Annotated in this window: 58 protein-coding genes and 1 pseudogene (2 of these 59 cut by a window edge); 31 read left to right on the top strand and 28 right to left on the bottom strand. The window is 62.8% G+C overall.

The window, feature by feature from the left end; all coding sequences use genetic code 11:
- Window positions 1–1249 carry the 5' portion of an ABC transporter ATP-binding protein gene (locus tag L6637_RS31585; RefSeq protein WP_237872968.1) on the bottom strand. Its footprint begins 323 nt before the window's first position, so 1249 of the gene's 1572 nt are visible here — the first part of the coding sequence; the start codon lies at window positions 1247–1249; its stop codon lies beyond the left edge, outside the window.
- Window positions 1250–1537: 288 nt separating this feature from the next.
- Between L6637_RS31585 and L6637_RS31580 the strand changes: the two genes are divergently transcribed.
- Complete coding sequence (locus tag L6637_RS31580; RefSeq protein WP_237872967.1) at window positions 1538–1726, top strand: hypothetical protein; 189 nt, start codon at window positions 1538–1540, stop codon at window positions 1724–1726.
- Between the two features lie 93 nt (window positions 1727–1819).
- A complete protein-coding gene (locus tag L6637_RS31575) occupies window positions 1820–2926 on the top strand; it encodes a hypothetical protein (RefSeq protein WP_237872966.1) in 1107 nt (368 codons plus the stop codon).
- 567 nt (window positions 2927–3493) lie between these two features.
- On the opposite strand, the pseudogene L6637_RS31570 reads toward L6637_RS31575, so the two are convergent.
- From L6637_RS31570 to L6637_RS31545, 6 genes and pseudogenes are all read right to left on the bottom strand, one after another.
- Window positions 3494–3983, bottom strand: a pseudogene (locus L6637_RS31570) (nucleoside deaminase).
- Window positions 3984–3996: 13 nt separating this feature from the next.
- Entirely contained in the window at window positions 3997–5529 is a 1533-nt protein-coding gene (locus L6637_RS31565; protein ID WP_237872965.1) for an ABC transporter ATP-binding protein, read from the bottom strand.
- On the bottom strand, window positions 5526–6209 hold the full coding sequence (biuH, locus tag L6637_RS31560) for a biuret amidohydrolase (RefSeq protein ID WP_237872963.1): 684 nt from the start codon (window positions 6207–6209) through the stop codon (window positions 5526–5528). Before biuH ends, L6637_RS31565 begins: the two co-directional genes overlap by 4 nt.
- A gap of 11 nt (window positions 6210–6220) precedes the next feature.
- Window positions 6221–7147 carry an ABC transporter permease gene (locus L6637_RS31555; protein ID WP_237872962.1) on the bottom strand — a complete coding sequence of 309 codons (927 nt, stop codon included), beginning with the start codon at window positions 7145–7147 and terminating at the stop codon, window positions 6221–6223.
- Window positions 7147–8259, bottom strand: coding sequence for an ABC transporter permease (locus tag L6637_RS31550; RefSeq protein WP_237872961.1), 1113 nt, complete (start codon window positions 8257–8259; stop codon window positions 7147–7149). Before L6637_RS31550 ends, L6637_RS31555 begins: the two co-directional genes overlap by 1 nt.
- Entirely contained in the window at window positions 8256–9368 is a 1113-nt protein-coding gene (locus tag L6637_RS31545) for a BMP family ABC transporter substrate-binding protein (RefSeq protein WP_237872960.1), read from the bottom strand. Before L6637_RS31545 ends, L6637_RS31550 begins: the two co-directional genes overlap by 4 nt.
- Window positions 9369–9772: 404 nt before the next feature.
- Here L6637_RS31545 and L6637_RS31540 point away from each other — a divergent pair, with 404 nt between their 5' ends.
- The 5 genes from L6637_RS31540 to L6637_RS31520 all read left to right on the top strand — a co-directional run bounded on the left by L6637_RS31540 (window position 9773) and on the right by L6637_RS31520 (window position 16862).
- Complete coding sequence (locus L6637_RS31540; RefSeq protein ID WP_237873015.1) at window positions 9773–11032, top strand: allantoate amidohydrolase; 1260 nt, start codon at window positions 9773–9775, stop codon at window positions 11030–11032.
- An 81-nt stretch (window positions 11033–11113) separates the two neighbouring features.
- A complete protein-coding gene (locus tag L6637_RS31535; RefSeq protein WP_237872959.1) occupies window positions 11114–12487 on the top strand; it encodes a hypothetical protein in 1374 nt (457 codons plus the stop codon).
- Window positions 12488–12718: 231 nt separating this feature from the next.
- Window positions 12719–14788, top strand: coding sequence for an alkaline phosphatase family protein (locus L6637_RS31530; protein WP_237872958.1), 2070 nt, complete (start codon window positions 12719–12721; stop codon window positions 14786–14788).
- 80 nt (window positions 14789–14868) lie between these two features.
- Window positions 14869–16434 (top strand): tetratricopeptide repeat-containing sulfotransferase family protein, encoded by a 1566-nt coding sequence (locus tag L6637_RS42640; protein WP_237872957.1) that lies wholly within the window; start codon window positions 14869–14871, stop codon window positions 16432–16434.
- A complete protein-coding gene (locus L6637_RS31520) occupies window positions 16431–16862 on the top strand; it encodes a hypothetical protein (protein WP_237872955.1) in 432 nt (143 codons plus the stop codon). The genes L6637_RS42640 and L6637_RS31520 overlap by 4 nt, the downstream gene beginning before the upstream one ends.
- 12 nt (window positions 16863–16874) lie before the next feature.
- On the opposite strand, the gene L6637_RS31515 is transcribed toward L6637_RS31520, so the two are convergent.
- Both L6637_RS31515 and L6637_RS31510 read right to left on the bottom strand, forming a co-directional pair.
- A complete protein-coding gene (locus L6637_RS31515; protein ID WP_237872953.1) occupies window positions 16875–18194 on the bottom strand; it encodes a dicarboxylate/amino acid:cation symporter in 1320 nt (439 codons plus the stop codon).
- A gap of 86 nt (window positions 18195–18280) precedes the next feature.
- On the bottom strand, window positions 18281–19294 hold the full coding sequence (locus L6637_RS31510) for a formamidase (RefSeq protein ID WP_237872951.1): 1014 nt from the start codon (window positions 19292–19294) through the stop codon (window positions 18281–18283).
- 224 nt (window positions 19295–19518) lie between these two features.
- On the opposite strand from L6637_RS31510, the gene L6637_RS31505 reads away from it, so the two are divergent.
- From L6637_RS31505 to L6637_RS31495, 3 genes are read left to right on the top strand one after another with little or no spacing between them, the layout of a single operon-like run.
- The gene (locus L6637_RS31505; protein ID WP_237872950.1) at window positions 19519–20181 is read left to right on the top strand and encodes a TetR/AcrR family transcriptional regulator; all 663 of its coding nucleotides are present in this window, start codon (window positions 19519–19521) and stop codon (window positions 20179–20181) included.
- A gap of 13 nt (window positions 20182–20194) precedes the next feature.
- Window positions 20195–22060 carry an adenine deaminase gene (locus L6637_RS31500; RefSeq protein ID WP_237872949.1) on the top strand — a complete coding sequence of 622 codons (1866 nt, stop codon included), beginning with the start codon at window positions 20195–20197 and terminating at the stop codon, window positions 22058–22060.
- A gap of 13 nt (window positions 22061–22073) precedes the next feature.
- Complete coding sequence (locus tag L6637_RS31495; protein ID WP_237872948.1) at window positions 22074–23465, top strand: NCS2 family permease; 1392 nt, start codon at window positions 22074–22076, stop codon at window positions 23463–23465.
- 8 nt (window positions 23466–23473) lie between these two features.
- On the opposite strand, the gene L6637_RS31490 is transcribed toward L6637_RS31495, so the two are convergent.
- A complete protein-coding gene (locus L6637_RS31490; protein WP_237864693.1) occupies window positions 23474–23695 on the bottom strand; it encodes a hypothetical protein in 222 nt (73 codons plus the stop codon).
- A 345-nt stretch (window positions 23696–24040) separates the two neighbouring features.
- On the opposite strand from L6637_RS31490, the gene L6637_RS31485 reads away from it, so the two are divergent.
- Window positions 24041–24223, top strand: coding sequence for a hypothetical protein (locus L6637_RS31485; protein WP_237864692.1), 183 nt, complete (start codon window positions 24041–24043; stop codon window positions 24221–24223).
- Window positions 24224–24257: 34 nt separating this feature from the next.
- Here L6637_RS31485 and L6637_RS31480 read toward each other — a convergent pair whose 3' ends face one another.
- The 3 genes from L6637_RS31480 to L6637_RS31470 all read right to left on the bottom strand — a co-directional run bounded on the left by L6637_RS31480 (window position 24258) and on the right by L6637_RS31470 (window position 26937).
- Window positions 24258–25637: a vWA domain-containing protein gene (locus L6637_RS31480; RefSeq protein WP_237872947.1), complete on the bottom strand. Its 1380-nt coding sequence runs from the start codon at window positions 25635–25637 to the stop codon at window positions 24258–24260.
- Window positions 25638–25643: 6 nt separating this feature from the next.
- The gene (locus L6637_RS31475) at window positions 25644–26591 is read right to left on the bottom strand and encodes an AAA family ATPase (protein WP_237872946.1); all 948 of its coding nucleotides are present in this window, start codon (window positions 26589–26591) and stop codon (window positions 25644–25646) included.
- 145 nt (window positions 26592–26736) lie between these two features.
- The gene (locus L6637_RS31470; RefSeq protein ID WP_057749711.1) at window positions 26737–26937 is read right to left on the bottom strand and encodes a hypothetical protein; all 201 of its coding nucleotides are present in this window, start codon (window positions 26935–26937) and stop codon (window positions 26737–26739) included.
- A gap of 227 nt (window positions 26938–27164) precedes the next feature.
- Between L6637_RS31470 and L6637_RS31465 the strand changes: the two genes are divergently transcribed.
- The gene (locus L6637_RS31465; RefSeq protein WP_237872945.1) at window positions 27165–28139 is read left to right on the top strand and encodes a quinone oxidoreductase family protein; all 975 of its coding nucleotides are present in this window, start codon (window positions 27165–27167) and stop codon (window positions 28137–28139) included.
- A 39-nt stretch (window positions 28140–28178) separates the two neighbouring features.
- Here the strand turns inward: L6637_RS31465 and L6637_RS31460 are convergent, their stop codons facing one another.
- Together L6637_RS31460 and L6637_RS31455 are read right to left on the bottom strand one after the other, a co-directional pair.
- Window positions 28179–28454, bottom strand: a complete 276-nt coding sequence (locus L6637_RS31460; RefSeq protein ID WP_237872944.1) for a hypothetical protein — start codon at window positions 28452–28454, stop codon at window positions 28179–28181.
- Between the two features lie 104 nt (window positions 28455–28558).
- On the bottom strand, window positions 28559–29167 hold the full coding sequence (locus L6637_RS31455) for a S24 family peptidase (RefSeq protein ID WP_237864686.1): 609 nt from the start codon (window positions 29165–29167) through the stop codon (window positions 28559–28561).
- Between the two features lie 163 nt (window positions 29168–29330).
- Here L6637_RS31455 and L6637_RS31450 point away from each other — a divergent pair, with 163 nt between their 5' ends.
- Together L6637_RS31450 and L6637_RS31445 are read left to right on the top strand one after the other, a co-directional pair.
- Complete coding sequence (locus L6637_RS31450; RefSeq protein WP_237872943.1) at window positions 29331–29864, top strand: GcrA family cell cycle regulator; 534 nt, start codon at window positions 29331–29333, stop codon at window positions 29862–29864.
- Window positions 29865–29912: 48 nt separating this feature from the next.
- Window positions 29913–30476, top strand: coding sequence for a hypothetical protein (locus tag L6637_RS31445; RefSeq protein WP_237872942.1), 564 nt, complete (start codon window positions 29913–29915; stop codon window positions 30474–30476).
- A 46-nt stretch (window positions 30477–30522) separates the two neighbouring features.
- Here L6637_RS31445 and L6637_RS31440 read toward each other — a convergent pair whose 3' ends face one another.
- A complete protein-coding gene (locus L6637_RS31440; RefSeq protein ID WP_237864683.1) occupies window positions 30523–30879 on the bottom strand; it encodes a hypothetical protein in 357 nt (118 codons plus the stop codon).
- A gap of 193 nt (window positions 30880–31072) precedes the next feature.
- On the opposite strand from L6637_RS31440, the gene L6637_RS31435 reads away from it, so the two are divergent.
- The 3 genes from L6637_RS31435 (at window position 31073) to L6637_RS31425 (ending at window position 32603) form a co-directional block, all read left to right on the top strand.
- A complete protein-coding gene (locus L6637_RS31435; protein ID WP_237872941.1) occupies window positions 31073–31537 on the top strand; it encodes a hypothetical protein in 465 nt (154 codons plus the stop codon).
- 392 nt (window positions 31538–31929) lie between these two features.
- On the top strand, window positions 31930–32115 hold the full coding sequence (locus L6637_RS31430) for a hypothetical protein (RefSeq protein ID WP_128950591.1): 186 nt from the start codon (window positions 31930–31932) through the stop codon (window positions 32113–32115).
- A gap of 146 nt (window positions 32116–32261) precedes the next feature.
- Entirely contained in the window at window positions 32262–32603 is a 342-nt protein-coding gene (locus tag L6637_RS31425; RefSeq protein ID WP_212328811.1) for a phasin, read from the top strand.
- A gap of 183 nt (window positions 32604–32786) precedes the next feature.
- Here the strand turns inward: L6637_RS31425 and L6637_RS31420 are convergent, their stop codons facing one another.
- From L6637_RS31420 to L6637_RS31410, 3 genes are all read right to left on the bottom strand, one after another.
- A complete protein-coding gene (locus L6637_RS31420) occupies window positions 32787–33107 on the bottom strand; it encodes a c-type cytochrome (protein ID WP_237864681.1) in 321 nt (106 codons plus the stop codon).
- Window positions 33108–33396: 289 nt separating this feature from the next.
- On the bottom strand, window positions 33397–34227 hold the full coding sequence (locus L6637_RS31415) for an alpha/beta fold hydrolase (RefSeq protein ID WP_237864680.1): 831 nt from the start codon (window positions 34225–34227) through the stop codon (window positions 33397–33399).
- 143 nt (window positions 34228–34370) lie between these two features.
- Window positions 34371–36167 (bottom strand): ShlB/FhaC/HecB family hemolysin secretion/activation protein, encoded by a 1797-nt coding sequence (locus L6637_RS31410; protein ID WP_237864679.1) that lies wholly within the window; start codon window positions 36165–36167, stop codon window positions 34371–34373.
- 129 nt (window positions 36168–36296) lie between these two features.
- On the opposite strand from L6637_RS31410, the gene L6637_RS31405 reads away from it, so the two are divergent.
- Window positions 36297–37556 carry a FecR family protein gene (locus tag L6637_RS31405; RefSeq protein ID WP_237872940.1) on the top strand — a complete coding sequence of 420 codons (1260 nt, stop codon included), beginning with the start codon at window positions 36297–36299 and terminating at the stop codon, window positions 37554–37556.
- Between the two features lie 58 nt (window positions 37557–37614).
- On the top strand, window positions 37615–40359 hold the full coding sequence (locus L6637_RS31400; RefSeq protein ID WP_237872938.1) for an EAL domain-containing protein: 2745 nt from the start codon (window positions 37615–37617) through the stop codon (window positions 40357–40359).
- An 8-nt stretch (window positions 40360–40367) separates the two neighbouring features.
- Here the strand turns inward: L6637_RS31400 and L6637_RS31395 are convergent, their stop codons facing one another.
- Entirely contained in the window at window positions 40368–40628 is a 261-nt protein-coding gene (locus L6637_RS31395) for a hypothetical protein (RefSeq protein ID WP_237864677.1), read from the bottom strand.
- 244 nt (window positions 40629–40872) lie between these two features.
- On the opposite strand from L6637_RS31395, the gene rocF reads away from it, so the two are divergent.
- From rocF to L6637_RS31375, 4 genes are all read left to right on the top strand, one after another.
- Window positions 40873–41850, top strand: a complete 978-nt coding sequence (rocF, locus tag L6637_RS31390; RefSeq protein WP_237872937.1) for an arginase — start codon at window positions 40873–40875, stop codon at window positions 41848–41850.
- A 159-nt stretch (window positions 41851–42009) separates the two neighbouring features.
- Window positions 42010–43278, top strand: a complete 1269-nt coding sequence (gene soxC, locus L6637_RS31385; RefSeq protein WP_237872936.1) for a sulfite dehydrogenase — start codon at window positions 42010–42012, stop codon at window positions 43276–43278.
- On the top strand, window positions 43265–43807 hold the full coding sequence (locus L6637_RS31380; protein ID WP_237872935.1) for a c-type cytochrome: 543 nt from the start codon (window positions 43265–43267) through the stop codon (window positions 43805–43807). Before soxC ends, L6637_RS31380 begins: the two co-directional genes overlap by 14 nt.
- A 114-nt stretch (window positions 43808–43921) precedes the next feature.
- Complete coding sequence (locus L6637_RS31375) at window positions 43922–44206, top strand: hypothetical protein (RefSeq protein WP_237864673.1); 285 nt, start codon at window positions 43922–43924, stop codon at window positions 44204–44206.
- A 3-nt stretch (window positions 44207–44209) separates the two neighbouring features.
- Here L6637_RS31375 and L6637_RS31370 read toward each other — a convergent pair whose 3' ends face one another.
- Together L6637_RS31370 and L6637_RS31365 are read right to left on the bottom strand one after the other, a co-directional pair.
- On the bottom strand, window positions 44210–45424 hold the full coding sequence (locus tag L6637_RS31370; protein WP_237872934.1) for a mandelate racemase/muconate lactonizing enzyme family protein: 1215 nt from the start codon (window positions 45422–45424) through the stop codon (window positions 44210–44212).
- Between the two features lie 501 nt (window positions 45425–45925).
- A complete protein-coding gene (locus L6637_RS31365) occupies window positions 45926–47245 on the bottom strand; it encodes an NRAMP family divalent metal transporter (RefSeq protein ID WP_377803190.1) in 1320 nt (439 codons plus the stop codon).
- Between the two features lie 256 nt (window positions 47246–47501).
- Here L6637_RS31365 and L6637_RS31360 point away from each other — a divergent pair, with 256 nt between their 5' ends.
- On the top strand, window positions 47502–48164 hold the full coding sequence (locus L6637_RS31360) for a phytanoyl-CoA dioxygenase family protein (protein WP_338076878.1): 663 nt from the start codon (window positions 47502–47504) through the stop codon (window positions 48162–48164).
- Between the two features lie 36 nt (window positions 48165–48200).
- Here L6637_RS31360 and L6637_RS31355 read toward each other — a convergent pair whose 3' ends face one another.
- Complete coding sequence (locus L6637_RS31355) at window positions 48201–48932, bottom strand: Crp/Fnr family transcriptional regulator (protein WP_237872931.1); 732 nt, start codon at window positions 48930–48932, stop codon at window positions 48201–48203.
- Window positions 48933–49276: 344 nt separating this feature from the next.
- On the opposite strand from L6637_RS31355, the gene L6637_RS31350 reads away from it, so the two are divergent.
- The gene (locus L6637_RS31350) at window positions 49277–49450 is read left to right on the top strand and encodes a DUF3606 domain-containing protein (RefSeq protein WP_237864669.1); all 174 of its coding nucleotides are present in this window, start codon (window positions 49277–49279) and stop codon (window positions 49448–49450) included.
- A 46-nt stretch (window positions 49451–49496) separates the two neighbouring features.
- Here the strand turns inward: L6637_RS31350 and L6637_RS31345 are convergent, their stop codons facing one another.
- Complete coding sequence (locus tag L6637_RS31345; protein WP_237872930.1) at window positions 49497–49682, bottom strand: hypothetical protein; 186 nt, start codon at window positions 49680–49682, stop codon at window positions 49497–49499.
- Between the two features lie 604 nt (window positions 49683–50286).
- Here L6637_RS31345 and L6637_RS31340 point away from each other — a divergent pair.
- From L6637_RS31340 to L6637_RS31320, 5 genes are all read left to right on the top strand, one after another.
- Window positions 50287–50502: a hypothetical protein gene (locus tag L6637_RS31340; RefSeq protein ID WP_237872929.1), complete on the top strand. Its 216-nt coding sequence runs from the start codon at window positions 50287–50289 to the stop codon at window positions 50500–50502.
- A 388-nt stretch (window positions 50503–50890) separates the two neighbouring features.
- A complete protein-coding gene (locus tag L6637_RS31335) occupies window positions 50891–51151 on the top strand; it encodes a hypothetical protein (protein ID WP_237872928.1) in 261 nt (86 codons plus the stop codon).
- Window positions 51152–51387: 236 nt separating this feature from the next.
- Window positions 51388–51636 carry a hypothetical protein gene (locus L6637_RS31330; RefSeq protein WP_237866870.1) on the top strand — a complete coding sequence of 83 codons (249 nt, stop codon included), beginning with the start codon at window positions 51388–51390 and terminating at the stop codon, window positions 51634–51636.
- A 107-nt stretch (window positions 51637–51743) separates the two neighbouring features.
- Window positions 51744–52001 (top strand): hypothetical protein, encoded by a 258-nt coding sequence (locus L6637_RS31325; protein ID WP_237866869.1) that lies wholly within the window; start codon window positions 51744–51746, stop codon window positions 51999–52001.
- A 336-nt stretch (window positions 52002–52337) separates the two neighbouring features.
- Complete coding sequence (locus tag L6637_RS31320; protein ID WP_237866867.1) at window positions 52338–52523, top strand: hypothetical protein; 186 nt, start codon at window positions 52338–52340, stop codon at window positions 52521–52523.
- Between the two features lie 128 nt (window positions 52524–52651).
- Here the strand turns inward: L6637_RS31320 and L6637_RS31315 are convergent, their stop codons facing one another.
- From L6637_RS31315 to L6637_RS31305, 3 genes are all read right to left on the bottom strand, one after another.
- Window positions 52652–52867, bottom strand: a complete 216-nt coding sequence (locus tag L6637_RS31315; protein WP_237872927.1) for a hypothetical protein — start codon at window positions 52865–52867, stop codon at window positions 52652–52654.
- Window positions 52864–53064, bottom strand: a complete 201-nt coding sequence (locus L6637_RS31310) for a hypothetical protein (RefSeq protein ID WP_237866863.1) — start codon at window positions 53062–53064, stop codon at window positions 52864–52866. The genes L6637_RS31315 and L6637_RS31310 overlap by 4 nt, the downstream gene beginning before the upstream one ends.
- A 275-nt stretch (window positions 53065–53339) precedes the next feature.
- Entirely contained in the window at window positions 53340–54854 is a 1515-nt protein-coding gene (locus L6637_RS31305) for an FAD-dependent monooxygenase (RefSeq protein ID WP_237872926.1), read from the bottom strand.
- Between the two features lie 183 nt (window positions 54855–55037).
- Here L6637_RS31305 and L6637_RS31300 point away from each other — a divergent pair, with 183 nt between their 5' ends.
- A complete protein-coding gene (locus tag L6637_RS31300) occupies window positions 55038–55181 on the top strand; it encodes a hypothetical protein (RefSeq protein ID WP_237866861.1) in 144 nt (47 codons plus the stop codon).
- 135 nt (window positions 55182–55316) lie between these two features.
- On the opposite strand, the gene L6637_RS31295 is transcribed toward L6637_RS31300, so the two are convergent.
- Window positions 55317–55497, bottom strand: partial view of a response regulator gene (locus L6637_RS31295; protein WP_237872925.1) — the 3' portion only. It continues 164 nt past the right edge of the window; only the last 181 of its 345 coding nucleotides appear in the window; the start codon falls outside the window, past its right edge — the gene reads right to left on this strand; its stop codon occupies window positions 55317–55319.

Genomic DNA, 55497 nt, shown 5'->3' with positions numbered 1-55497 from the left:
GATTGCCCCCGGAGAGGGATGCCGCTTCCGGGTCGCGCTTGGCCTTGCGCACGTCGAAGGTCTCGGTCGCCTTGTCCACCGTCTTCAGCGTGGCCGCGGTGTCGATGAAGCCGTGATTGACCATGCCGCTGGCGGCGTGTCCCGTCAGCAGCGCGTTCTCCGATAGCTTCATGCGCGGCGCGGTGCCGTGGCCGAGCCGCTCTTCGGGCACGAAGGCGGCGCCGAGCTTGCGGCGCTTGGTGATCGAGAGGTGGCCGGCAGCGATGCCTTCGATCACGATCGTTCCGGGATCCTTCGACGGCCGCTCGCCGGACAGCGCGGCAAACAATTCGTCCTGACCGTTGCCGGCGACGCCGGCGATGCCGAGGATCTCGCCGCCCTTGAGCTCGAACGAGATGTGTTCGAGCCGCACCCCGTGCGCCTCGTCGGGCGCGAGCGAAAGATCGTTGACGACGAGCCGCGGTATCGTCGTCTGCCGCCCGGCCGCCGCCTTCACTTCCCTGATCTCGCCGCCAACCATCATGCGCGCGAGCGAGGCGGCGGTCTCCTGCCTGGGATTGCAGGTCTGGATCTTCTTGCCGCCGCGCAAAATGGTGGCGGTGTCGCAGAGGCGCTTCACCTCCTCGAGCTTGTGGCTGATGTAGAGGATGGCGCGGCCCTCGGTCTTGAGCCGCTCCAGCACGACGAAGAGCTGGTCCGCCTCCTGCGGCGTCAGCACCGCGGTCGGCTCATCCAGGATCAGGAATCTTGGATTCTGCATCAGCGCGCGAACGATCTCGATTCGCTGGCGCTCGCCGACGGAGAGTTGCCAGACCTCCCGTCCGGGATCGAGCGGCAGTCCGTAGGTCCTGGACACCTGCTCCAGCCGCGCCGACATGTCCTTGAACGATTCCTTGCCGTCGAGGCCAAGGGCGACGTTTTCGGCAACGGTGAGGTTGTCGAACAGCGAGAAGTGCTGGAACACCATGCCGATGCCGCGGCTGCGCGCCTCGGAGGGCCCGGACAGCACGATTGGTTCGCCCTGCCAGCGGATCTCGCCGGCAGAGGGTTGGATCAGCCCATAGATCGCCTTCACCAGCGTCGATTTGCCGGCGCCGTTCTCGCCAAGCAGGGCGTGGATTTCCTTCGGCCAGACGTCGATGTCGATGGAATCGTTGGCGAGGAAATCCCCATAGCGCTTGGTCAGCCCGACCGTCTTGAGCAACGGGGACTCGCCGGAATGCAGGCCGTTAGGCGTCGGATCTAACATTCGTTGATGCGCTTGCATGGGATGCAGTGCCTCAATAGTGGGCTAGTTTGAACCGCCGCGTAAGGTGTGAAAAAGCGTCATCCCTTGCTTAACGCTTCGGCAGGAGAGGGGGCCGCGAGTCGCGAGGGCTCGTCGAACCATGATTGCCTCCAGGTGAGGGGCCGGGGCCGTTGCGGCGCGGCCTGCAGGCGAGGCCTGTTGCAAATTTGTGACGGTTTAAACCAAATCGGAACCCGCTGGGCAGGCTTGATGTGATGCTGAGCAAAATCGCGCCAGCCTGCGTATGCAATGCAGGTTCTCCACGACAGCCATTGCCCGCATTGGGATTCGCATCGCGCGGTCGGGTTAAAACGCAAACGAAATCAACCGGGAATGTTTGGCATTGCGTTGTCGATCCTGCGCGGCGGCGACACGCAAAAACCCGCAGATTTCCGCGGTGAATCGTCGCTCGTTGCCGAAACATGCGGCATGCCTTGAAAAAAGTTGAGGCTTCTCACTCCGGGACTTCGGCGCAAGTGTCGCACCCAAGGGACGTTCATTTTTACGTGTCCAAACTTGGGGGTATTCAGGATGTCGTTTCGTTTCAAGGCAGTTGCAGCAACGGCGCTGTCACTTGCTACGCTGGCCATCGGTGGCTGGGCTCACGCGGCGGATCTGCCGGTCAAGGCGGCCAAGAAGGCGCCTGACCTTCCGTTCTTCCTGGTGATCGATGATCGCGTGTCGTTCTCCTGGATGCCGAAGGGCACCGATCCCGGCATGTGGAGCACCCGGCCGGACGGCAGCATCAACGGCACCACCGCCAAGCAGGTCTACTCGTTCACGCACTTCGACCTCTGGGCCTACGGCACCAACTTCTTCACGATCTCGATGTTCAAGTCGGGTCATAACGACCCGGCCTCGCCCTGTACCGCGCCGGGCGTGAACATCAACGGCACCCCCAGCGACTGCGCCGGCGCTACCGAGATCTATGGCCTGTTCCGTTCCACCTTCGGCTGGAACGAGCTGTTCAACACCAAGACCTTCACCGCGGGCCCGCTGCACAACATCTCGTTCGAAGTCGGTATGGACGCGAACACCGAAAACAACTTCCTCGCGCCCGCCAAGCGCGACGTGGTCGGCGGTCTCCAGTTCGCCTTCGACCTTCCCTACAAGGGCTACATCGACGTCGCGCCGTTGGTGTACTGGGAGTTCCTGAATCACAACGCCTTCACACAGTGCGGCCTGTTCGGCGCTGGTGTCGCGGGTGTGACCTGTAACTCGGACGGAAACGTCAGCTATCGTGCGACCTGGGCCGTCGAAATCAACTACTACATGGACCTCGGCTTCCTGCCGCCGAACATGCAGTTCTGGTCGATCAGCGGCCGTGCCGGCTGGTATGGCCCGAAGGGCGATTCGAACGGTCTTCCCGCGCTCTCAGGCATCGGCCGGTTCTCGACCGCTTCGAAGACCGAGCTGAACAGCGAACCGATCCGCCTGACCTTCGACGCGTCGAAGGCCGCCTGGGGTGACAAGTACTCGCACTTCGTCGACCTCTGGGTCGCCTATCGCTACTGGCAGAACAAGTTCGGCCTCGACCACAACGCCATGCCCGGCGTCTGCACGGTCGCCGCGACCGGCCAGAGCACCAACAGCTGCACCGAGTCCACCGTCTACGGTGGCGTCACTGTGAAGTTCTGATCGAGCTGGGATTTCAGGATCGAATGGCGCCGCGAAGGAATGCGCGGCGCCATTCGTGTTTGCGGAGAGGACCGCTGCCGTAGGGTAGGCAAGGCGACTTGTCCGCCAAATTACGCAAATTACGGTGACAGTGCTGGACTGCACCCCTGAAGTGAGACACGGTAATTGCAGTGACAGTGCCAGACTTTGGCCCAAATCGCCGGTACGCAATCACGAGCATCTGGTTCAGCCGTGATCTGAGGATCACGAAGACCAAGACTTCGCGGGTTGCCTTGGCGTCCAGCTCGTGCCGCCCCGAAAACGGCCAGCATAGCATCATGCCACTGTTTTGCCCGACAGATCAAACGATATTCGTGAAATACGAAATGGCGCCGCCTGAATCGCGCCCGACCTGACAGCGCGGCTGGTTGCGAAAACGAACCCGCGCCGCGTCCAGGACGATCCTCGCCGGTTCGCTGCGGATTTGCTCGATGCTGCAATGACTTGCCGATTCAATTGCCGATTGACACCCGTGCCGGCGAGCAATCGCGCTTCTACTGTGCATGGGGTTGTCTTCGATTCTTTTGCCTACTTCGTCCACACGCCGTCGTGCAGCGCTGCGGCTTCGTCTTCGAGCAACGGCCCCACCACCTCGGTCGGCCGCTGGCCGCTCAAAAAAAAAGACGTCGCGGCAGGGCAGGTCGGGTGTCGGGTTCTCCGGGTGGTTGCCGGTGATGCCACGCAGACGGTGCTCGCTGAGGCCGTAGACGACGCGGCCGATGCCGGCCCAGTAGATCGCGCCCGAACACATCGCGCAGGGTTCGGCGGAGGAATAGAGCGTCGCCGACGCCAGCACCTCGCGGCCCAGCGTGCGGCAGGCTTGCGTGGCGGCGAGGCGCTCGGCATGCGCAGTGCCGTCATGATCAGGCATGTAGCCGTTCTCGGCTTCGATCAGCACCTTGCCATCGGCACCGACGACGATGCAGCCGAAGGGATGGTTGCCATGCGTGAGGGAACGGCGGGCGACCGCGAAGGACAAACGCAAAAAGTGCTCGTCGCGTTCGCCTGCGCTGTCCATCGATGCTCCGCGTCTAGTGCCCCGCCATGTGCCGGCCGACCTCGGTAAGATCGGCCTCGCTGGTCCGTGCTTCATACACGAATTCGCCATGGAACATTACCACCAGCCGGTCTGAGAGTTCGAGCAATTCATCGAGATCTTCGCTCACCAGCAGCACCGCCGCGCCGCGGTTGCGTGCGGCCATGATCTCGGCGTGGATCTGCGCCACGGCGGCGAAGTCGAGCCCGAAGCAGGGATTGGCCGCGATCAGCACCTCGACATCGCCGGCTAGCTCGCGGGCGAGCACGGCGCGTTGGACGTTGCCGCCTGAGAGCGCCGAGATCGGCGTCTCCGGCGTGCGTGTCTTGATCTTGTATTGTCCGATCTTCTTCTTCGCGTCGTCGCGAAAGGCGCCGCGGTCGAGCCACCAGCCGCCGCTTGCGAAGGGTGCGCGATCGAACTCGCGGAAGGCGATGTTGTCGGCGACGCTCATGCCGCCGACGCAGGCGTTCTTCAGCGGCTCCTCCGGAAGGAGCGACATCTTGTGGCGCCGCATCTGCTCGCGACTGGCGTGATAGGGAATGCCGGCGACGCGGATTTCGCCGCCTTCGGCCTCGCGCTGGCCGGCGAGGACTTCGACCAGCTGGCGCTGGCCGTTGCCGGAGACGCCGGCAATGCCGACGATCTCGCCGGCGCGCACGGTCAGGGAGACGTCATGCACGGCAACGGCGCCCGCATCGTCGAGCGCGCGGACGTTGGCCAGCTCCAGGCGCGCCTTGCCGGCTTCTCCGGTGCGTGGCGGCTGCACGGTCAGCTCCTCGGCGCCGATCATGGTGCGCGCCATCGCGTCCGGCGTCAGCTCGGACACCTTACCGGCACCGGCGAGCTTGCCGCGGCGCAGGATCGTAACCTCGTCGGCAAAGGCCATGACCTCGCGGAACTTATGCGTGATCATCAGGATGGTCAGCTCGCCCTTGACGACCATGTCCCGCAGCATGCCGAGCACCTCGTCGGCTTCAGCCGGCGTCAGCACCGAGGTCGGTTCGTCCAGGATCAGGAAGCGGCGCTTCAGATAGAGCTGCTTCAGGATCTCGCATTTCTGCCGCTCGCCGGCGGAGATGTCGGAGACCTTTGCTGAGAGAGGCACCTTGAAGGGCATCCGCGCCAGGAAGGCCTCGAGCTCCTTCATCTCCTTCGGCCAATTCACCACGGCCGGCACATCGTCGCGGGCCAGCACGAGGTTTTCGGCAACCGTCATGGCGGGCACCAGCGTAAAGTGCTGGTAGACCATGCCGAGCCCGAGCGCGTGGGCGTCCTTCGGGTTGGCGATCGCCTGCTCGCGGCCGCCGACGAGAATGTCGCCCTCGGTCGCGTGATAGTAGCCCATGATGCATTTGACGAGGGTCGACTTGCCCGCGCCATTCTCGCCAAGCAGTGCATGGAACGAGCCGGGCCGTACCTTCAGCTCGACATTATCAAGCGCGAGAAAGTCGCCGAAGCGCATCGTCATCGCGATGGCGTCGACGCCGAAGGCGCCGACGAGCGGAGGCGGCTCACCAATGATCACGAGATCGCTCCGATGAAGGCGTCCGAGGTCGAGACCGCGCCGAACACTCCGCCCTGCATCTTGATCATTTTCAGCGCGTGATCGTGGTTGCTCTTGTCGGTCGCGCCGCAGCAATCGTGCAGCAACACACATTCGAAGCCGCGGTCGTTGGCCTCGCGCATGGTGGTGTGGACGCAGACGTCAGTGGTGATACCAGTCAGGACGATGTTTTCAATGCCGCGCACGCGCAGGATCAGCTCCAGATCGGTGGCGCAAAACGAGCCCTTGCCGGGCTTGTCGATGATCGGCTCGCCCGGCAGCGGCGCCAGCTCTTCGATGATGTCCCAGCCGGGCTCGCCGCGCACCAGGATGCGGCCGCATGGGCCGGGATCGCCAATGCCGGCGCCGATCTGCCGCGAGCGCCAGCGCTTGTTGGCGGGAAGATCCGAGAGATCGGGGCGATGGCCCTCGCGGGTATGGATGATGTGGAAGCCCTGTTTGCGCATGGCCGCGAGCAGCTTCTTGATCGGCTCGATCGGCGCCCGCGTCAGCGAGAGGTCATAGCCCATCTTGTCGACATAGCCGCCGACGCCGCAGAAATCGGTCTGCATGTCGATGATGATGAGCGCGGTGTTTTGCGGACGCAGATCGCCGTTGTAGGGCCAGGCATAGGGCTCGGACTTGATGGTGCGCTCGGGCATGATTTCGCTCTCTAGCGGGTGATCGACAATTCGGCCGGGGCTCCGGTCAGGGTGCGTTTCGGCGAGCAGGTGATGATCATGATCGCCAGCGTCAGGATGTAGGGCGCGGCGTTGAAGAGGTGATAGCCGGAGGTAACGCCGACCGACTGCAGTGCCGGTCCCAGCGCAGCAGCGCCGCCGAAGGCGAGCGAGGCCCACAGGCACAGCAGGGGATCCCAGCGCGCGAAGATCACGAGCGCGACCGCGGTGATGCCCTGGCCCGAGGAGAGGCCCTCGTTCCAGCTTCCAGGATAGAACAGCGACAGAAACGAGCCGCCGATGCCGGCGAGGAAGCCGCCGACCATGGTGGCGCGCAGGCGGATCAGCAGCACAGAGTGGCCCATCGCGCGTGCCGCATCCGAACTCTCGCCGGCGGTGCGGAGGAGGAGGCCCCAACGCGTGGTGCGGAAGGCCCAGTAGAGTATTGGTGCGAGCGCGACGCCAATCAGGAACAGGACGTTGACCCGCAGCGCGGCGCGCACCTGCGGGATGTCGCTCCACCAGCCGAAATCGATCGCGGGCAGGCGCGGTGCGGTCGGCTCGATCAGGGGCTTGCCGAGATAGAAGGCTAGGCCGGTGCCGAATAGCATCAAGGCGATGCCGACCGCGACGTCGTTGACGCGCGGCAGCGAGCAGATGCCCGCATGCAGAGCGCCGAGAAGAGCACCCGTGATACCGGCGGCGAGCACGCCCAGCCAAGGAGATCCCGTGAGGTAGGAGATGCCATAAGCGCTCATCGCGCCCATCACCAGCGTGCCCTCGAGGCCGAGATTGATGCGGCCCGAACGCTCGGTGATGCATTCACCGAGGCTTACGAACAGGAACGGCGTCGAGACGCGAATGGCGCCGCCGAGCACGGCGAGCGGGACGGTCCAGAGTCCGATTGATCCGTCTGCCATCAGGATTTGCCTTTCAGGAATCCGATGCGGCCGTAGAGCGCATCGCTGGCCAGCACGAAGACGAAGATGATGCCTTGGAGCACCAACACCGATGCATCAGGCAATCCCAGGCGGCGCTGCAACAGGCCGCCGCTGGCGCTGATGCCGCCGAGCAGGATTGCGACAGGGATGATGGCGAGCGGATTCTGCCGCGCCAGGAAGGCAACCAGGATGCCGGTGAAGCCGTAACCTGCAGCGAGGTTGGCATTGGTGCGGCCCTGGACAGCGGCGACCTCGACCATACCGGCAAGACCCGCGGCGCCGCCTGCGAGGAAGCAGATGGTGAGGATCAGCTTGCTGACGCCGAGGCCGACGATTTTTGCAGCGCGGATGTTGCCGCCGGCAACGCGCGCGGCGAAGCCGAAGACGGTGTGATAGATCAGGATGTAGGCGGCAACCGCGGCGATCAAGCCGAAGACCAAGCCCCAATGCACGTCCGTGCCGGGAATGGAGCCGATCATATTGACGGCGCCGATCTCGCGCGTCGATGGCTTGTTGAGGCTAGCGGGATCCCGCATCATGCCTTCGACGAGATGATTGAGGATCGCGAGTGCGATGTAGACGAGCAGCAAGCTCGAGATCGTTTCGTTGACGCCGCGATATTGCCGCAAGGCGCCCGCCAGCATGATCCACAGACCGCCGCCGATGACGCCGGCAACAACCATGGCGATCTGCACGACGAGCGGCGGCATGCCCTGAAGCAACAATGCGGCGCTCGTCGCCGACAACGCGCCGATCAGCAGCGCGCCCTCGCCGCCGATGATGACCATGCCGAGTTGCGCCGGCAGTGCCGTGCAAAGCGCGGTGAGGATGAGGGGCGCGGCACGCGTCAGCGTGTTCTGCCAGGAGAACCAGGTGCCGAAGGCGCCGTAGTACATATAGAAATAGAGGTCGAGCGGGTTCTTGCCGAACAGCATGACGAAGATGCCGAACACCACGAGCGCGCCGGCCAGCGCCGCGCACGGGATCAGGACATACTCGATCGTGCCGCCGTGGCGTCGCAGAAAGCCGAGGTCGGCGGTCGGGGCAATTGTCCCGACCGCCTCGGCAGAATCCGCTGCTTCCGATGTCACGAAGTCGCTCCGATCACGCCTTCGACGAGGTAGTCCATCTTTTCGAGCTCGGGATCCTTCTGGCCGCGATCGGTGCCGGCCGCGATCACGGTCTTGCCCTTGTTGTCGACCAGCCCGCCCTTGAAGATGGCAAACCCGTCCGCGGACAGGAATTTGGCCTTGGCCTCGTCTGCCGCCTTGCGCGCTTCCGGCGAGACGGCCTCGCCATAGGCAGAGACCTTGACGATCTCTTCCTTCAGGCCGCCGCGATAGAAGTTCGGGATGCTCTCGCCGGCGGCGATCATCTTGACGAACTTCGGATAGAGCGCTTCCCAGTTCCACTCAGCGCCGGTGAGATAGGCCTTGGGCGCCAGCGCCGACTGGTTGGTGTGATAGCCACAGACGAAGGCGCCGCGCCGTGCGGCGTTCTCGACCATGGTCTTGGGGCCGTCGACGTGGCAGGTCAGCACGTCCACACCCTGGTCGATCAGGCTGTTGGTGGCTTCAGCCTCCTTGACCGGCATCGACCAGTCGCCGGTGAAGATCACTTGCGTCGTGGCCTTTGGATTGACGGACTTCGCACCGAGCGTGAAGGCGTTGATGTTGCGCAGCACCTGGGGGATCGGCTTGGCCGCGACGAAGCCGAGCTTGCCGCTCTTCGACGTCAGGCCCGCGACGATTCCGGAGATATACTGGGCTTCGTCGATATAGCCGAAATAGCTGCCGGCGTTCTTCGGATCCTTGTCGGTCCAGAGACCGCCACAGTGCTCGAAGCGCAGCTTCGGGTACTTGGCGGCCATCTTGATCATGTGCGGATTGTAGTAACCGAACGAGGTCGGGAAGAGCAGGGTGGCGCCGTCGAGGTTGATCATGGACTCGATCGTCTTCTCGACAGCGTCGGTCTCGGGCACCTTTTCTTCCTCGACGACCTTGAGACCCGGAATCTTCTTCAACGCCGCCGCGCCCTGCGCGTGGGCCTGGTTGTAGCCGTAATCGTCGCGCGAGCCGACATAGATGAAGCCGATTGTGGTCTCGGCCGCGAAGGCCGGGCGTGCGCCGGCCGCTGCGCCCAGGGTGAGGGCGGCACCGCCCTGCAACAAATGACGTCGTGAAATCCTGCCAAAATCCATTGCTTGCTCCCCTTGGCGGATTGACCGCCTCAATCTCGCGGCTGCGCCGGTTTGGCGGAGCCCGGGATGGGATGTCGCAAGCTTCGTGCCAGAGGCTAAGGGGTATGCATACGAACTCAAGTAATTGAAAAAACATCAGATATATGGAATGTGCAAATTTTGGTCAGGAGTTTTTCAGATTAAATTTTAGGCAATATTTTATGATTGTATGCAATTGAGTTAAGCAAGTCTTAGCGGCTCTCGCGCGTGCGTGGACGACCGCAGGCCGTTCGGCTGGCCGCCCATGGACGTGCTAACCACGCGATGCCCCGCGACGGCGCTGGTCTGAATTCGCTGGCACCGAACTTGTATCGATTGACGCTGCGACCGCCCATGCGGTCTCCAGGATGGGAAGCTTGACCGAGATGGGTGCTGGTAACGCCGTTCAGAATGCAGCGCTCGGCGAAGAGATCGTGCGCCGGGTCAACGAGCTCGCGGCGATCTCGGAAGATGGCGACAAGCTCACTCGCGTCTTTCTTACCAAAGAGCTGCGCGCAGCCTCCGATGTCATTCTCGGCTGGATGCGTGAGGCCGGCATGAGCGCGCATCTCGACGCGATCGGCAACGTCTGCGGCCGTTACGAAGGTGAGCGGCCGGGAGCGCCCTGCCTGATGCTTGGCTCGCATTACGACACGGTACGCGATGCCGGCAAATGGGATGGGCCGCTCGGCGTGATCACGGCGATCGCCTGTGTCGCCGACCTCAACCGCCGCGGCAAGCGTCTGTCGTTCGCGATCGAGGTGGTCGGCTTTGCCGACGAGGAAGGCGTGCGCTTCGCCTCGACGCTGCTCGGCAGTCGCGCCATGGCCGGCACATTTGACGCAAGCGCTTTGAACGCGCGCGACCGGGACGGTGTGTCGATGCGTGATGCGCTCATCCAATTTGGCCTCGACCCTGATCATATCGGTGCGGCAGCGCGCGCCCGGCGCGAGTTATTGGCCTATCTCGAATTGCACATCGAGCAGGGGCCGGTGCTGGAAGCACGGAATCTTCCTGTCGGCGTCGTGACCGCGATTGCGGGCGCAACACGGCTGGCGGCGCGGCTGACCGGCATGGCCGGTCACGCCGGCACCGTCCCGATGGCGCTGCGCCGTGACGCGCTTACAGGTGCTGCCGAATGCATCGGCGCGATCGAGCAGTTTTGCCGTACCGACGAGGGCGGGCTGGTCGGCACCGTCGGCTACATCCAGGCAAGGCCCGGCGCGACCAATGTCATTCCGGGTGAAGTATCCTTCACCATCGACATGCGTGCGCCGACCGACATGCATCGCAAGCGCGCGGTCGCCGACGTCGTCCGCCAGATCGAGGCGATCGCCAAGCGCAGGCATCTGGCGCTTCAGCTTGACGTCACCCATGAGAACCGCACTGTTCCTTGCGCGCCCTGGCTGAAGGACCAGATCGCACAGGCGATCGCAGCCGAAGGTTTTGCCGCCTTCGAGCTGCCGAGCGGGGCGGGGCATGACGGCATGGCGATGATCGACATTGCCGATGTCGGGATGATCTTCGTTCGCTGCCGCGGTGGCATCAGCCATCATCCAGACGAGCATGTCGAGCTGGCTGACGCCGACGCCGGCGCACGGGTCGTGCTGCGGGTGATCGAGCATTTCAAGCCACCAGCGTCGTAGGCCCGGAAGTCACCGGGTAGAGACACGAATCAGAGAAGTGTAAATGGTGCAACTTCACCAAACGTCAGCCGACTTAGACAAATGAACAGCGACATTTCCCTTTCAGGCCATCGAGCGAGCCGGTTTTACCAGGGTGCGGCTGCGACCTTGGTCGCCAACGCCCTTCAGGCAGTCAATTTTCTCGGTGACCGGTTCATGAGAAAGTCGCAGCATTCGCTGTCGGCGATCGAGGACCTCTATCGGCACTCGATGGACAGCGCCTTTTCGGTGACCGAGACTTTCCTTGTGACAGGCGCTCCGCACGCCTCCGCCTACTATCCGCGCGACTTTGCCTGGTTCTACCCTGACGTCCTCGACCCCGAGACCATCATGGATGCGCAGGATGCGGTGCGTCGGGCACGCCTGCTCGAAAAGAGCGTGCGCCTGCTGCTCGAGGCGGTTCGCGCCGATGTCGTCACGACGACCATCGTTCCGGCCGGACGCGGCCGATATCTCGGTGTGAACTATTTCTCGCGTCCCTCGGATACGTTGCTCGGCATTTTGGCTGGTCTGCAGCAGATGCTCTCGGCCGAGGTGCGGGCGTCGTCCTATCTGGCGATGTCGCAATGCGCGCATGCGGGTCGCCTGCTGCTGGCCGAATATGGCGCCGATTTAAAGCGCGCGATCCTGAAGCTCGCGAGCGAGCTCGAGCCGTTCGACGCTGACAGTGTCAGATATTTGCTCTGCGACGCCAGCGGACCTCGTTCGGCGGCAACCGACACCCGCGCCGAGCGCCGGCGTTTCGTCACCAATGCCTGCGTCTACACGACATTCGCGTGGGCCGTGCAACTCGGCATCGTCGACGAGGTCGAGCTGAAGCGGCTACTCGGGCGCGACCTCGCAGAATACAAGAAGGGTCTGCTCCGCCTGTTTGGCAAGGACGGCTACATCAGGCATTCGCTGGATGGCCCGGCGGGTACGCCGGTCTCCATGGTCGCGCTGGATTTCGTCAGCGTGCATCGCGGCTTCTGGGACTTGAACGATGCGAGCGAGCGCGCGTTGTTCTCGGCCACAACGGATCTGATCCTGGCCGAGCCCCGCTTCCGCATCCCCAGCACGTTCCACTTCCTGGTCTCGGCGGATAACCCGCGGAACAAGATGATCCACAAGATCGCGGCGCCGGCCTATCAGGGGCGCTCGTCGTGGCCGACGTTCAACGTCGAATTCGCCGATCGCATGCTGGACTTTGACGAGCTCTCGGGGAGCGATACCTATCGCGCCTGCGCACAAGGGATATTGAAGGACATCCGCACCGCGACCGAGGTCCACGGGGGTTACCAGGAGCTGATCTCGGAGCAGGGATTGAAGTATCGCACCTGGGCCTATAAAGGCGCGGTGGCGCATTCCTGGTTCCCGCGCTTCCTCTCCGTCTGGAGCCGGGCCTACGGGACGCCCTTGCTCCGCTGCAACGACTGAGCCGCGATCTTCCTGCGGCCGGCCGCGTTGGAATGACAGGCCAAATCGTCAGCAAGCCATTGATGGCAATCCGGAAGCGCCTGCTGGTTGCGACAATAGGTCTCTGCTCGTCGTCATAATCTCGTAACCGAAGTGACACGGCCAAGCAGCACGTCTGACAAGCGCGCCCCTTAACCTGACATGCGTTGAAACAATTTCTCTGCATTCAGGAAACGAACGGAGGGGTGTGTAATGCTTTCAAAAACGACGCGACGTCTGCGTGACCGTACGGTGGTGACGGCCGCTATCCTGTCGCTGATGGGACATGACGTTTATGCGATGGACATGCTCGGCGGCAGCAACAAGAACGGCGACCGCACCGAGAGCCCGATCAAGCATGTGATCGTCATTCTCGGCGAAAACCGCACCTTCGACCACGTCTTCGCCACCTACGAGCCGCGTCATCCCGGCGAACGCGTCGACAATCTGCTCTCCAGGGGCATCATTACCAGGGACGGTCAACCCGGGCCGAATTACACCAGGGCCGCGCAGTCCTCCACCGTCGTCAACAATACTTACTCGATCAATCCGACCCCGAAGACGCCGTATAATCACACGACCAACAAGGTGCAGACGCTCGGCACATCCTATGCGCCGCAATCCTGCTACACTTCCGTCGATCAGGCAGCGCTCAATGGTCCGGGATGTCTCGCCACGATCCAAATCGCGCAGCAAGGGGATTACGGCTTGAGCCAGCAGGATCTGCCGCTGTTGACGACCGGTGCGACCGGCCTGCCGGGCAATTCGCCCGACACACGCATCCTGGACTCCGACAATCTGCCGAACGGTCCCTATCCGCTCGTGACCCTGGCGCAGGGCGGCGAAGCCCCGACCAGCCTCTACAAGACCTATGGCGGCAGCCCGGTGCATCGCTTCTACCAGATGTGGCAGCAGCTCGACTGCGACGTTGCCAAGGCGACCCATCACAATCCGAGCGGCTGCCAGGCCGATCTCTTCACCTTTGTGGAACAGAGCGTCTCTTCGGGCAGCAATGGCAATCCGACCCCGCATGCGCTGAAGGAAGGCGGCATCGCACTCGGCTTTTATAACGTCGCCAAAGGCGATGCGCCCTATCTGACCGAGCTTGCGCGCAAGTACACGCTCAATGACAACTTCCATCAGAGCGTGATGGGGGGCACTTTCGCCAATCACATGATGATCGGCTATGCCGACGCGCTCTATTATGCCGACGACAAGGGCGACCCTGCCAAGCCCGACCACGTGCTCGTACCCGGCTCCAACCCGCCGCAATATGTCAACGAGATCGAGAACCCGAATCCGGCGCCGGGCACCAACAACTGGTATCTCAACGACGGCTATGGCGGCGGGAGCTATTCGAACTGCTCGGAACCCAGCCAGCCGGGCGTGGGCCCTGTCATCACCTACCTCAATGCCATCCACGTGTCGCCGCGCTGTGCGCCCAACGCCTTTTATCTGCTGAACAACTACGTTCCCGCCTTTATCGGCAGTGGTGCCACCGATCCGATCAACAACGGGCCGTTCACCCTGCCGCCTGTTATCAAGCAGCGGCATATCGGCGATGCGCTGACCCAGGCCAATGTCTCCTGGGCCTATTTCGGCGAGCGCTGGAACGACTTCAAGACGGCCCCTGGAGAGGGCACCAATTTCGGTGCGCTGGACCCGGTCGCCTACCTCTATTGCAACATCTGCAACCCCTTCCTGTTCTCCGCTTCGGTCATGACCCATGCGGAGCAGCGCGATGCGCACATGAAGGACACGCTCGATCTCTACGACGCCATTGCCAAAGGCAATCTGCCCGCCGTGTCGTTCGTCAAGCCGAGCACCTTCAACGACGGTCATCCAGCCTCGTCCCGTGTCGACCTCTTCGAGGCCTTCACCAAGAAGATCGTCGATCAGGTGAAGTCCAACAAGGAGCTTTGGAAGTCGACCGCGATCGTCATCACCATGGACGAGGGCGGCGGTTACTACGACTCCGGCTATATCCAGCCGGTCGACTTCTTCGGCGACGGCACGCGCATCCCGCTTCTCGTCGTTTCGAAATACTCGCGCGGCGGCCATGTGTCGCATGAATATGGTGACCACGTCTCGATCACCAAGTTCATCGAACGCAATTGGCATCTCAAGCCGCTCGGACCCAAGACGCGCGACACCTTGCCGAATCCGATTGCGTCGGACGACAATCCCTACGTTCCCGTCAACCGGCCCTCGATCGGCGATCTCTTCGGCAACTTCAACTTCGCCGATCGTCACGACGACGATCACGACAACGACCAGGACTGATCGGAGCAGCCTTCATCAGCATGACCCGGCGGCTGCCCAGCCGCCGGTCGATCTCATCTGAATCGCATGGAGCAATACGCGTGGACGCCACAGGACAGCATGCCGCCAGCGCGGCTTCGATAGAGGCGGCGCGCCGTGCCTTTGCAAGCGGCGATCTGAGCTCCACCGAAACGATCTGTGCAAAGGTGCTCGCGGGCAATTCGTTGGATTGGCGCGCCTGGGCGCTCCTGACCGAGACTGCGCTGATGCGTGATCGTCTCGATGCCGCAACGGTCAGCGCGGAACGCGCCGTCGCTCTCGCTCCGACCAATCCGATCACGCTGGTGTTGCGTGCGAAATGCCTCTTCATGAAGGGAGAGGCGCGTCAGGCCAGTGCAGTGACGGACGTTGCGGCCATGCATGCTGGCGAGGACGCGGACGCGCTTGATTCAGTTGGTGCCATGTTTGGCTTGCTGGGGCTTCAACAGCAGGCGAGGGAGCTTTTCCGCCGCGCTGTCGCCCGGAAGCCCGGCGTACCGCAATATCTGTTCAACCTGGCCGCCGCCGAGCGGATGATCGGCGCACTCGGAGACGCCGAAGCGCATTGCAATGCGGCGATTGCGTGCGATCGCCGCTACGGATTGGCTCACTACCTTCGTTCGGACCTGCGAATCCAGAGCCGCGACCGCAACCATGTCGACGAGATGGAGGCCGTGATTGCCGCAGGGCGTTTGTCGGCGCCGAGCGAAATCATGCTGCGCTTTGCGCTTGGCAAGGAGTGCGAGGATCTGGAGCGCTGGGACCGCGCTTTCGCACACGTCGAGGCAGGCAATAACTTGCAGCGGCGGTCGCTCCCGCGCGATCCCGCCGCTGAAATTGGTGAGGTCGATGCGATCATCCGGGCGCACACGCGACGCTGGATTGATGCTGCGCCGCGCGGCTACGCCGATGCGGCGCCTGTCTTCGTCAGCGGCCTGCCACGTACCGGTACCACGCTGGTGGAACGGATTATCGCCAGCCATTCCGCGATGCATTCCGTAGGCGAGACCAGCGCGTTTGCTGCGGAGATGCGCCGCACCATGGCGGAACGTCCAAGGGGAAGCGACCTCGAAGGTATCGGCAGGCGCTACCTGGATCAGGCCACGGCGCTCCGCGTGCCGAACAACGTTCGCTTCGTCGACAAGACGCTGGAGAACTACCTTTATTGTGGCCTCATTCACGCGGCGCTCCCCTCGGCAAAGATCATCCTCGTGCAGCGGCATCCGATGGATGCGTGCTGGGCGATCTACAAGGCGCACTTCCGCAACAAGTTCGCGTTCTCCTATGATCAAACCCAGCTTGCGGACTACTATCTCGCCTATCGCCGTCTGACGCGGCACTGGCGCGACGTGCTGCCGCCTGATGTGCTCATGGAGATCAACTACGAGGACGTCGTTCGGGACCAGGCTGCGGCGAGCCGGGACATCATCCGGTTTCTGGGGCTTTCCTGGGAAGATGGGGTGATGCGTTTTCACGAAAGCCCGGCGCCATCGGCGACCGCCAGTGCCGTTCAGGTGCGCCGTCCGATCTACGCATCCTCGGTCGGGAAATGGCGGCACCATGCCGAACGATTGGGGCCGCTCAGTGAGCGCCTGGCGCGCGAGATTCCGGAGGCGGAGCTGATATGACGACGTCTCAGTTACTTTTGGTCCCCGTGATCGTGTGTTCCATCGTTCTGGCCTTTGGCCGAACTGCGTCGGCCGAGGTGAAGGTCGAGGGGCGACCGGACGCGGTTCATCTCGAGGTGCATGACACCTCGCTCCATGACGTGTTGGCCGCGCTGCAAGAGCGGTTCAATCTGCGTTATCGCACGGTCGACGCGCTCGAGGCCCAGATGACGGGCGTCTTCGATGGACCGCTGCGTCGTGTGGTCGCCCGGCTCCTCAGCGGCCATGATTATGCGATGCAAGTCACTGCAGACGGTGTCGACGTCCTGGTGCTGACATCGCAGAGGTCAAGCGCGACCGTCGTCGCTGCGGTGACGCCCGCAAGCGCCGCCCGGCCGCCGCTGACGGCGGCCGAGCGTAGGCATTACGACAGCGGGCACCTGCGCTAGCACGAGCCGGCCTCAGCCCGCCGTCACGTCCACCAGCTCGCCGCCTTCGAGCACCTTGGCCGCCTTGGCACGGTCGAGATCGCCTTCCCAGGCGGCGACGACCACGGTCGCGACGCAATTGCCGATGAGGTTGCCGACTGCGCGGGCCATGCCGATGAACCAGTCGACCGACAGCACGAGCACGAGGCCGATCGCCGGAATGCTCGGCACCGCGTTCAGCGTCGCGGCCAGGATCACGATCGCCGAGCCCGGGACGCCGTGCGCGCCCTTCGATGTGATCAGGGAGACGCCCAGCACCAGCAGGAGATCGCCGAAGGACAGCGGCGTGTTGGTGGCCTGCGCGATGAAGACGACGGCGAGTGTGAGATAGATCGAGAAGGCGTCGAGGTTGAAGGAGTAGCCGGTCGGGATGACGAGGCCGACTACGGAATCCTTTACGCCCATGCGCTCGAGCTTCTTCATGATCTGCGGCAGCACCGCGTCGGACGACGCGGTTGCTAGCACGATCATCAGTTCCTCGCGCAGGTAGGACAGGAATTTCAGGATGTTGATGCCGGCGAGCGCCATCACGCTGCCGAGCACGCCAAGGACGAAGATGCCGACCGAGATGTAGAACAGCATCACCAGCGAGACCAGCTGCTTCAGCGAGCCGACGCCATATTTTCCGACCGTATAGGCGACCGCGCCAAGCACACCGAGCGGTGCAACGCGAACGATTAGCCCCATGACGCGGAACAGCACCGTGGAGGCCGCGTCGATTACCGAGGTGACGAGCGCGCCCTTCTCGGCGCCGACCAGCGCGAGACCGACGCCGAACAGCACGGCGAAGAACAGCACCTGGAGCACGTCATTGCGCGACAGCGCGTCGAACGAGGTGGTCGGAATCACGTTCATCAGGAAGGCGCCGACGCCTGCGCCCTGTAGCTTGTGCGCATTGTCGGCATAGCTACTGAGCGCCTTGGCATCGAGCGTCGAGGGATCGATGTTCATGCCATGGCCGGGACCGAAGACGTAGGCCAAAATGAGCCCGACCACGAGCGCCACCGTCGTCATCGCTTCGAAATACAGCAGCGCCTTGACACCGACCCGACCAACCTTCTTGAGATCGCCGGCACCGGCAATGCCGTGTACCACGACGCAGAACACGATCGGCGCCACGATCATCGAGATCAGCTTCAGGAAGGCGTCGCTGAGGATCTTCAGACCGATCGCAAAGTCCGGGGCGGCCACGCCGAGGACGATGCCCAGAACCAGTGCGGCCAGGACCTGGACGAACAGGGAGGTGTAGAGTGGCTTGGGCTCGGCGGTGGGTGCCGCGGTGATGGTCGACATGGTGGATTCCCCCAGTTTGACGCGACTTGGACGCCAAAAGGAGCAACAACCGTGCCAGAATGTCGCGGTTTCGGCCGGGAAACCGTCTATTCCGCGGCTTTTGCCGTCTTCCCGAACATCCGTACCGGCGCCGGGAAGCCGCACGAGGTGCCGTCGGTGACGTTGACCTGGTCTTCCCAGGGCAGCCGATAGGTGCCTGCAACCATGTCCTGCATGAACGTGTAAGGACAATCCATCGCCCCGCCCTTCACCGCGACGTAGCCGCGGTGCCAAAGCTGATAGATGTTGTTCTCGACGCCCCAATTGATACGGGCTTCGCGCACGAGGTCCGGCCGCACCTCGGCCGTGATGATCTCGTCGGCGCGACCTGTGGTGCCGTGCGCCAACACGCTGCCGTCGAAATTGACGATCATGCCTTCGCCCATGGAATCGAAAGAGCCGTCCGAGCCGCACATGCAGACGTTTGCGGTGACCATCAGGTTCTGGAACGAATTGGCCTGATTGGTGAAGCGCCAGGCGTCGCGGATCGGCGCGGTATAGCCGGCGGTGCGGATCATGATCTCGGCGCCCTTGTAGGCGCACTCCCGCGCCATCTCCGGAAACATGCCGTCATGGCAGATGATCAGCGCGATCTTCGCGCCGTTCGGGCCTTCGATCACGGGAATGCCGATGTCGCCGGGCTCCCACGGTTCGACTGGAATCCAGGGATGAAGCTTGCGGTAATACAGCTTGATCTCGCCGTGGTCGTCGATGATCAGGCCGGAATTGTAGGGATTGCCGTGCGGATTGAACTCCATGATGGAGAAGCAGCCCCAGATCCTGTTGTCGACGCAGGCCTGCTTGAAAGCCGCGACCTCCGGCCCGTCGAGGCGGCACATGATCTCGGGATTGGTGTCCATCGAGAGGCCATGCAGCGAGTATTCGGGGAACACCACCAGGTCCATGGTGGAGAGGTTGCGGCGGGCCTTGCCGACCATCCAGACGATACGCTCGGTCTGCCTGGCGAGATCGGCACGGGTCACGACGTTCGGCAGCTGCAATTGCACGAGCCCGATGACCACGCCGTTGGGAGATTTGTTCAGTCCGCCAAGCCCGTTCATGACCAGCTCCCTTGCGTATCTGGCGCGGCGTCGTTGCGCGCGATCGTTTCTCGGCAGAGCAAATCCGATTTTGGTGGCGGGCAAAAGTCCATTTTTCAGGCGGCGGGCGATGGTCGTGCTCGCGGGGCCGCCGAGCCCGGAACGCCTTGGCGCCCATTGTTGCAGCGTGGCGTGCCTCAAGTCCCGGCTTGACCGTCCAATTCGGCTGGTGTCAGAATTATGACATGAGTACAGCAGAAAGACATGGCGCAAGCCTTCGCGACGAATATGCCGAGATGACGCGGCAGCGCATCGTTGCGGCGTTTGTCGAGACCCTGGAGGATGAGGAGGCCGACGACATCTCGATGGCCGCGGTGGCCAAGCGTGCGAAGGTGGCTGAACGAACCATCTATCGGCACTTCAGGACTCGCGCGGAGCTGTTTGCGGCGGCCGGCGAATGGATCGAGGACAACGTCTTCAGCTACATCCCCTTCACCTCGCCCGACGAACTGCCCGAGATTTTCCGCAAGCTGTGTAAGCGGTTCGACCGTCATCCGCATCTGGCGCGCGCCATCGCGATGACCAGGGCGGGCCGCCGTGTGCGCGCCGGCTTCAGGCGGCACCTGATCGATCAGCATCGCAAGGCAATGGCGCCGCTGGTGCGGCACCTTCCAGCAAAGGAGGTCCGCCAGGCAGAGGCGCTCGCGTCCTACCTCAACAACGTGCTGGCCTGGAACGCGATGCGCGAGGATTTTGGCATGACAAGCGGCGAGATCGCTGACGCGATCGAATGGGCGCTCACGACGCTCCTGAAGGATGTTCGGCAGCGCGATGCCGCCGCTACGCGCGCCGGCAAGATGGAGAAACCGCAGCGGAAGCGGGCCGCGGCTTCGAAAGTACCGGAATAAAGTGAGGCAGGCCATGAACGCGATACCCGACGACCTCTTGATCAATGCGCCCGACGAGGTTCGCATTCGCCAGGACCTGGTGCTGACGGCGCTCGGTCGCCGTCCTGCCGATCGCGCCTTGCGGGTCGGCAAGTTACTGGACGTGCACAGCCGCACCTGGAGCGAGGACCAGGAGATCGTCTTCAAAGGCCGGCGTATCGCCTGGGTGGGGCCGGCCGGAAGCTATCCCGGCGAGGTCCGCGAACGCGTGCACCGGCCTGAGTTTGCGGCCGTGCCTGGCTTTGGCGAGGTGCACAAGCATATCGAAAGCTCGCACCTGACGCCGGAATGGGAAGCGGCGCTGGTGCTGCCGCACGGCAATACCTGGACGTGCGAGGCCAGCCACGAATTCTCCAACGTCAATGGTGCGCGCAATCTCGAATTCTGGTTCGAGGCACGCCGCCGCGGCTCGCCGCTGAAAATCTTTCCGCAGCCGGGCTCAGCGGTGCCGCCGACCGCGTATGAATGGGGTGGCGGCTGGTATGGCCGCGACGAGCAGGCGCGCTTCATGGCCGAAAGCCTGATGGTCACCGGCCTCGATGAGGTCATGGACTGGCCGGCGGTTTGGAACCCGGACAACCCGTCCTACAAGCGGCTGTGGGGCATGATCGAGGCGACGTTCGCGGCGCGTGGTGTCGTCGAAGGCCACGCGTCCGGCCTGCGGGATCTGCCCTCCATCAACGCCTTTGCCGCGGCCGGGCTTGCATCCGACCATGAAGTGCAGACGCCGGAAGAGACCTGGGACAAGCTTACGCGCGGCTTGTTTGTCGAGCTCCGCGTTTACGCCATGGACGAGATCGTGAAATGGCTGATTGCGAAGGGTCTGCAGGATTGGTCGCAGATTGCGTTCACCACGGATGACCGCAGCGCCAGCCATACGCTGGAGCTCGGCGCCAGCGATCACAATGCGCGGGTTGCGATTGAGGCCGGCCTTTCGCCTGAGATCGCAATCCAGTGTCTGACCATCAATCCGGCGCGGCACATGCGTCTCACGCCGTTCGTCGGCAGTCTCGCGCCGGGACGCTTCGGCGACGTCGTGCTGCTGTCGGATGTTGCCAAACTCGAAATCGTCGAGGTGTGGGCCGATGGCGCGCAGGTCTCCGAAGGCAAACGCTACCTCGGAGAAGTGCCCAGGATCGAATGGCCCGAGTGGGCGACCAAGACGGTCAACATCAAGCGCACGATCAAGCCTGAAGATTTCGAGCTGCGAGCTGAGCCCGGCCGGGCCACGATGAAAGCGGCGGTGATCCGCCCCTTCCATTGGCATCCTGAGTTCTACACGCTTGATCTGCCCGTGCGTGACGGTGCCGTGCAGCGCGACGAGAGCGAAGCCATCACCAAATTCGCCATCGTCGACCGCTTCTCCGGCGATGGACGGGTCGCAAAGATGTTCTGGCGCGGTTGTGGACCGCGCACGCCGGAAACGGCGCTCGCCTGTTCGGTGGCGCACGACAAGCACAATATCTGGGTGGTCGGTTCGTCCGACGCCGCGATGGCAAAGGCGGTGAACGCGCTGATCGAGCTTCAGGGTGGATGGGCGCTGGTGCGCGCGGGCGAGCTCGTCGCCACCGTGCGCTTCGAGGTCGGCGGCCTGATGAGCTGTCGTTCGGCGCAAGCGCTTGATGCCGAGATGCAGGCGCTCTACGCGGAAGGCCGTAAGGTCGACTGGATGTACGAACCGACGTTTCGGCCGCGCTGGTATCCGGGATTTCCTGAGAGACTCATGTTTGCCACGCTCACCTGCGCGCCGTGGAGCTGGGTGCTGGTGGCGCCGTGCGAGCAGGCGCCGCTCGGTTTTATCAACGTGCAGACGGGCGAAGCGCACCCGGTGGTCTGGTAGGGGGAGGACTGCGATGAACGAGATGACGAAGCCACAAGCCGCTTCCGCAGAGCCGGAACCGCGCGCAGCGACCGGGCTGCTCGATCGGGCCTTTCGCCTCACCGAGCGTGGCACGAGTGTCGGCCGCGAGATGATGGCCGGAGCGACTACGTTCGCAGCGATGGCTTATATTATTGCCGTGAATCCCGCGATCATGTCCAACGCCGGAATGGATCGTGCCGATCTCGTCAGTGCCACGGCGTTGGCCGCGATCTTCGGCTCGGTGATGATGGGGTTGTGGGCAAACCTGCCGCTCGCCGTTGCACCCGCAATGGGTTCGAATGTCATCTTCACCTATGTCATCGTCAAGCAGATGGGCATGCCCTGGCAGGGCGCGCTCGCCATGGTCGCCTTCACCGGCGTGCTGTTCCTGATCCTCAGCCTGTCGAAGCTGCGCGAGAAGGTCGCGAAGGACGTGCCGGAAGCGCTGAAGATCGGCATCCAGGCGGCTGTCGGCACCCTCATCGTCTTTATTGCACTGCGAGGGGCCGGATTCGTCGTCCAGAATCCGTCAACCTATATCGCCATGGGATCGCTCCGCAGTCCGCCAGTGCTGCTGACGCTGTTCGGCCTCCTGCTCACGCCGGTGCTGGTGGTGAGGCGGGTCCCGGCGGCGTTGATCCTGTCGATCGTGCTGTTGACCGTGATCGGCTTCTTCGTTCCCGGTGCCAACGGCAAGATGGTGACCTCGATGCCATCGGCGATCATGTCGTGGCCACGCTGGCCGACCAGCACTTTCATGGCGCTCGACGTCGGCTATCTCTTCAGCCATTTCGTCGTGGCACTGCCGCTGCTGTTCTATTTCCTGTGCGCCGAGTTCTTTTCGACGCTGGGCACGCTGATTGGTGTGACGGGCGCCGCCAATTTGCGCAAGCCGGACGGATCGATCCCGAATGCCACCGCGGCCTTTGCGACCGATGCGACGGCGTCCATCGTCGGCCCACTGTTCGGCACGTCGGTGGTGACGGCCTATATCGAATCGATCACCGGGGTGCAGGCCGGCGGCCGGACCGGTCTGACGTCGCTGACCGTCGCGGGGTTCTTCTTCCTCGCGCTGTTCTTCTGGCCGATCTTTGTCATTATCCCATCGCAAGCAACCGCGCCTGCGCTGGTGCTCGTTGGTGTGCTGATGATGCAGGGCCTCGCCCGGATCGACATGACCGATCTCGGCAATGCGATTCCGATCGTTCTGACGCTGTTGGTCACCGTGCTGACTAACAACCTCATAAACGGTATGGCTCTGGGGACTCTGAGCTACATCGCGCTGGAAGTGACGATCGGCCGGCGATCGCGGATTCCTGCGATGGTGTGGGGACTTGGCGTTGTGTTCATTGCTTACGCAATCGTGACAGCCCAGATTTTTTGATGCGCGTGCTACGCCGCCAGATCCAGCAATCGGCATGATCCGCGCACCAGCACCTTGCGTCCAGCTGGTGTCATTGCGGGCACTCCGTCATTGACATCGACGAGGCCAAGCCTGGCGAGGCCTTCGAGGAGATAAGCCTTCGCGAGGCGACCGCTCGGCACCGGGTTGCGAAGCGCTTTCAGCGCTTCCCACTGGTCCGATGAAAGATCAAAGTCGACGTCGTTGCTCATGTTGCCTCAAGCGATAGTCACGTTCGCGCGCCTCTGTTAGCGGCGCTGCATGAAGACCATGCGACGACAATGAGTCGGGAATTCGGTGAGCTGTTTAGAACTTCTCTTCACGAATTGCCGCAGTCTGTTGCGCCACAATAGTTAAGATCGACTACTATCGTCCCGATCGCCGATCACTAATTGATGATCTTCATTTGATGCTGCGCTGCGACGGCCGCAGTGCACGGGAAGCGTTGCTGTCTCATTCTGCGTCGCGATATGCACAGAAATGGTGAGACGCTGGGTTCGTGACTCTGCTAGGCTGATTTGCGGGGAATGGCTTCACACGACAAGGAGTGTGAGTGCATGAACAGACTGGTCGAAATTCGCAGTCAGGAATCCCTGTGCCGTGAGCGCGCCGCGCTCGATTTCGAGCGTCGGGTTTTCTGGCTGGCGCAAGCCCAGGAATGGGAACAGCGCGCGCTCGACGAAATTGCCTATCACTTTCGCGAGTGCAATGTCGTCTACGCAGAGCTTGCACGAAACTGACGTTCGCCGCGAGCCCAAGACTTAGTGACGAGACTTACTGATAAGTGGCAACGATATCGGAGACTGCGCGCTCGAGCTGCTGCGCGGTGGCGCATTGCCGCACCACGCTGCAAAAAGTCGCATAACGCGGCATCTCGGAATCGCCAAAGCCCCAGGCGAGCCGACCTTCGGGGTTGAGCCAGACCAGCCGCTTCGAGCGTTCGGAGACGCGGCGCAGGATGTCCGCGCGCGGATCGAGATTGTTGCTCCGGGCATCGCCGAGCACGATTACCGTTGTCTGCGGCGTCAGCGCGCTCATGAAGTCTTTTTCGAAATCGACCAGCGATGAGCCGTAGTCGGACGAGCCGAAGCCGACCTTGGACATGATCTCGGCCATCGCCTCTTCGGGCGATTTTTTCTCCAGGATGTCGCTGACCTCGATCAGATGCGACGAGAATGCGAAGGAACGGACGTCGTCCACGACTTCATGCAGTGAATGGATCAGGAGCAGGAAGAAATCGGAGACCTGTGCGACGGAGCCGGAGACGTCGCACAGTGCGACAATCTTCGGCCGGTCGCGATGCTTGCGCTTCCATGCGGTGAGAAAGGGCACCCCGCCCCAGGCGGCGTTGCGGCGAAGCGTACGGCGAACGTCGAGATGACCGCGGCGCTGGCGCTTGCGCGGCTTCGAATAGCGCTCGCGCAGGCGTCGCGCGATCTGGCGGATCAGGGCGCGCATCTCGGCGACCTGCCGCCGCTCGATGCGGGCAAGAGGTGCATTGCGCAGGATGTCGTTGCGGAGGTTTTCAGCTTCTTCGCGGGCGTAGAGCGCAAGCCCCTGCGAGACGGTATCACGCACAGCCTCGCGCAAGGCATCGAGCGCGGCGCGCAGGCGTTCGGCGAGTGCCGGGTTCGTCCCGGTCAGCTCGTCGAGATCGTCGCGCAGGCGTTGGAGCCCCATCGCGTCGAGGATGCGGCTGGAGAAGATGCCGCGCTGGGTAGAGTAGCGGATATCGGAGAGTGACGCTGCGCCGGAAGCACTGGCGATGGCGGCCTGGATCGCGCTGCGATCCTGCGACAGCAGCATCTGTGCGAGCGGGCCCAATCCTTCCTGAGGTTGGCCTCCGCCCGCTTCGCTGTTCGAGCCTGACGAGGGCGACTGATCCGAGCCTTGCGAGGCCTCGTCATTGTCGTTGGCCTCGGGTTGATCCTGCCGCGGCTCGGGCTGGCTGAAGAAGAGATCAAAGCAATCGCCGAGCGCGAGCTTCTCGTCCTGCGATTTGGCGAGCGTCAGCAGCAGCGCGTCACGGAGGATGGCGCGGTCGGTGAGGCCGACCTGCGCGACCGCGCGCATTGCATCGATGCTTTCGGCGGGCGAGACGTGGACACCGGCGCCCCGCGCCGCCCGAAAGAAACGATGGAGATTCTCGCGCATCGGGCGTCAACCGAAGACGTTGGACCGGGCCGCCTTGGCAATAAAGGTCGTCACTTGCGGCGCAGCCGCCTCGATGTCGGCCTCGTATTTCAAGAGCACGTTGAGCGTGTCCTTGACGATCTCGGTGTCGAGCTCGCTCGCCTGGAGCAGCACCAGCACGCGCGCCCAGTCGATGGTCTCGCTAACCGAGGGCAGCTTCTTCAGGTCGAGCGAGCGAATCTCGTGGATGAAGCCAACCATCTGCCGGCGCAGCGTCTGGGAGATGCCGGGCACGCGGCTCTCGACGATACGCTCCTCCAGCCGCTGCTCGGGGAAGCCGATGTGCAGATGCAGGCAGCGGCGCTTCAAGGCGTCGCCGAGATCGCGCTCGCTGTTCGAGGTGAGGATCACGGTCGGCGGTGTGATCGCCGAGACTGTGCCGAGCTCGGGGATCGTGACCTGGAAGTCCGAGAGGATCTCCAGCAGTAGCGATTCGAATTCGGCGTCCGATTTGTCGATCTCGTCGATCAGCAGCACGCAGCCGCCCGGCTGCTCCAGCGCCTGGAGCAGGGGGCGCGGCTCGACGAATTCCTTGGAGAAGAACACGTCGCCGAAATCATGCAGCTGATCGAGGGCGGCATGCAGCGTCTGCGCGCCGCCAAGGACTTCGCCGAGCTTGTCCTTGAGGATCTGGGTGTAGAGCAGCTGCTTGGCGTATTTCCACTCATAGAGCGCCTTGGCCTCGTCGAGGCCTTCGTAGCATTGCAGACGGATCATCTTCTTGCCGCGCCAGGCAGCGATTGCCTTGGCGAGCTCGGTCTTACCGACACCCGCGGGGCCCTCGACCAGGATCGGCTTCTCGATCTGCTGCGACAAATAGACGGCGGTCGCGATCTGCCGGCTCGCGATATAGCCCTGCGCGGCGAGGCCGCTCTCCACTGCCTCGATCGCGGTCGAGGCCTTCTGATCAGCCACGAAATGGCGCTCCCAAATGTCTTGCTTGAAGCTTGTTCTGCCTGCGTTCCCGGCAAAGAACAAGCCTCGTTTGGGACGGCCAGACCCGCGCTGACATCAGCTTTTTCCGTTCAGCGCAAATACTTAAGGGCAACTGATCGTGCGATCAGTGGCGCAGCAGCTCCGGCTTGCGGATGGTCTGTCTGACCTCGGCGCCGCAATCGGCGCATTCATACACGAAGTCGATCTTGGCAAGGCTCCAGTGCGGCTCGACCTCGCGTACATACATCGGCAGGAACCCCATGCATGTCGGGCAAATCACAGGCGCGATTTCGATGTCCTGATGATGCTGTACATAAGCTGGCATCTCGGCTCTCCTTCGCAGGCGACCACCAAACCCCGCGCAGAAGCTACTGCCGGTGGCTCGGAGACCCTCATCAACTCTTTCGAACAGAGGCGGAACAGCGAGGGTTTGTCGTTCGCTGTGACATTCTTGTTACGGCTTCTATACTGTAACGGGCGGACCAAATGCCTATCTCTCCGGCCGATCGCTTTTTTTCGGACCGTCAACGCAACGATAAGGGAGCAACGCCCATGACTCACGCCATTCGTTTTCACAAGACCGGTGGTCCGGAAGTCCTGGTTTGGGAGGAAGTCAGTGTCGGCAAGCCCGGGCCGGGCGAGGCGCGCATCCGCCATACCGCCGTGGGCCTCAACTTCGTCGACATCTACAATCGCTCCGGCGTCTATCCGGTGCAATTGCCGAGTGGGCTCGGCAGCGAAGGGGCCGGCGTCGTCGAGGAAGTCGGACAGGGCGTCACCGATCTGAAGCCCGGTGACCGCGTCGCTTATGGTGCATCACCGCTTGGCGCCTACTCCGAGGCGCGACTGATCCCTGCCGACCGGCTGTTGAAGCTGCCTGACGGCGTCGACGACAAGACCGCGGCCGCGATGATGCTGAAGGGGCTGACTACGCAATATTTGATCCGGCAGACCTATCGTGTGAAGGCCGGCGACACCATTCTGCTGCATGCCGCAGCGGGCGGCGTTGGCCTGATCCTGAGTCAATGGGCGAAACATCTTGGCGCGACCGTGATCGGTACCGTCAGCAGCGACGAGAAGGCGAAACTCGCCAAGGCCCATGGCTGCGACCACGTCATCATCTATACGCGCGAGGATTTCGTGAAGCGCGTCGACGAGATTACCGGCGGCAAGAAGGTGCCGGTGGTCTACGATTCCGTCGGCAAGGACACATTTCTGAAGTCGCTGGACTGCCTTGCGCCGCTTGGCGTCGCCGCGCTGTTCGGTGCGTCCTCCGGCGCGGTCGAACCGCTCAATCTTGGTCTGCTCGCGCAGAAGGGTTCGCTGTATGTGACCCGGCCGACATTGTTCACCTACGCGGCCAAGCGCGAAAACCTGGTTGCCATGGCGAACGAGCTGTTCGACGTCGTCAAGTCCGATGCGGTCAAGATCGAGGTGCACCAGACCTATGCGCTGAAGGACGCCGCCAAGGCGCATGCCGATCTTGCCGCGCGCAAGACCACGGGATCGACCGTCCTGACGGTGTGAGTTCGGATTGAGCTGTGACGCAGGCTGGTTCAGCCGGCGTCACGCTTTCTCGTGCTTGCGCAGGTCGCGAGCGTGATCATGACGGCTCGCCTGGAGGTCAACGTCTTCAGGCGGGATTTCGGGGAGGGCGGCCTCGGCCAAAATGGCTTCGGTCACATCGTCGACGGAATTCTCCGCGATTTCGTGGATGAACAGAATGTTCTGATATTCGCCGGAGCTGACGCGGGAGATGATCCCGCGCCTGGTGATCTCGGGATCGACGACTGCCTCGCGACCGCGTCGCCCGTAATCGATCATCACGACGAAATACTGCATCAAACGATCCTGCCGCGCCCCCTAAAGGCCAGGTGCGCAGCAGAGTATTTCTGGAAAACGGAATTAAAGTCAAGATCTATTTCCGCAAATCGGAAATCGACCGCTTACCGGCTCTTCTTGCGCGGGCGGGCCGACTTGGCGCGCAGCCGCTCGAGCTGGCCTTTGGGCATCGAGAGGCAGATTTCTCCGACCCAGTCGAGCTTGACGCCGACGATCGGCTTGGCGTTGAAGCTGACGAGGTTGACGAGGGAGGGAGATTTGCCCCGTTCGATGGTCTTCAGATAACGCTCGCCGGTCTTGAGCCGGACCACGGCCTCTTCGCCATAGAAGCTCGACAGCGGATGACGCTGGTCCTTGTAGACCACGATCACGTCGCCGCTTTCATACTTGGGCAGCATCGAATCGCCGACGATCTCGAACGCGACGGTCTCTTCCATGATCGGGAAGGGCAGCGCGATGTCGCCCAGCCCCTCCGGCGGGACCTGCTCGACGTCGGGCTCGATCACGGCGCCGGCACCGACGCGGCCCATGATCGGCGCGAGGTTCAGCTCAAGATATTGCATGATCGGAATGATTTCCGAAGCTTTCACCAGGCGTTCGCCGCCGAGGATTTCCGACACCGCACCTGGGCGGACGCCCATCGCCGCGGCCAGGCCGCCCTTGCTCTTGCCCGTCTTTTCCAGGCCCCGCTCGATCATCGCAACGTCCAACATGGTGATTCCCTCGATTGCCCATGGCTCTGCCCCTTGTAGTCCTAAATTCGGAATTCATGCAATTATGAATATCAGAATTGCGGCTTGACTTGGCCTTCGGAATAACGGAAAGTGTGTTTCGCTTCCGGATCATGAGGTCGGAAGTGCATCACAGGATAGCAGCATGGAACCGGGCCATTGGTCGTCGGAGCATTCCGACGCGCTTCGCGACTATTTCTTCAAAGGACTGTCATATGCGGAGATCGGAAGACAGATTAACGCAAGGTTTGGAACGGCTTACACGCGCAACGCAGTGATCGGTCGCGCCAAGCGGCTCGGGCTCGGGCTCAGCACGCCCGAACGAATTATAAGTCCGTCGATCGTGCCGTCCTTGCCGGGCGGGTCTGCTCCGCTCACACCGCCTCGTGTCACGCCACCGGGCCTGAACCTGCCGCCGCCATCGGCCCTGAAGCCGGCCACTCCGGTCAAACTGCGCTGCGTCGGCGTGCGGCCGCGCCTGGTCACGCTGGACGAGCTTGAACGAGCCGATTGCCGCTACCCGTATGGCGGCGACAAGGATGGGGAGGAGATCGGCTTCTGCGGCCACCCACGTCAACCCGGCTCAAGCTATTGCGCGCCGCATGCGCGCCTTACTCGCGGTCCCGGTGCGGCCCGTACGGCTGCCGCCGTCGTGCTGAGGCTCGTCTCCGCCGCCTGACTCGCGCGTGACTGTCCCTTTTCATGTCAATTCGCAAGGAGTTTCCGAGTGGCTCGTGCCAGACGTAACAAGTCCTACAGATTGACCGAACTCCACGACCGGCGCTCGCGCGTCTTGCCGTTCAATGCCGAGGTCACGGAGGCAGAGGTCGATAATCCCCTCGCGCTTGATTCCGATGAGAAGATCATGGCCATGCGATCAATCCGCAATGATCCGCTCGGCCGGCTCCACTCGCATCGCCAGATCGATGAGGCACAATATCGAGGGGGGCGCGCCTACCAGAACGACTGGGAGAGGGCAGAACGGGGCCCGCAGGCCATGGATCCGACCCGCAAATATGTCGACGGCACGCGCTCTCGCGAGCCGCTGACGGAGCGTCAGCGCCAGGCTGTGCTGCGGCTGAACCGGGTCGAACGCGAGCTTGGCACCGATGGCGCCGCGCTGGTGCATGACGTGCTGGTGCTCGGCCTGACCATGGACCAGATCGGGCAGCGACGTGCCGTCCGCACCCAGCGTTGGAACGACTATTTCGCCCGGCGTTTTCGCGAATGCCTCGACCGGCTGGCCCTGGTCTACGGCTTTGCGACAGATGTGTCAGCGCGGCACCGCTGAAGGATGGGCCGGCGGCCTTTGTCGCCGGCCCATCCGCGATCTCGTGTCACGGATGCGGCATGATCTGGTAGGGCGTGGTGTAGGGCTCGACGCGGAGCGAGGCGTTGGCCAGAAGTCCGATTTTTGCCGTGGGCGCCTGCTGCATTTCACCGTTCTGTCCGCGATGCACGTTGTACTGCCAGACGGTGAGATCGCCCTTCTGCGCCAGAGCGTGCGCGACCGCGCTTGCGTCACTGCCACCGAGCGCCTGCAACTCGTCGGGCGACAGCCCGATGATGATCTCGTCCTTGACGGTGACGATCTTGAACAGGTTCATTTTGGTCTCCTGCGCCCACGCGCCTTGAATCGAGAGTGTAAGAAGCGCAACCGCGGCGCCCTTGACGAGATCGCAGCGAGAAAGCATGCCGTCGTCCTTTGGTCCTGAGTGCGCCCGAATCAAAATCGTTCGTCAGCCATGGCGCCCTTAATCTGCGTGGCCGTTCCGCAACCGCTTGGTCGCACGATCTTGAACGACGGTTCACGGAGCGAGAAATATCGGATCATGATGAACCGTAATGCAGGGCGACGAGTCCAAGCCGTGAAGGGGGACTTGCCGCATGAAATTCGCCCGTATTGCTTGTCTGTTCGCATCGCTTGGCACGGTAGGCTCCGCCGTGGCCGCCGATCCGTTTTTTGTCGGAAACTGGACCTTCACGACGGCCGTGGTTGCGCCTTGGGCCGATCCGCACCGCAAGCCTGACGATGCCGAGCGCGCGCGGCTGATGGGTAAGACAGTGGCTCTCAAGACCGGGGAAATCTCCGGTCCGCGTCCATTTGCCTGTACCAAACCGCACTACAAGTTGACGGATTATGGTCCTGACATGCTTTTCCAGGGCGCATTCGACGAGATGCGCAGCGCCGACAAGAAAGTCGATCCGAAGGCGCTTGCCGCTTCGCTCGGCTTCGCCGGGTCCCGTATCAGGACTCTGGAGACGGGCTGCGAGATCGACGTTCATTTCGTGGACGATACAACCGCCGAGATCGGGCTCAACGATTACGTGTATACGCTGAAGAAGCGCTAATCCGCGTTTTGCCAGTTTCCGAGCATGTCAGAAACATCGCGAAACGTTGGTCGAATTGACAGCGATCGGGGCCTTGTGGTGACTGATGCTGCTTCTTGACGCAGGTGGGTGACGGCGGCGCGTATTCCTGTTATCCGGAATTGCCGTGGCACGAATGCTGACGAAGCATCGCTAAGTGTCACGGTTTGGCTTGCCGGACGGGTTGTTCCTTGACATAATTGCAACTTCTCGGGTCGGGCCGCGTCTGTTCAGATTTGCAGCTCAGCGCGCCAGGTTGCTGGGGTGCTCCGACCTAGAGTTCGTCGTCGCCGTGGCGTTCGGTGACGACAACCGGTCCTCGATCGGGCTTCCCGACGCTCGACCCGAAGGGCCGATCCTGTCATAGGTGCGAGATGAAGAACCTCAATTTCGCGGCTGAACTGCATCTAAAACTCGGTGCACCCGCGACCGGCACTGTCGAGAGCCTCCGCCTGCTGCGCGCCTTTCTCAAGCTCGCCCCCCGCCAGCGCTTTGAAGTCATCAAGCTTGTCGAAGATCTCGTCACCGACGAAACACTCCCCGACCATCCCTTGTCCTAAGCTTGGCCGAGCGCCGGCAATACGCTCTGGCCGCCCTCCCGGCCGGCGACAGACCGCCAGATGGCGGTCCCGGCCGAAGCATGGCCGCTGGAAGGCGGTGCGACAAATGTGATAATCAGTCAGGAAAAAGAGGGAGGAGTACGACCATGATCGAACCGAAGCTCGAAGTTCCAGCTGAACTGCGCGACCTGGCGGAGAAGACAATCGACCAGGCGGAGAAGGCATTCGGCATGTTTTTCGATGCCGCCACCAAATCGATGTCGTCCGTTCCTGGCGCAGGCGCGGACGTGTCCAAGCAGGCGCTCGCCTTCACCGAGCAGAACATGAAGGCGGCATTCGAGCATGCCCGCAAGCTGGTTCACGCGACCGACGTTCAGGAGGCGATGAGAATCCAGTCCGAGTTCCTGCGGAGCCAGTTCACGAACGCCGGCGATCACATGCGCCAGATGACCGGCAACTTCATGCAGCCGGGCAAGGGCAAGTCCTGATCTGGATTGACTGCTCATAAATTGATCTCGCGCAGCGATGTGATGCGCATTTCAATTCCCATGCAGGTCCATGATGGGCCACCGGATGAACCTCATCCGGTGGCCCATCGTGGTTTCTGCTGATCCCTGTCGGTTCATCCGGCAGGGATTTGCGTTTGTTGAGGGTTTGGAGCGACCAGCCAGCTAATGGCGCAGCGATCCGATATAGGCCGCGATGTCGGCGGCTTCAGTGCGACTCAACGGAAAGTTCGGCATCTTCGGATGCGGGTCAAGCAGGAAGAACGCGAGCTTCTCTGCGCTGAAATCAGGCTTCCGCGCAACCGATGCGAAGGATGGCACATCGGCGTTGGCCTGAGCCTGGCTGCTCGTCACGAGATGGCAGCTTGCGCACCAGCGCCGGGCCAGATCGGCGCCATGATTGGCATCGGCCGCCAGAACGGGCGATATACCCAAACCCGCGACTGTCGCTAGCAGAAGCCAAATTCGTCTCGCAGCTGCGCGCATCTCATCACCTGCCTACATTCGCTTGCGGACCGTCTAGTCAGCCGCAGCATGATCCCGGAAATTGCGAGAGGTCGATACGTGCGATGATCGCGCGGAGCAGCTTGCGGGCCGAGCGATAGAAATGGCGCATGGGTGCAGGCACCCTCGCCGGGGGAAGGCCAAGGCTCTCCATGTCAAGCCTCGTCGCATCAAGCCTTTCGGTATAGTGTAACACGTGCCTCTCCGGTGCTGTATGGCCATTTATCCCGGCCGGCATGGAGCTGCGTTGATCTGCCGCAAAGGGTCCCGGCTAATAGTCGCCGGGATTCATGATCATCGGGGTGGTGGTATCGGCCGGCGCGAGCGCGCTGCTGGCGCTGTCCCGCAGGAAGCGGTCAAGTGTCGCCTGGATCTTCTCCTTGACCGAGTCGGGCCCACGATCGCTCATCTCGGTGTGTTGCGCACCGGTATGGATGATGTCGATGCCGCGCGCCTTGGCCTCTTCCGGCGTCGGCAGCACGCCGGGGTCGGTCAGGAAATGCGGATCCTTGGAGCGGAACGACAGAATCTTCATATGGTCGTTGAGGACGAACGGCACCCTGAGATTGTCGAGCGTAATCACCTTCGACACCAGTTCGGGATGCTGCTGCGCGACATACATGGAGACGTCGCCGCCGTTGGAATGACCGACGAGCGTGATGTGGTCGTAGTCGGCATTCTCCTGCCGCGCCTTCAACGTGTTCAGCACGAAGAGGATGTTGGCCTCGCAGCGCATATAGACCTCGCGTCGGCCGACATATTTCTGGCCGACACGGGTCATCAGGGGCGGATCGCTCGGCAGGTCCTGCTGGATGCTGGCGACGAGATAGCCGCGCGCCGCAAGGACGTTGGCAAGGAAGGAATATTCGGTGGCCTTGACCGTGTTGCCATTGCTGATGATGGCAACCGGAAGCTTCCAAAGACCGAGATTGGCCTTGGTCTCGTAGTCGCGCCGTACCGCGATCTCGACCGAGATCGGCCGCTGACGCGAGGCGTCAAACAAGGACAGCATCTCGTGGCGGATCGCGAATTTACTGACGATAATGTACTGACCCACCGCGAGGACGCAGAGAAAAGCCAGAATTGCAAACACCCTTTTCATGGGTTCCGTCTCAATCACTTTTGACTGAACATGGCTATTGAAAACGCCCGGATCGAGCGATCGTGACCAGATTGCGGGATTAAATTTAGGCAAGTCTGTGAGGACAGCCGCAAAAGGGCCGCGTCAAGGCAAGGGCCGCGCGGCTAAAGGCAGCCGTTTCGGCCGCGTTCGGGGCAGAGCCGGAACGCACTTGACAGGGTGAACAGGAAGCGCGGGCTGCGCCGCTCATTGTCCGGCGCGCGGTAGCTCAAGGGCACCGCCACGCCGAAATCGGCCTGGAGATCCTGAGGCAGGAAGAAGCGTACGCCTGCACCCGCCGATGTCAGCGACAGGCCGTCGCTCAGCCGGTAGCCGTCGTTCCAGACGGCGCCGGCGTCACCAAACGCGTAGAGCTGGTAGCCGCTCCAGTACGGGAAATTGAGCTTCTGGTCGAAGCGCAGCTCGAGCGAGCCGGCAAGACCGTTGTCGCCGCTGATCTCGGCCGCGCCGTAGCCGCGGCCGAAGGCTGCGCCGCCGAGATAGAATTGCTGCGAGGTGAACAGCGGCCGTGACGCCGTCTGGCTCGCCGCAGATAGCTTGAGCGACCATGCGTCGTTGAGCGTCTGGTAGCGCGTGAACCAGAAGTTCAGCACCGAGAAATTCGAGGACGCACCGTCGCGCGACAACAGATCGTCGTTGACATGCGATGCCCCGAAGACATCGAGGCCCTGGCGAAACGTCATCGTCGCGTAGTTGGTGCCGCCGAAGCCATCTTGCAGCCGGTAGTCGGCCGTGAGGCTCGCGGTTCTGATGTGGTCGTTGTACCAGGGGCCGTAGAGATCGTGCTCCGACACATTGCTGAACGTCGTCGCCGCAGTCAGGGTCAGCGTGGACGATTGGGATTGGAGCGGGATGATGCTGGCACGCAGCTCGAACGCCTCGGTCGTGGTGATGTCGCTGGCAAGGCGCCGCGCATCCCCAGGCCTGACTGCGCTATACAGCACCGATCCACCGAGCCGAACGCCGTCGACGCCGACCGGGGCGTCATAGGACAGCCGCGAGAAGCCGAGTTCGCGCGGGTCGTTGGCAATCGTCGACAGGTTGACGGCGAGCGTGTCACCGGGCGTGAGGTAGGAGTTGAACGCGCCTGTCGCGTAGGTCTGCCACGGACCGACCGACGACGAGCCAAGATTATCCAAGCCGAACGAGGTGAAGACATGCCAGGTCTTCAGATAGACGGTGATGCGGAAGCGGCCGGTCGCGCCGCCGATCTCTTCCAGCGCGGTGTCGGCGATGCGCACGCCCGGCCAGCCGTTGACGAGGTAGAGTTGGCGTTCGAGCGTTGCCAGGCGCGATGGTTGCTCGGCCAGGATCGGTCCAAGCATCGGCCTCACGCCGAACTGTTCGGCACCATCACCCTTCAGCTCGGCCTCGACGATCGAGCCTTCGATCACCTGGATCCGGACGCGCCCGTCGGCGATGTCCTGCGCTGGCACGATCGCCCGGCTCAGATGGTAACCCTGGGCCCGGTAGAGATCGCTGATCGCGCCGGCGATCGTCGCGAGGTCGGCCTGTGAGACCTGCTTGCCGAGATAGGACTGGTAGACTGCGGCGATGCGATCGTGGGGAATGGCGCGGGCGCCGGTGACGTTGACGTCGCGCAGCACGAATTGAGGCTTGCTATCCCCGCCAGTATTGGGCTGGCCGACCGAAGGCAGCTTCACAGGCGGGCGGCCGAGGGATTCCTGCTTGGTTTGGTTTTCAAAGTATTTCTCCGGCTGAAGCGGATTAAACCCCGGTTGGTTCGCCTGCTGCGCGAATGCTTGGGGAATGCCCGTAAATGTCGGCCCTAATAATACCAATGCGGCAGCAAGATACCGCCCGGCGGCGCCACGCACGGATCGCTCTCCGTAGTTCGACGGAGATGTCCCCTGGTTCCGGTAAGGATTCAGTAGCCGCATGATTTTTCATAGTTTTTTATGGTCAATGATCCGTTAACGCGGCCGCCCGACTCCGGGGTTCCCGCTAAGCTAATCTTGAGTGATCTCGGATACGCAGAAGGCTCGCAGCAACTGAGGCTGAGGGTCATCATGCTCATCCGAATTGGAATGCGGTGCGCCATCCTGGCAGCGCTGGTCCTGGCAACGGTGTCCGGTGCGTCCGCTGCTGATGACGGCGTCTGGTCGGTCAGCAAGTCATCGGGTGAGGTCTGGCTTGCGACGAACGGCGCGCATCAGGTCTCGCTGAACCAGGAAGAGACACTCAAGCCGGGCGATACCATCCGCACCGGCCGGAACGGGCGCGTCCTGCTCGTCCGCGGCGAAGAGACGATTCTGATCTCCCCCAACTCGGTGGTCGGCGTGCCGGCCGAGAAGAAGGACGGTCTTTCGACCACCATCATCCAGCAGGCGGGCTCGATCCTGCTCGAGGTCGAGAAGCGCAACGTCAAGCATTTCGAGGTCGAGACGCCGTATCTCGCCGCCGTGGTCAAGGGAACGCATTTCAGCGTCACGGTGGGCGCCGGCAGCACCAAGGTCGGCGTGCTCCGTGGGCAGGTTGAAGTGTCCGATTTCAAGACCGGCCAGATCGCCCAGGTGATGCCCGGCCAGGTGGCCACCGCCTTCGAACACGGCAAGTCCGGTCTCAAGCTTGACGGGCCTGGTACGCTCAATCCGATCGAGCAAGGCAAGCCGCGCGCATCGACGATCGAGCGCGTCCCCGTGCCGAAGTCGGGCTTGTCCGCGCCCCGCAATGCGGCCAATGGCCATGCCATCCATGCGCTCGGCACGATCGAGAAGGGGGCCAAGGTCGCCGGCGCGCCGACCCGTTCGCATCAGGCAAGTGGAGCTCACGCGCCCAGGGCCGGCGTCGTGCACATCTCGAGCTCGCTCGGCGAGGTCAAGCTGAACTTCGACAAGGTTACGCACGGGCTCGCCCATAGCGCCGTCGCACCAGGACAGGTGCGCAATGCGAAGGCCAGCACGGACACCGTGTGGAGCGATGGCAAGTCGAGCACGACGACCACGAACGGCAATAGTACGAGCGTCACGGCGGTCACCGTCAGCGGCAGTGGATCCGCGGCCAGCGCCTCGTCGACGTCGTCAGGTGCAACAACCAATGTTGCGACGAGTGCCGGGTCGACCAACGATGCGGCGTCGGGCAGCAACGGCAACAGCAATCCTGGCAAAGGCAACGGTGACAATGCCGCCAGCAACAGTGCTGCCACCGGCAACGGTAAGGGCAACAACGGTAACGGCAACGGAAACGGCGGCGGTAACGGCAGCAACGGCAATGGTAATGGGAATGGGAATGGGAATGGAAACGGCAACGCGAATGGCCACAAAAAATAGGGCGATATTCTAGCGGAATGGGGGCGCACCTGTCTGAGCGGGTGCGCGGGAGGTTCGGGTGAAACGCTATCGGCCGCATATTCTTGTCGTGATCGCGCTGGCGGTCGTGCTGTCCACGGGATGGCACGGCGCGCTGCGTAACGCGCTCACCGATCTGCGCTTTGCCTGGCAGTCGCGTTCCGCCACCGGCAGCGTCGTCGTGGTGGCGATCGATGCTCCCTCCATCGATCAGATCGGCGTATGGCCGTGGCCGCGCACCCTGCACGCCGACATCCTGCACAGGCTCGAGGCCGCCGGCGCGCAGGATATAGCTTTCGACATCGATTTCAGCACGCCATCGGATCCAGCCTCCGACGAGGCTTTCCTCACCGCGCTTCGGACGGTCGGCGGCTCGACGATCCTGCCGTCCTTCAAGCAGCCCACGCCAAATGGCGGCGCGGCTCACATCAATCGTCCCCTCAAGCCGTTCAGCAATCAGTCATGGCCGGCCGTCGTCAACGTCGCGGTTGAATCCGATGGGCTGGTTCGCCGCTATCCGGTCGGGGAGAAGCTCGGCGATGCGCAGATACCGTCGATGGCGGTCGTCTTGGCCGGGCAGAACGTCGATCGGCGTCCGCCTTTCCTGATCGACTTCAGCATTCGGGCAGGATCTATTCCGGTTGTTTCTTATATCGACGTGCTGCGGGGTGACGCCGCAGCACTCGACAAGCTCAGGGACAAGAAGGTCATCGTCGGCGCCACGGCGCTCGAACTGGGCGACCGCTTCAGTGTCCCGAATGGCCGCATCGTCGCGGGGCCCGTGCTGCAGGCGCTGGCGGCAGAATCGGTCCTTCAGAACCGTATGCTGCGCTGGACGTCCGATGTCGGCATGGTTGTCGGCCTTGCCGTGATCTGTCTGCTGATGATGTATTCGTGGCGCCGTGTTGCGCCGGGTGCCCGCGTCGTCATCCTGGTTGCAGCCGGAGCCGGTATCGAACTGACTGCGGTCCTGGTGCAGCAGCGTTGGCCGCTCATCATCGACACCTCGCTCTTCCACATCGCGGTCATCGCCTATCTGGCAGCCATCGCGCTGGATGAGATCGACTTCCGCAGCCTTCTGGGACGCATCGCCGAAAGCCGGTTTCATCGTATCGCGATGTCGCTCGGTGACGGTCTGGTCTGCACCGATGAGCATCACCGGATCACGGTCTGGAATCCCGGTGCAAGCGCAATCTTCGGCTATATGCCGACCGAGATCATCGGTCACCCGTTCGAAACGCTTTGCGCGCTTCCGGCGGAAGCCGGCGCGAAGGCCTTCGCCATCCGAGACGCCGCGCGGCAGGCGCTGCTGGTTCCCGGCGGCGCCGTGGTCGTCGAGTTCGAAGGACGACGCAAGAACGGCGAAAGCTTCCCGGTCGAGGCGAGTTTTTCGGGTTGGCAGGGAACGGACGGCTTCCAGTATGGCGCGATCTTGCGTGACATCTCGGTGCGTAAGCGCGAGGCCGAACGTGTCAGATATCTCGCCGAATACGATGCGCTGACCGCACTTGCCAACCGCAACACGCTGCACGCCGGTCTCGTCGGTCTGATTGCCGCTGCGGAGCGGCGATCCTCCGAGGTCGCATTGCTCGTGCTCGGGCTCGACGGCTTCCAGCAGATCAACGACATGCTCGGACACACAGCCGGCGACCTCGTGCTGCGGGCAGTGGCCGAGCGCCTGCGAACCGAAGTCCACGGCAAGGCGCTTGTCGCCAGGCTCAGCGGTGACGAGTTTGCGATTGCGCTGGATTGCGCCGGTATCGGCGAGCCTGTTGCCGGGTTCGCCGAGCGGATTGGGCGCGCGTTCGATGCGCCGCTCGCAACGGGTGCGCGCCAGCACCGCGTTAGGATCAGCATGGGTGTCGCCGTCTACCCCGACGGTGGACAGAACGCGGACGATCTCCTCGGCAACGGCCATCTTGCGCTCACCAAGGCGAAGCTGACGCGGCGCGGAGGTCACGTGATCTTCGAAAGTGCGATCCGGCAGGAGCTGGAAAGCCGGCTGACGCTGGAGAGCGAGCTGGCGCTTGCCGCGGACCGCGGTGAGTTCGAGCTGTTCTATCAGCCCCAGGTCCGACTGATCGACGGCAGCCTGGTCGGAGCCGAAGCGCTGATCCGCTGGCGCCACCCGGTGCGCGGCTACGTCTCGCCCGGAGAGTTCATGCCGGTGGTCAACACCTCGGCGCTGTCCGAGCGGATCGCGAGCTGGGTGATGGAGACCGCCGGCCGGCAGGCGCGTGCGTGGGAATTGTCGGGCAATGCGGTCCGCGTCGCAATCAACCTCTCGCCATCGCAGCTCCACTCCGGCGATCTCGCGCATTCCGTTGCGGGGCTGCTGAGGACGACAGGACTTACTCCTTCGCTGCTCGAGATAGAGGTCACCGAGGACATCCTGCTGCACGACGAGGTCCGGGTGCTCGACATATTCAAGCGCATCCAGCAACTCGGCGTGCGCATTCTGTTCGACGATTTCGGGACGGGCTATGCCAGCCTGAGCTATTTGAAGAAATTTCCACTCGACGGGCTCAAGATCGACCGCTCGTTTGTGACCGATCTGCTCGCCGATTCCGACGATGCCGCCATCGTCGGCTCGACCATCGGCCTCAGCAAGCAGCTCGGCCTGACGGTTGTTGCCGAAGGAATCGAGAACCGCGCCACCGCCGACTTCCTGGTCAGCATGGGATGCGAAGAAGGGCAGGGCTATTTCTTCGGTCGCCCGATGCCTGCCGACGCGTTTGAAAAGACATTCTTGGCGGCCGAGCTCGAAGCCGTCAGCGCCGCCTGAACTGATCGTCAGCGCCGGCGCGCGATCGCCACGCCAAAGAGGAACGCGACGAACAGGCTGGCGAGGGGGGCCTCGCGCGTGATCGCCGCCACTGTCGAGAGCGGCCGGCCCGGCTTTCGCGCTTCGTCGATTGCGTAAGTGAGGCGATCGACGGCGGTACGCAAGCCTCCAGCGACCTCGCCGATGGTATGAGATATGTCGGCGGCTGCATCGATGGCGCGCTCGGCCATGCCGGGCTGGGGATTGGGCTGCGGTATGTCCGTGCTCAAGCTCGCGACCTCCAGACCTGACGGAAGAACTGAGGCCGGCACCTTTGGCTATCCGCGCGTGCGCTCGTTTTGAACAGCGGGCCCGAGGGCCTTTGGCTATCCGCGACAGGCGCCGTTTTGAACGGCGGGTACCGGCCTTGCAGTGAAAATGCCGCGCGCGGGAATTTGTTCCGGCTCCCCCGTGAAACGACGGGTGCGAATCTCTGTTACGCTGGTGCAGCCTTGCTGACCTCAGGAGATTGCCGTGACCGATCGAGCCATCACGGATCGAGCCCGGCGCATCGCGTTGCTGGGCGCGCCCATCGACATGGGCGCCTCGCAGCGCGGCACCTTGATGAGCCCCGCGGCGCTGCGGACCGCTGGTCTTGCAACACTGCTTGAAAGCCTGGATTTCGAAGTCGTCGATTACGGCGATCTCTCGGTGGCCGAGATCAGGGATCTCGTCGACAGGCCGCCGGCAAACGCCAATCATTACCGTGAAATCCAGCGCTGGACGCGTATCCTCAGTCGTCGCGGCTATGAAATCGCGCAAACCGGTGCGTTGCCGATCTTCCTGGGAGGTGATCACACCTTGTCGATGGGATCGGTCAACGCCATGGCGCGCCATTGGCGGGAGCACGGGCGCGAGCTGTTCGTGCTTTGGCTCGACGCGCATGCCGACTACAACACGCCGGAGACGACGATTACGGCCAACATGCACGGCATGTCGGCCGCCTTCCTGTGCGGCGAGGCGGGCCTCGACGGCCTCCTGGGCGATGATCCTCGCGCCTCGATTGATCCTGACAGGCTCGATCTGTTCGGCGCGCGTTCCATCGACAAGCTCGAAAAGGAGCTGATGCGCGCGCGCCGGATCAGGGTCGTCGACATGCGCCAGATCGACGAGTTTGGCGTGGCGGTGCTGATCCGACGCTTAATCGAGCGCGTCAAGGCGAATAACGGCGTGCTGCATGTCAGCTTCGATGTCGATTTTCTCGATCCCTGCGTGGCGCCGGGCGTGGGGACCACGGTGCCGGGAGGTGCGACCTATCGCGAAGCCCATCTGATCATGGAGCTGCTGCATGATTCCGGGGTGGTGGGATCGGTCGACATCGTCGAGCTCAACCCGTTCCTGGATGAGCGCGGGCGCACCGCGCGCACCGCGGTCGAACTGATCGGCAGCCTGTTCGGCCAACAGATCACCGATCGGCCGACGCCCAGCAATGCGATCGCGCCGGGTGAGTGACCTACGGTCCGCTTGTGCATTGCAAAGAACGGAACTGCCGCCACGGTCGGCGGATTAGATCAGCCCTGATCGAAATCGCCTGCTTTTGAAACGTGCGCGAATTGCAAATGCGCTTCGCGGAAGGTCTTATGCGGGCTCAGCTTCAGCCGAGGGTCCGCCATGAGCAACAAGATCGACACAAGCGACAAACCCAATAGGACCACACGCCGCCGCTTCCTGCAAAGTAGCGGTGTCGTGGCAGGCGTTGTCCTGGGAACCGGTGCGTCGGCTGCAGCGGAGACGGAAAACCTTCCGCCCAACGTCCCCGATTGGATGAAGGCCCCCGGCGATCCCATGGGAAGCCAGCCCTATGGTGCGCCGTCGCCGTTCGAGAAGGGCGTCGTCAAGAACATCTCGAAGAACCTCAAACAGTACATCTCCGCGTCCGGCCGTACGCCGTTGCAGGAACTTGACGGCACCATCACGCCGAACGGGCTGTTCTACGAGCGTCACCACGGCGGTGTGCCGACCATCGATCCGGCGCAGCACCGCTTGATGCTTCACGGCCTCGTCGAGCGCCCTCTGATCTTCACGATGGACGATCTGCGGCGTTTTCCTTCGGAATCGCGCATCCACTTTCTCGAGTGCTCCGGAAATCCCGGATACACCAAGCCTTACGGCAAGACGGCATCGGACCTGGTGGGTCTGTTAAGCTGTGGGGAATGGACGGGCGTGAGCCTGAAGCTGGTGCTTCAGGAGGCCGGGCTGAAGCCGGAGGCCAAATGGATCATTGCCGAAGGCGCCGACGCGGCCGCGCTGACCCGCAGCATTCCCATCGAGAAATGCCTTGAGGATGCCATGCTCGCCTATAGCCAGAACGGCGAGCGGCTGCGCCCGCAGCAGGGTTATCCGTTGCGGCTGCTGTTGCCGGGCTTCGAAGGCAATATGAATGTGAAATGGTTGCGGCGTCTGCACGTGACGGCGGAGCCCGCGTACTCGCGCGAAGAGACTTCGAAATACACCGATCTTTTGCCTGATGGCACGGCACGCGAGTTCTCTTTCTACATGGAGGCGAAGTCGACCATCACCCGTCCCTCCGGTGGTCAGCGCCTCAACGCACCCGGCTTCCACGAAATCACCGGCATCGCCTGGAGCGGCCACGGAAAGATCAAGAGAGTCGAGGTGTCGGTCGATGATGGCAAGAGCTGGCAGGATGCGCGATTGCAGAAGCCGGTGTTGACGCGCGCGCTCACGCGCTTCCGCTTGCCCTGGCAATGGGATGGCAAGCCTGCGGTGATCCAGAGCCGTGCGATTGACGAGACCGGCTATGTACAGCCGACGCTCGCCGAGCTGCTCGCAGTGCGCGGCGAGAATTATTTCTACCACAACAATGCAATCTGGCCCTGGCGCATCGGCGCCGATGGGGAGGTGACCAATGCGCTGGCGTGAGATCTGCGGCGTTGCTCTCGCGATTTTCTTCTGTGCTTCAGCAAGCACCGCGAGGGCGCAAACTCTTTACGGCATCGGTCGGCCAGCGACCGCTGCAGAGATCGCAGGCTGGAATATCGATGTCGGACCCGATGGCAGCAACCTGCCGGCAGGAAGCGGCTCGGTCAGTCATGGTCGCGAGGTGTTTGTTCAGCAATGCGCGTCGTGCCATGGCGAGAAGGGCGAGGGTGGTGTCGGCGATCGACTCGTCGGCGGACAAGGCACGATCGGGACACCGAAGCCGATCCGCACGGTCGGGAGTTACTGGCCTTATGCGCCGACGCTGTTTGACTACATTCGCCGCGCGATGCCGCAGAACGCGCCGCAATCGCTCAGCAATGAAGACGTGTACGCAGTGTCGGCCTACATCCTGAACCTGAACGGATTGGTGCGAGACGATGCCACGCTCGATGCCAAGTCGCTCGCAGCGATCAAAATGCCGAACCGCGACAAATTCGTCGGCGACGCGCGGCCCGACGTCAAGCGTTGAGCAGAGGTGCCCGTTAGTTCCCCTCGCATTGGCTCGGAACTTGCCTATTCGGAAGCGGAACTCGTCGGGCCAGCTTTGCGTTGGTCCACGAGAGGAAAAGGTGCGGATTCTTCGATGGCGACAGGTCGCTTCGCAAACTCGATCTCAATAGCGCTTCGGCACCCCGGCGTGATCGCGATGATCGTCGCCACTGTGACGATTGCTGCGATGCTCATCGTCGACCACGGGCCGTGGAGCCGCGCCAAGACCCAGCCGGCTCATGTCGCGATGTATGCGACCACAGGCGAAGCCGCCCGCGCGGCAGGCGCCAAGGTGCTTCCGACCGAACCGAAATCGCCGGTCGAACCGGAACGGCCGGGGCCCAAGACGTCCCCGACCATCAATCCGGTGCAGCCATGAACGTCAGCTCTTGCGGCCGTAGCTGAGGAGCCCGCCTGTCGTCTTTGGCGGATGCGCGCGAAGCGCCTCCTCGTTCGGCTCGGTGCCCCAGCCGGGCCTGTTGGGAATGATCAGGTGCCCGTTCTGGATGTCCGGTTCATGCGTGAACAGCTCGCGATCCCAGGCGAGGCGATCGATGTCGATCTCCATGATGCGCAGGTTCGGCACCGCCGCGCAGAAATGCGCGTTCATCATCGAGCAGAGGTGGCCGTAGAAATTATGCGGCGCGACGTTGACCTCGAACGCTTCGGCGGCTGAGGCGATCTTCATCGACTGCCACACACCGTTCCATGGCGTGTCGATGATGGCGACATCCATGGCCTGCTCGCGGAAATAGGGCAGGAATTCGCGCAAGCCGAGCAGGGTCTCGCAAGATGAGATCGGATGCGGACTCTGGCGGCGGATATAGCCGAGGGCCTCTGGATTGAAGCTGTCGATCTCGATCCAGAACATGTCGAGGTCGGCGATCTCGCGCAGGATTTTCAAATATCCTTCGGTCTTGGCGTTGAAATTGCAGTCGAGCAAGATGTCGACATCAGGGCCCGCGCCGTCGCGGATTGCTTCGAGATGCATGTGCAGGTCGCGCAGGATCTTGCGGTCGACATTGATCTCGGGCGCAAACGGCGAGCCGAAGCCAGGCCGCCAACCCGTGGGTTTGCCGTCATCATAGGAGAAGATGTTGGTCTTCAGCGCGGTGAATTTCTTCTCGCGCACCTCACGCCCCATTGCCTTGACGCCGTCGAGATTTTCGATCGGCGGCTTGTACCAGGAGGGATGATTGATCCGCCATGTCGCGCAGTGGGACCAATAGACCCTGACGCGGTCGCGGATTTTGCCGCCGAGAAGCTCGTAACAGGGCACGCCAAGGCACTTTGCCTTGGCATCGAGCAACGCGTTCTCGATCGCGCCGAGCGCCTGCGCCACGACGCCGCCGGCGGCAGGTCGGGTGGCGGCGAACAACTCGGCATGGATGCGCTCATGCTGGAAGACGTTCTGGCCGATCACGCGCGCCGACAGGCGCTGGATCGCAGCACCGACGCCGGGTGAGCCAAAGCCCTCGTCGAACTCGCTCCAGCCGACGACGCCGTCTTCCGTCGTCACCTTGACGAAGTGATAGTTTCTCCAGCCGGCATCGCAGGCAAGGATCTCGAGACTTGTTGCTTTTGATGATTTTGCCATGTCGCTCCCTTTGCCCAGCCGGGGGTTATTGGTTTTTGTGGACCCGGTCGCAAGCTCCGGCCCAGCCACAATTGTTAAGCTAACGACCGAGTGCCGTGAAGTCTGCAATCGCTTGGCCAGGTATCGAGTTTTGGCCGTGCCGGCAGAAAGCCCGTAGAATCCGGGGGAGCATCATGTTTCTTGGGATCATCCCGAAAAAGCGCCAAGCCCAGACTTTTTTGGCCACAATCGGACCCGATCAAGGACGCATGCAGTTTCTAGCCATGATTTCGGTTTTGGCGCTCCTCACGATGAGTGGGGCCGCCGTTTCCGATCGGTTGCTCACAGCCGATCAGCACGTCGCGCAAGGGGTGGAGTAGCGCGCACGAGCGAGGGTGCATTGTCTTTGGGGAGACAACGATGCTTTCAGTCGACCAGTTCTTGCGGTTCATCAGCGTGCCGGCCGTGATTGCGGCCTTCATCATCGCCTCGCAGATCTCGGCGGCGCTGTCGCCGGTCTGATCAGCCGATCGCGGACGAGCCGAGCAGAGCGAGGACGGCCAGCGCCATCAGCGCGGTGCCGAGCCAGCCCAGCGCAACCAGCCAGCGTCTCGCCGCGAAGCGGCCCATGATGGCCCTGCTTGAGACGATCAGCATCATCATTGCCATGATGGGGACCGCGACGATGCCGTTGAGCACGGCGCTCCACACCAGCATGTGGATCGAGTCGATCCCGGTAAAGCCGAGCCCAAAGCCGATGATGGTTGCGGCCGCGATGATGGTGTAGAAGCCGACTGCCTTCTCCGGCCTTGCCTCCAGCGTCGCGCGCCAGCCGAAGATTTCCGCCACGCCATAAGCCGCCGAACCGGCCAGCACCGGGATTGCCAACAGGCCCGTCCCGATGATGCCAAGCGCGAACAGCGCGAAGGTGAAGTCACCGGCGAGCGGCCGCAGCGCTTCGGCCGCTTGCGTCGCCGAGTTGATGTTGGTGACGCCGTTGGCGTTCAGCACCGAGGCGGTGGTCAGAATGATGAAGAAGGCGATGCCGTTCGACAGCAGCATGCCGAGCGTCGTATCGACCCTGATGCGCGTGAGTTCGGGATCGCCGCCGCGTCGCGTCTCCTCGCGGAGCGGTCGGTCGCGCTTGCCAAGGTTCATTTCCTCGACCTCCTGGGAGGCCTGCCAGAAAAAGAGATAGGGGCTGATGGTGGTGCCGAGCACCGCGACCACCATCATGAAATAATCGGCGCTGACATTCGCCTTCGGCCACACCGAGGCAAGCAGCGCGGTGCTCCACGGAATCTCCACCGTGAAGGCGGTCGCGACATAGGCAAACAGCGTCAATGTCAGGAATTTCAGCACTGGCGCGTAGCGGCGATAGGGCAGGAAGACCTGGAGCAAGGTCGAGCCGGCTGCGAAGATCAGTGCATGTTCGTGATTGAGCCCGCCGATGACCAGCGAGAGCGCCTCCGCCATCGCGGCGATGTCGGCGGCGATGTTGAAGGTGTTCGCGGCAACGAGCAGCCCCACAAGTGCCATCACGATCCAGCGCGGAGCGAGCTCCTTGACATTAGCTGCCAGCCCCTTGCCGGTGACCCGGCCGATCTGCGCGCTGACCAGCTGAATGGCGATCATGAACGGCGTGGTCAGGAATACCGTCCAGAGCAGCCCGTAGCCGAACTGCGCGCCGGCCTGGGAATAGGTGGCGATGCCCGATGGATCGTCGTCGGCCGCTCCCGTGATCAAGCCTGGCCCGAGTCGCTTCAGGAGCGTCGGCTCCTCCTTGGTCGGAGCGACGGCGCTGCCGCGCGCGGAGGCTTGAAGTCTGGATCGGTTCGACAAGGCTGACCTTCCGGAAATTGCGAATTCAAGGGCTAAGCGCGGGCATAGGCGGAAAGTTCCATGGCGGGCCAACGATGCGCGACGCATCGCGCCGATCATGCCACGCCGGTCGGATTCGGACCATCGCAACCGCCCTCGTCAGCGGACCTGTACGCTAGCTTCTGCTAGCTTCGCTTCAAGACAACGCCGTGACTCCCGCCCGATGCGCACCGCTCTTGCGAAAAACACGTTGAGATTGTACGCAGCGTCATGAGCCATCGCCTGGCGCCCACCAAGGTCACCCCCGCTCGCGCCGGATCAGGCGGCGGCACTGGCGCGCGACGGTTATCTCCTGCTTCGCGGCGCCGTGCCCGAAGCCTGGCGCGAGGCGCTGCGTGCCGCTTTCGATGCCGGTGTCGGGACCGGCGACCAATGGGCCGTGCCCCGCGGCGCCGGCTGGCGCCACGCGCTGGTCGATCTCGATCCGATCGTGCAGCGAACCTGCCGACTGCCGCCGCTGCTGGCGGCGGGCGCGCAGATGCTGGCAGGTCCGTTCTTTCTGTCGCAGGTCGAGGGCCGTGAGCCGCTGCAGGGCGGCGGCCATCAGCCCCTCCACCGTGACGGAGTGGGCAGCAGGGCCGTTGCCGCGTTGGTTTTCCTGGACGCTTACGGGCCGGACAACGGCGCCACGCGCCTCGTTCCGCGTCACCTCGACGAGGGCGAGCCGGATGAAGCCGCGTCCCTGATCGCGTCGGGCGAGGCGGGAGACATCCTGGTGTTCGACGCCGATCTGCCGCACGGTGCGACCCGCAATCGTTCCGGCGCACGGCGGCGTTCGCTGCTACTGAGCTTCATGCCGGAGCGCATGCGGGAGACACAGGAGTCCTGCCGCGCGATCCGTAGCGTGCGCATGGATACCTCCGAGGTGTTTGTCCCCTGAACCCCGCGCGTTTGGTTTGGTTGCTTTGAGTGTGCCCTAGGACGACGGCGACATCTGCAGATAGCGGCCGTCGAACTGCGCGAGCTCCTGCAGCTTGTGCTCGTTGAGAATCCGCACCGTGCCGCGCTGCAGCTCCAGCACGCCGTCGATCCGCAATTCGCGCAGGATGCGGTTGGTGTGAACGCTCGTCACGCCCATGGCTTCGCCGAACTGCTCCTGCGTCAGCGGGATTTCGAAGGTATTGTCGATCACGCGGCCGATCAGGCGCAGCCGTTCGCGCAGCTCGACGATCAGATGTGCAAGCCTGACGTAGGTGGAGCGCTGGCCGACATTGACGATCCATTCCCGCGACACGGCGGCATCCACCAGCGTGTCGCGCCAGAACATGTCGCCGACGCCGGATCGCTCGCCGATGAGGTCGTTCAGGGCCTTGTGGGCGATGAAGGCTAGCGTGCAATCGGACAGCGCGATCAGGTCGTGGTCCACGGAGGGGAAGTGGAGGTTTTGTAGGTTTGGCAGGTCGCCGGGAATGTGGATAGAGAGGATCTGGCGCCTGCCGTCCACGACCGTCTTGGAGCGGACGCAGAAGCCGTCGGCGATCAGGCAGCATTCGGTCGGCTGTTCGCCGTCGCGCAGCACGGTCTGGTTTTCGCGAAAATTGCGGAGCGTGAACGGCAACGCTGCGAGGGATTCCAAATCCCTGTCGTCCGCGCCGGTCGTGGTTTTCAGGCGCTGAAACAGCGGCGCCCAGATCATCTCGCTTGTCACGGCAGTCGGCCCCCCACGCGACTGAGCGCGTGAGGGCCAAAAAGCATAGACCCCGGCTTGCTGTTGACAACAAAGGTTAAATGAAGCCGCTCCCGCCTCTCAACATTGTGGACGATGCGTTAGCGAAATGGGCAAACGCAACAAATGTTAAGAAGGGCAAGGGGCGGCCCACTGCGCGACTTAACATTTATCAAGTCGGGCTGGCGCGTCGTTCGCGGCGCCATGCGGCGGACCGAGGTCTGTGCGATTTTCCGAATCGCGCGTGCTGTACAAGATTTCACGCGGCTTTGCTTCGGAACGGGGCGGGCGTGGCGGGGTTCTTCTTTTCTGAGGAGGACGTCGCAATGGACCGTCTGACGAAGCGCGAGCAGCCGGATCGCAGCAAGATTAACATGGACGAGGCCTGGGAGGTCAAGTACTGGAGCCACGCGCTTGGCGTCTCCAGGCAGGAGCTGCAACAGGCCGTCGACAAGGTGGGGAATTCAGCGGCCGCAGTTCGCAAGGAGCTCGCGGTGTGACCCGCGGACGTTCGGGCCCGGCATCAGACGGGCACCTCGTGGGTCGCTACTTGATGCTGACGAACATGCCCCAGGCCGCGGAGAGCGCCGCGCCCGTGAAGACGACACCCGGGCTGTCGCAGAACATGCCGCCGTAACTGCACACATCGGCACCGAACGAGCCGAGCTCGTGGTGGCCCGCCGAATAGAACAGTCCCGACAGTCCAAGCAATAGGCCAGCGACGTAGTACATGGCTCCCTCACGCGAGAACGGACATGTGCCAGCTTGGCGCGAAGAGATTTCATCTCGCCGAATCCGCATCAATGCATTCGATTAAAGTTTGATCTGATCCTGAGAGACCAAATCGCCCTCGGAGAACGCGGCCCTACCGGGCTCCCGCTTGCGGCCTCAACTAGTAGGGGTTGAGCACGCTCTCGAGAAATTGCTGCTTTTCGCCGGGCGCGTAACCCTGGCAAGCGCCGAAATATGGCTCTGGCCTGTCACAGGGGTTGGCGGACCGATGATATTGGCGCGGCGCATAGGCAAAACCCGAAGCCCGAGCTGACGGATCCATGTGATGATGGGGACGAACCATCGCGTGTCGGTGGTGCCCATGATGAACGCTTGCCGCGTTCGCGATTGCGCACAGGCTTATCAGAACGCTCAAGGCCAAAAACGAACGCATCGCCTTCTTCCTCCGAAGAGTTCGCTCCATTGCTCAATCATTACCATGAAGCAGCGTTCCAAAGACTCTCCCATTGTCGTCCGACCTCGTGCCAGCATCGGGAAAATTTGGCAACGGGAGAAGGAACGGTGAAATCCGGATCGGGTTGATCGAGCACCGAGGAGCACTTCGATGGACAGAACCTCGATCTACGATGAGTTGAGCCGTATCGAGCGCGGCGTGGTTGCAGGAGAGCGTCAGCTTGCAGAGCAGGAGCGGCTGGTTCTCGACTTGAAACGGGAACGCCAGAACACTTCGGGTGCCGAAAGGGAGCTGGAGCGGCTGCGTGAAGCCCAGCGCATGCGCGATCAAGACCGTCAAAGGCTGCTTTCACTGCTGCAACCCTGAAATATCCTGTTGGTCCGGTTCGATCTTGAGCTCTTCCATCAGGGTTGGTATCGTCTGCGCGGAGAACGGCGAACGTATTGCAGTCGTCCTCCGTTGGTAAACTTAAGCCCTTTGCGGCCCCGCCTTCGGGTGCCTTCAGTGCGGTTGGGTGCGGCAACGTTCCCTCCGTTCTTCCCTTAGACTCCGGAGGCGGGCCCTTTTGCCTGCCGACCCATGTCCGCCGCAGCACCAACGAAGTGCCCGCCGTCCCAGTGAGCGGGCGGGATCATCTGATGTCGATCGGGGACAACAGCCCGATTGAACCTGCATCGCCTCCGGCGACACCAAGACAGGCAGAGATGTTGCCTTGGTCGCTGTTACCCTTGATCGCCCTTGGCCGGATGTTGGCATGAACCCCTCCCTCGATCTGCTCTATCGCCTTGCGGCCTTCGGGATCAGCATCTACTGCGTCCGCAAGGCCTGGTATGGCTATGTCGAGCGCAAGATCCTGTTCGTCAGCGACGACTGGTGGGATTGGTCGAGATGGTCGCGGCAGGAGTTTTACCGCGACACCATGCCGATCCGCTACTGGATGCAGATGGTCGGCACGGCCGGCGGGGCGCTGCTATGCCTCGTCGGTGCGATCGTCGGCTGGCAGCCGGGCAGCTGAACATTCGACATCGCGGCGACCTCTACCAGCGACGAAGCCGTCCTGAAACAATCCTGAAACCAGATCGTCCTGAACTCCGTCGCTGATTGCCCCGACCAACGGAGCGAGAAGGAGACAAGTCATGATCCAGGTCGGTTCGAAGGAAGAAATCGCGTTGCTGCTGGCGCTGTTCGGGACCCATACCCAGCCCGCTGGCAAGCCGAAGCCGAAATCGCAGCAGCGGTAAAGACGAACCCATGCCGGGTCTGGCCGATTGCCTGAGCTTTCTGCGTTTGCTGATTGCCCGCGGAGATCCCAAAGGCATCCCGCTGGCGAGGGGCGCCATCGACGATTACCTCGCCATGGCCCCGGTCAGCGCACGCCGGCGCGGCTTGCGCGTGCTGCAGCAGGACGCGCTCGAGCTTCATGTCACCTCGGTTGGCGTGCAGCGCTCGTTCGCGGAAACGGTGGACGCCTATATCGAGCGGAAGCTGGCGGAGGAATGAGGGGAGGTTAACCTCCCGGGTTTCTTCCAAGAGCTGGCATCTGTCTTGCTACGAGAGGTCTTAATCACGGCCCGGCCAATCGGGCCGTTTCAGATTGAGGCGATCCCATGCAGTCAACGTCCCGTTTCGAAGCGACCGCGTCCCTGCAGCTCCATGCTCTGATCTCCGACCTGCACTGGCGGATCCAGATGCTGGATGGCGACATTGCCGAGGAGGAGCGCAATGCCGGGAATGCCGATCCTCGCAGCCCCACATATTCGATGCTGGCGCAGGCCTTGCGGGCGCGCCGTGACAACTTACGGACCTCGGTCGCTTTGCTGGAAGCACGGGTCGAGCGGGCGGCGGAAATGCCGCGCGCGGCGTAGACTAAAGTCGCGCCGCGGTCCAGATGCACGCTTCGAGGACCTAACATAGGTTAGTATCGATCCGTTGCATAAGCTTGTGCGTCGGCTTTTGGAACCAGTGTACACTTTGCTACTTAGGAACTCCGCCATCGGGAGTTCGAGTCGTGACCTACAAGGGTGAAGCAGAGCATCACGGGCCAGGTCGCCCACAGCCTGGCCCGTCGTGTCCGACATGCAAGACGCCGTCGCGCTACATCACGTCGGTGCTCGACGTCAGGCGCGACCGGTCCGTCTCGATCTACCGATGCGATACGTGTCGCGATGAAATCTGGCAGTGATGTCGAGGGAGGCGATGCCATGAAGGATTTCCAGACGCAGCTCGAGAAGCTCCGCAGGGATGCTGCCGAATGCGCGCTGATACGCGATCTTGCGACCGACAGGGAAAAGCGCGAGCTGTTCGAGAAGCTCGCGGGCCATCTGACCGTGCTTGCGGACCAGGTCGAGCTGGCCATGCGCGACCGCACGTCCGGCTCTGCGGCTTAAGGTCGTTTCGAGAAACTACGGTCCGTAACCAGCCCGGCGTGTTCCGCCGCGAGGCGAGGTCCGCGACGACATCGGGCCGCTGATGCAGGTTAAGTTCAAGTTTGAGGTCGAAAGGCTAAGGCCTTAGGTCAGTTCGGGCGTAAGGATCTACTTTGGACCTCGGGCGGAGAGGGCCCCCTCAACACGCCGATCTTCCGGCCGAGCTGCCAGACCTCGACGTCGCCGCGGCGCGCAAACCGCTCTGCAAAGGCAAGTGCCAACGAGTCGCTGGGTGCCTCGAAGGCTTCGGCGGCGCGGAAGATGCCGTTTTCACCGATCAAGTAGGCGCGATACTGCTCGCTCATGACGGCGCCCTCAAGCCCGGCGAATGCAGCCAGGCGTCGATCTGCATTGCCATCTCGTCGTGCCGCGCACGGCGCAACAAAATCTCGCGGCGACGTCCCGGCGCAAGCGCGCGCGCCTGTTCGCGCAAATGCGCGGCTTCCTCCGCGAGCCTCTGATGGAGTGTCTTGGTCTGCTTGAAACGACGCCGCTTCAACATGGCGCTGCTCTCTGTGCGTGGAAGGCGGAAGCGCGACTGGCGTTCTCATCACCGATATCTGCCACGGGCCTTGCGGTGATGGTTAACCGTACGACTCGTCTCGCAAGGAGTCATCATCATTTGATAGGTCGGGAAAGAAATCAGCGCGCGTTTTGAACACGCTATTTCGCCTTTTGAGACACTTACTCATTTTGCGTGACGGCTGAATCGAAAGTGCACTTTTGAACAAAGGAGCAAGCCCGCGGGGGCTTGCTCCTTTGGAGCTTCCGACGGTGTTACGTCGCGCCGAACCAGATCGTCAGAGCTTCCGCAAGGCCGCCTGCGCTCTCATCGTCCACCCACGCCACATGCCCGTCGGGCCGGACCAGCACAGCCCCCGGCGCGGCGATCGCTCCGATGGAAGGAAGCTCCCACGCGCCATCGTACGTGGCACCGATGTGTATCACGCGATCGGCCCATGGCGAGATGTCTAGTCCGCCGCAGAAATCGAGCAGCACGCCGCGCGCATCGTGCAGGAGCGTGAACAGCTGCATCCGGCGGCCCGCGACGGTCAGCGTCAGATCGGGCATGCGGCAGCCGAGCAAGGGATGCCCGCCGCCGAGATCATAGCGGATGTCGAGCCCGCTCATCATCGCGCCGTAACGTTTGCGCGGCTGGTCCATCGCGAGCAGCTCGGAGACGATCTCGCGTGCGGCTTTGCGGCCGTCGTCGTTGCGGCGGAGCAGGGCGATCTGCGCCCTGGTGTTGCGTAGCACGCGCGCGGCCACGGGATGGCGTTCGACATGATAGCTGTCGAGCAGGCCCTCGGGCGAAATGCCCTTCACCACCTGCGCGAGTTTCCAGCCGAGATTGACGGCATCCTGCAGGCCGGTGTTGAGGCCCTGTCCACCGACGGAGTGATGGATATGCGCGGCGTCGCCAGCGAGCAGCACGCGTGCTTTGCGATAGGAGACGGCCTGCCGTGCCGCGTCGGTGAAACGCGAGATCCAGGATGGGTTGTGGACGCCAAAATCGGTGCCGTAGACAGCGATGAGCGCCTCGCTGAGATCGCGCAAGGAAGCCTCGCCGCTGCGCTCGAGCCTCGCTTCCGTCATGACGACCAGCACGCGTCCATTCTCCGTCTTGCTGAGGCCGTGAAAGCCGATTTCGTCGTGACGCAGTCCCCATGCCGGCGCCTCGCGCATCTCGACGTCGGCCATGAGGTTGCTGAGCGTCGGATCCGTGCCGGCAAAATCGATGCGTGCTGCCTTGCGAACCAGGCTCCGCCCGCCGTCGCAGCCGACCAGATAGTCCGCACGCAAGCTCTCGCCGCCTGCGAGTGTGATGTCGACGCCGGTGTCGTCCTGCACGACATCGCTCACCTCGCGGCCCCGATAGATGGGGACGCCTGTTTCCTCCACCCAACCGGCGAGGATACGTTCGATATGGCTCTGCCGCAGCGCCAGCCCGTAAGGGTGCCTTGTGGGCAGATCGCTGATGTCGAGCCGCGTCCAGGCAAAGCCCGCGAGCTGGGTGATGGTCCCTTCGCGCAGGAAGCGATCGGCCATGCCGCGCTGATCGAGGATCTCGATGCTGCGCGCGTGCAGGCCGCCGGCCCGCGTGCCGGTGAGATCCTGGCTGGCGCGGCGCTCGACGATGGCGACATCGCACTTCGCCAGCGCCAGCTCCGCCGCCAGCATCAATCCGGTCGGCCCGCCGCCGGCGATCACGACGGCATGGTCGGGCGTATGTGCGGTGCGCCTTGGCAAGGTGCGGGCGCGCGCACGTGACGTCGGCAGCAGGACAGGCATGTGGTGACCCCTCTCAGGTAGCTTGAGGCGCGGGGGTGTACACGGGGATGGGGAGCTTGAAGCAAGCCCCTTGCGCACCACATATAGAGCTGGGAGGAGGGGCGTTGTTTCGCTTGCGTTCGGCCTTCGTGAGGCGTCGGGCAGGCAACGGCGGCCAATCGCCGAAGGAATGATACCGTCGAGATGCGCGCCGTCACCGGCGGCCTAGTCGTCCTGCGACAGATCGCCGGGCTTGGTGGGAAGGTCGATGGTGCCGCCATCGCCGTGAACGAGGTCCCGGCCGACGTCGCCGGTCTCGCCCGCCTGAAGTCATGCCGATCCTACTGATTCACCAACGCACGGAGCCACCCGGATCGTTCGTTTGACTCGTCGGGCAAATCACTGGCAAATAGCATCATCGAAAAGTTGCTTCAGCCCGCGCGGGACGGATCCGCCGCGGGCTTTTTATATGGCGGCAAACGTTCAGCAGACACCTGTCGTCTGCTTCATAGTGTTGGTGAGATCCTCGAGGGAGAAGGGCTTGCGGATCATGGGAAGGCCGCCACGCCGCGGCTCCCGGCCTGACAGTTGAAGCACCTTCAGGCTCGGTCGCACGCGCCTGGCGCGCTCGGCCAGCTCGTGTCCGTCCATGCCCGGCATGTTG

This window comes from Bradyrhizobium zhengyangense (assembly GCF_022012435.1).
Taxonomy (GTDB): Bacteria; Pseudomonadota; Alphaproteobacteria; order Rhizobiales; family Xanthobacteraceae; genus Bradyrhizobium; species Bradyrhizobium zhengyangense.
Note: the sequence above shows the minus strand (reverse complement) of the source record. Positions and strands in the feature narration are given on the sequence as shown.

Coding starts and splice junctions, on each gene's coding strand:
- L6637_RS31315 (WP_237872927.1), bottom strand. CDS start 52,867: ATGAGCGAGCAGTATCGCGCCTACTTGATCGGTGAAAACGGCATCTTC.
- L6637_RS31540 (WP_237873015.1), top strand. CDS start 9,773: ATGGGTGCTGGTAACGCCGTTCAGAATGCAGCGCTCGGCGAAGAGATC.
- biuH (WP_237872963.1), bottom strand. CDS start 6,209: ATGCCCGAGCGCACCATCAAGTCCGAGCCCTATGCCTGGCCCTACAAC.
- L6637_RS31480 (WP_237872947.1), bottom strand. CDS start 25,637: ATGCGCGAGAATCTCCATCGTTTCTTTCGGGCGGCGCGGGGCGCCGGT.
- L6637_RS31345 (WP_237872930.1), bottom strand. CDS start 49,682: ATGTACTACGTCGCTGGCCTATTGCTTGGACTGTCGGGACTGTTCTAT.
- L6637_RS31340 (WP_237872929.1), top strand. CDS start 50,287: ATGGACAGAACCTCGATCTACGATGAGTTGAGCCGTATCGAGCGCGGC.
- L6637_RS31575 (WP_237872966.1), top strand. CDS start 1,820: ATGTCGTTTCGTTTCAAGGCAGTTGCAGCAACGGCGCTGTCACTTGCT.
- L6637_RS31510 (WP_237872951.1), bottom strand. CDS start 19,294: ATGAACGGGCTTGGCGGACTGAACAAATCTCCCAACGGCGTGGTCATC.
- L6637_RS31430 (WP_128950591.1), top strand. CDS start 31,930: ATGAAGAACCTCAATTTCGCGGCTGAACTGCATCTAAAACTCGGTGCA.
- L6637_RS31435 (WP_237872941.1), top strand. CDS start 31,073: ATGAAATTCGCCCGTATTGCTTGTCTGTTCGCATCGCTTGGCACGGTA.
- L6637_RS31555 (WP_237872962.1), bottom strand. CDS start 7,147: ATGGCAGACGGATCAATCGGACTCTGGACCGTCCCGCTCGCCGTGCTC.
- L6637_RS31500 (WP_237872949.1), top strand. CDS start 20,195: ATGAACGCGATACCCGACGACCTCTTGATCAATGCGCCCGACGAGGTT.
- L6637_RS31470 (WP_057749711.1), bottom strand. CDS start 26,937: ATGCCAGCTTATGTACAGCATCATCAGGACATCGAAATCGCGCCTGTG.
- L6637_RS31495 (WP_237872948.1), top strand. CDS start 22,074: ATGAACGAGATGACGAAGCCACAAGCCGCTTCCGCAGAGCCGGAACCG.
- L6637_RS31425 (WP_212328811.1), top strand. CDS start 32,262: ATGATCGAACCGAAGCTCGAAGTTCCAGCTGAACTGCGCGACCTGGCG.
- L6637_RS31325 (WP_237866869.1), top strand. CDS start 51,744: ATGCAGTCAACGTCCCGTTTCGAAGCGACCGCGTCCCTGCAGCTCCAT.
- L6637_RS31520 (WP_237872955.1), top strand. CDS start 16,431: ATGACGACGTCTCAGTTACTTTTGGTCCCCGTGATCGTGTGTTCCATC.
- L6637_RS31460 (WP_237872944.1), bottom strand. CDS start 28,454: ATGCAGTATTTCGTCGTGATGATCGATTACGGGCGACGCGGTCGCGAG.
- L6637_RS31375 (WP_237864673.1), top strand. CDS start 43,922: ATGGCGACAGGTCGCTTCGCAAACTCGATCTCAATAGCGCTTCGGCAC.
- L6637_RS31515 (WP_237872953.1), bottom strand. CDS start 18,194: ATGTCGACCATCACCGCGGCACCCACCGCCGAGCCCAAGCCACTCTAC.
- L6637_RS31405 (WP_237872940.1), top strand. CDS start 36,297: ATGCTCATCCGAATTGGAATGCGGTGCGCCATCCTGGCAGCGCTGGTC.
- soxC (WP_237872936.1), top strand. CDS start 42,010: ATGAGCAACAAGATCGACACAAGCGACAAACCCAATAGGACCACACGC.
- L6637_RS31380 (WP_237872935.1), top strand. CDS start 43,265: ATGCGCTGGCGTGAGATCTGCGGCGTTGCTCTCGCGATTTTCTTCTGT.
- L6637_RS31485 (WP_237864692.1), top strand. CDS start 24,041: ATGAACAGACTGGTCGAAATTCGCAGTCAGGAATCCCTGTGCCGTGAG.
- L6637_RS31530 (WP_237872958.1), top strand. CDS start 12,719: ATGCTTTCAAAAACGACGCGACGTCTGCGTGACCGTACGGTGGTGACG.
- L6637_RS31490 (WP_237864693.1), bottom strand. CDS start 23,695: ATGAGCAACGACGTCGACTTTGATCTTTCATCGGACCAGTGGGAAGCG.
- L6637_RS31305 (WP_237872926.1), bottom strand. CDS start 54,854: ATGCCTGTCCTGCTGCCGACGTCACGTGCGCGCGCCCGCACCTTGCCA.
- L6637_RS31535 (WP_237872959.1), top strand. CDS start 11,114: ATGAACAGCGACATTTCCCTTTCAGGCCATCGAGCGAGCCGGTTTTAC.
- L6637_RS31420 (WP_237864681.1), bottom strand. CDS start 33,107: ATGCGCGCAGCTGCGAGACGAATTTGGCTTCTGCTAGCGACAGTCGCG.
- L6637_RS31330 (WP_237866870.1), top strand. CDS start 51,388: ATGCCGGGTCTGGCCGATTGCCTGAGCTTTCTGCGTTTGCTGATTGCC.
- L6637_RS31370 (WP_237872934.1), bottom strand. CDS start 45,424: ATGGCAAAATCATCAAAAGCAACAAGTCTCGAGATCCTTGCCTGCGAT.
- L6637_RS31450 (WP_237872943.1), top strand. CDS start 29,331: ATGGAACCGGGCCATTGGTCGTCGGAGCATTCCGACGCGCTTCGCGAC.
- L6637_RS31465 (WP_237872945.1), top strand. CDS start 27,165: ATGACTCACGCCATTCGTTTTCACAAGACCGGTGGTCCGGAAGTCCTG.
- L6637_RS31545 (WP_237872960.1), bottom strand. CDS start 9,368: ATGGATTTTGGCAGGATTTCACGACGTCATTTGTTGCAGGGCGGTGCC.
- L6637_RS31320 (WP_237866867.1), top strand. CDS start 52,338: ATGAAGGATTTCCAGACGCAGCTCGAGAAGCTCCGCAGGGATGCTGCC.
- L6637_RS31440 (WP_237864683.1), bottom strand. CDS start 30,879: ATGCTTTCTCGCTGCGATCTCGTCAAGGGCGCCGCGGTTGCGCTTCTT.
- L6637_RS31505 (WP_237872950.1), top strand. CDS start 19,519: ATGAGTACAGCAGAAAGACATGGCGCAAGCCTTCGCGACGAATATGCC.
- L6637_RS31350 (WP_237864669.1), top strand. CDS start 49,277: ATGGACCGTCTGACGAAGCGCGAGCAGCCGGATCGCAGCAAGATTAAC.
- L6637_RS31580 (WP_237872967.1), top strand. CDS start 1,538: ATGCAGGTTCTCCACGACAGCCATTGCCCGCATTGGGATTCGCATCGC.
- L6637_RS31410 (WP_237864679.1), bottom strand. CDS start 36,167: ATGCGGCTACTGAATCCTTACCGGAACCAGGGGACATCTCCGTCGAAC.
- L6637_RS31310 (WP_237866863.1), bottom strand. CDS start 53,064: ATGTTGAAGCGGCGTCGTTTCAAGCAGACCAAGACACTCCATCAGAGG.
- L6637_RS31415 (WP_237864680.1), bottom strand. CDS start 34,227: ATGAAAAGGGTGTTTGCAATTCTGGCTTTTCTCTGCGTCCTCGCGGTG.
- L6637_RS31455 (WP_237864686.1), bottom strand. CDS start 29,167: ATGTTGGACGTTGCGATGATCGAGCGGGGCCTGGAAAAGACGGGCAAG.
- L6637_RS31335 (WP_237872928.1), top strand. CDS start 50,891: ATGAACCCCTCCCTCGATCTGCTCTATCGCCTTGCGGCCTTCGGGATC.
- L6637_RS31300 (WP_237866861.1), top strand. CDS start 55,038: ATGCGCGCCGTCACCGGCGGCCTAGTCGTCCTGCGACAGATCGCCGGG.